Annotated in this window: 36 protein-coding genes and 2 tRNA genes (1 of these 38 running past the window's edge); 14 read left to right on the top strand and 24 right to left on the bottom strand. The window is 56.7% G+C overall.

Annotated features, from left to right (window positions below):
* The 13 genes from M3087_RS12065 to M3087_RS12005 all read right to left on the bottom strand — a co-directional run.
* On the bottom strand, positions 1-167 hold the beginning of the coding sequence (locus M3087_RS12065; protein ID WP_249096105.1) for a family 43 glycosylhydrolase. It extends 2,305 nt beyond the left edge of the window; only the first 167 of its 2,472 coding nucleotides appear in the window; its start codon is at positions 165-167; its stop codon lies beyond the left edge, outside the window.
* A 96-nt stretch (positions 168-263) separates the two neighbouring features.
* Positions 264-2,213, bottom strand: coding sequence for a glycoside hydrolase family 97 protein (locus M3087_RS12060; RefSeq protein ID WP_249096104.1), 1,950 nt, complete (start codon positions 2,211-2,213; stop codon positions 264-266).
* 8 nt (positions 2,214-2,221) lie between these two features.
* The gene (locus M3087_RS12055; protein WP_410797087.1) at positions 2,222-3,565 is read right to left on the bottom strand and encodes a glycoside hydrolase family 43 protein; all 1,344 of its coding nucleotides are present in this window, start codon (positions 3,563-3,565) and stop codon (positions 2,222-2,224) included.
* Positions 3,566-4,574: 1,009 nt separating this feature from the next.
* A complete protein-coding gene (locus M3087_RS12050) occupies positions 4,575-6,977 on the bottom strand; it encodes a glycoside hydrolase family 127 protein (RefSeq protein ID WP_249096101.1) in 2,403 nt (800 codons plus the stop codon).
* 45 nt (positions 6,978-7,022) lie between these two features.
* Positions 7,023-8,891, bottom strand: a complete 1,869-nt coding sequence (locus tag M3087_RS12045; protein WP_249096099.1) for a sialate O-acetylesterase — start codon at positions 8,889-8,891, stop codon at positions 7,023-7,025.
* Entirely contained in the window at positions 8,888-10,531 is a 1,644-nt protein-coding gene (locus M3087_RS12040; protein WP_249096097.1) for a glycoside hydrolase family 30 beta sandwich domain-containing protein, read from the bottom strand. Before M3087_RS12040 ends, M3087_RS12045 begins: the two co-directional genes overlap by 4 nt.
* Positions 10,532-10,634: 103 nt before the next feature.
* On the bottom strand, positions 10,635-12,869 hold the full coding sequence (locus M3087_RS12035; RefSeq protein WP_249096094.1) for an endo-1,4-beta-xylanase: 2,235 nt from the start codon (positions 12,867-12,869) through the stop codon (positions 10,635-10,637).
* A 90-nt stretch (positions 12,870-12,959) separates the two neighbouring features.
* Positions 12,960-14,000, bottom strand: a complete 1,041-nt coding sequence (locus tag M3087_RS12030) for a DUF5627 domain-containing protein (RefSeq protein ID WP_249096082.1) — start codon at positions 13,998-14,000, stop codon at positions 12,960-12,962.
* A 35-nt stretch (positions 14,001-14,035) separates the two neighbouring features.
* Positions 14,036-15,790, bottom strand: coding sequence for a RagB/SusD family nutrient uptake outer membrane protein (locus M3087_RS12025; RefSeq protein ID WP_249096071.1), 1,755 nt, complete (start codon positions 15,788-15,790; stop codon positions 14,036-14,038).
* Between the two features lie 24 nt (positions 15,791-15,814).
* Positions 15,815-18,631 carry a SusC/RagA family TonB-linked outer membrane protein gene (locus tag M3087_RS12020; RefSeq protein WP_249096069.1) on the bottom strand — a complete coding sequence of 939 codons (2,817 nt, stop codon included), beginning with the start codon at positions 18,629-18,631 and terminating at the stop codon, positions 15,815-15,817.
* A gap of 30 nt (positions 18,632-18,661) precedes the next feature.
* Complete coding sequence (locus M3087_RS12015; RefSeq protein ID WP_249096068.1) at positions 18,662-20,530, bottom strand: RagB/SusD family nutrient uptake outer membrane protein; 1,869 nt, start codon at positions 20,528-20,530, stop codon at positions 18,662-18,664.
* A gap of 11 nt (positions 20,531-20,541) precedes the next feature.
* Complete coding sequence (locus tag M3087_RS12010) at positions 20,542-23,694, bottom strand: SusC/RagA family TonB-linked outer membrane protein (protein ID WP_249096067.1); 3,153 nt, start codon at positions 23,692-23,694, stop codon at positions 20,542-20,544.
* A gap of 181 nt (positions 23,695-23,875) precedes the next feature.
* Positions 23,876-25,609 carry a glycoside hydrolase family 43 protein gene (locus M3087_RS12005; protein ID WP_249096058.1) on the bottom strand — a complete coding sequence of 578 codons (1,734 nt, stop codon included), beginning with the start codon at positions 25,607-25,609 and terminating at the stop codon, positions 23,876-23,878.
* Between the two features lie 1,323 nt (positions 25,610-26,932).
* Between M3087_RS12005 and M3087_RS12000 the strand changes: the two genes are divergently transcribed.
* Both M3087_RS12000 and M3087_RS11995 read left to right on the top strand, forming a co-directional pair.
* Positions 26,933-27,817, top strand: coding sequence for an Rpn family recombination-promoting nuclease/putative transposase (locus M3087_RS12000; protein ID WP_249096054.1), 885 nt, complete (start codon positions 26,933-26,935; stop codon positions 27,815-27,817).
* A 27-nt stretch (positions 27,818-27,844) separates the two neighbouring features.
* Entirely contained in the window at positions 27,845-28,165 is a 321-nt protein-coding gene (locus tag M3087_RS11995) for a hypothetical protein (protein ID WP_249096049.1), read from the top strand.
* Positions 28,166-28,173: 8 nt separating this feature from the next.
* On the opposite strand, the gene M3087_RS11990 is transcribed toward M3087_RS11995, so the two are convergent.
* The gene (locus M3087_RS11990) at positions 28,174-29,424 is read right to left on the bottom strand and encodes a transposase (protein ID WP_249096047.1); all 1,251 of its coding nucleotides are present in this window, start codon (positions 29,422-29,424) and stop codon (positions 28,174-28,176) included.
* Between the two features lie 457 nt (positions 29,425-29,881).
* Between M3087_RS11990 and M3087_RS11985 the strand changes: the two genes are divergently transcribed.
* The 12 genes from M3087_RS11985 to M3087_RS11935 all read left to right on the top strand — a co-directional run bounded on the left by M3087_RS11985 (position 29,882) and on the right by M3087_RS11935 (position 45,915).
* Positions 29,882-31,210: a nucleoside hydrolase-like domain-containing protein gene (locus tag M3087_RS11985; protein ID WP_249096036.1), complete on the top strand. Its 1,329-nt coding sequence runs from the start codon at positions 29,882-29,884 to the stop codon at positions 31,208-31,210.
* A gap of 685 nt (positions 31,211-31,895) precedes the next feature.
* Positions 31,896-32,849: a methylenetetrahydrofolate reductase [NAD(P)H] gene (gene metF / locus M3087_RS11980; RefSeq protein WP_249096033.1), complete on the top strand. Its 954-nt coding sequence runs from the start codon at positions 31,896-31,898 to the stop codon at positions 32,847-32,849.
* A 12-nt stretch (positions 32,850-32,861) separates the two neighbouring features.
* Entirely contained in the window at positions 32,862-33,986 is a 1,125-nt protein-coding gene (gene holB, locus M3087_RS11975; RefSeq protein ID WP_022384804.1) for a DNA polymerase III subunit delta', read from the top strand.
* Positions 33,987-34,034: 48 nt separating this feature from the next.
* Complete coding sequence (gene ricT, locus M3087_RS11970; RefSeq protein ID WP_249096029.1) at positions 34,035-35,474, top strand: regulatory iron-sulfur-containing complex subunit RicT; 1,440 nt, start codon at positions 34,035-34,037, stop codon at positions 35,472-35,474.
* The gene (locus M3087_RS11965; RefSeq protein WP_249096028.1) at positions 35,471-35,947 is read left to right on the top strand and encodes a gliding motility lipoprotein GldH; all 477 of its coding nucleotides are present in this window, start codon (positions 35,471-35,473) and stop codon (positions 35,945-35,947) included. Before ricT ends, M3087_RS11965 begins: the two co-directional genes overlap by 4 nt.
* Before the next feature lie 435 nt (positions 35,948-36,382).
* Entirely contained in the window at positions 36,383-37,219 is an 837-nt protein-coding gene (locus M3087_RS11960; RefSeq protein WP_249096026.1) for a TonB-dependent receptor plug domain-containing protein, read from the top strand.
* 63 nt (positions 37,220-37,282) lie between these two features.
* Entirely contained in the window at positions 37,283-38,038 is a 756-nt protein-coding gene (locus tag M3087_RS14340) for a TonB-dependent receptor (RefSeq protein ID WP_262918977.1), read from the top strand.
* Positions 37,999-38,964, top strand: a complete 966-nt coding sequence (locus M3087_RS14335) for a TonB-dependent receptor domain-containing protein (RefSeq protein WP_289551412.1) — start codon at positions 37,999-38,001, stop codon at positions 38,962-38,964. Before M3087_RS14340 ends, M3087_RS14335 begins: the two co-directional genes overlap by 40 nt.
* 15 nt (positions 38,965-38,979) lie before the next feature.
* Positions 38,980-40,416 (top strand): RagB/SusD family nutrient uptake outer membrane protein, encoded by a 1,437-nt coding sequence (locus tag M3087_RS11950; RefSeq protein WP_249096024.1) that lies wholly within the window; start codon positions 38,980-38,982, stop codon positions 40,414-40,416.
* Positions 40,417-40,440: 24 nt separating this feature from the next.
* The gene (locus M3087_RS11945) at positions 40,441-41,172 is read left to right on the top strand and encodes a DUF4843 domain-containing protein (protein ID WP_249096021.1); all 732 of its coding nucleotides are present in this window, start codon (positions 40,441-40,443) and stop codon (positions 41,170-41,172) included.
* Positions 41,173-41,186: 14 nt separating this feature from the next.
* The gene (locus M3087_RS11940) at positions 41,187-42,659 is read left to right on the top strand and encodes a hypothetical protein (RefSeq protein ID WP_249096019.1); all 1,473 of its coding nucleotides are present in this window, start codon (positions 41,187-41,189) and stop codon (positions 42,657-42,659) included.
* Positions 42,660-42,831: 172 nt separating this feature from the next.
* Positions 42,832-45,915: a zinc-dependent metalloprotease gene (locus M3087_RS11935; RefSeq protein WP_249096016.1), complete on the top strand. Its 3,084-nt coding sequence runs from the start codon at positions 42,832-42,834 to the stop codon at positions 45,913-45,915.
* A gap of 1,091 nt (positions 45,916-47,006) precedes the next feature.
* Here M3087_RS11935 and rodA read toward each other — a convergent pair.
* The 10 genes from rodA to M3087_RS11885 all read right to left on the bottom strand — a co-directional run bounded on the left by rodA (position 47,007) and on the right by M3087_RS11885 (position 57,614).
* Entirely contained in the window at positions 47,007-48,467 is a 1,461-nt protein-coding gene (gene rodA / locus M3087_RS11930; RefSeq protein ID WP_249096005.1) for a rod shape-determining protein RodA, read from the bottom strand.
* Positions 48,448-50,298: a peptidoglycan D,D-transpeptidase FtsI family protein gene (locus M3087_RS11925; protein WP_249096003.1), complete on the bottom strand. Its 1,851-nt coding sequence runs from the start codon at positions 50,296-50,298 to the stop codon at positions 48,448-48,450. The genes rodA and M3087_RS11925 overlap by 20 nt, the downstream gene beginning before the upstream one ends.
* Positions 50,299-50,356: 58 nt before the next feature.
* A complete protein-coding gene (gene mreD, locus M3087_RS11920) occupies positions 50,357-50,863 on the bottom strand; it encodes a rod shape-determining protein MreD (protein ID WP_249096001.1) in 507 nt (168 codons plus the stop codon).
* Between the two features lie 18 nt (positions 50,864-50,881).
* Positions 50,882-51,724, bottom strand: a complete 843-nt coding sequence (gene mreC / locus M3087_RS11915; protein WP_249095998.1) for a rod shape-determining protein MreC — start codon at positions 51,722-51,724, stop codon at positions 50,882-50,884.
* A gap of 111 nt (positions 51,725-51,835) precedes the next feature.
* Entirely contained in the window at positions 51,836-52,858 is a 1,023-nt protein-coding gene (locus tag M3087_RS11910; RefSeq protein WP_022384791.1) for a rod shape-determining protein, read from the bottom strand.
* Positions 52,859-52,964: 106 nt separating this feature from the next.
* Positions 52,965-54,488 (bottom strand): bifunctional phosphoribosylaminoimidazolecarboxamide formyltransferase/IMP cyclohydrolase, encoded by a 1,524-nt coding sequence (gene purH, locus M3087_RS11905; RefSeq protein ID WP_106484142.1) that lies wholly within the window; start codon positions 54,486-54,488, stop codon positions 52,965-52,967.
* 74 nt (positions 54,489-54,562) lie between these two features.
* Positions 54,563-56,503: a glycoside hydrolase family 97 protein gene (locus M3087_RS11900; protein ID WP_249095996.1), complete on the bottom strand. Its 1,941-nt coding sequence runs from the start codon at positions 56,501-56,503 to the stop codon at positions 54,563-54,565.
* Positions 56,504-56,588: 85 nt separating this feature from the next.
* Positions 56,589-56,663, bottom strand: a tRNA-Val gene (locus M3087_RS11895).
* Positions 56,664-56,705: 42 nt separating this feature from the next.
* Positions 56,706-56,780: transfer RNA gene (locus M3087_RS11890), tRNA-Val, on the bottom strand.
* A 285-nt stretch (positions 56,781-57,065) separates the two neighbouring features.
* Complete coding sequence (locus M3087_RS11885) at positions 57,066-57,614, bottom strand: hypothetical protein (RefSeq protein WP_249095993.1); 549 nt, start codon at positions 57,612-57,614, stop codon at positions 57,066-57,068.
* Between the last annotated feature and the right edge of the window lie 57 nt (positions 57,615-57,671).

Below are 57,671 nucleotides of genomic sequence, written 5' to 3'. Positions count from 1 at the left end.
AAGAAGTCCGCCTTGTCCTCGTCGTGGCCGGTATAGACGTACAGCCGTCCATCATGCACCATCGGTGCCGGGTCGGTCGTGTAACAAGTCTGGACGATGGGGTTCTGTGCGTGCAGGGCGCCCGCCATCAGCAGGGCCATGCTCCCCATCAGGTAATGTTTGTTCATGTGCGTATGTAAGTTTGTAAGGTTATGAATCCGTGAGTTTGCCGACCTCCCGACGAATGAAGCCGGGAGGTCGCCGGCGGATGCGTCCGTCAGGGCTTATTGCCCCGCGACCACCACACCGCCGTTGCAGGGAATGGTGAGTTTCAGTTCCTGCTTCTTGCCGAGCTTCTTCACCGAGAAGCTGCCTTGCAGCTCCTTGTCGTCGCTGTAGAGCCTGAGCTCCTGTCCCGGCTGCCACATCGGCAGGCTGACGGTGAGCTTCAACGGCTCGGCTTGCGCATTGATGCCGGCAACGTACCACTTCGTGCCGTGACGGCGGGCGAGTACGACGTACTTCCCGGGGTACCCGTCGATGAACTTCACCTCATCCCACAGCGTGGGGACTTCCTTCATGAAGTCCATCGCCCACGACGGAGCGTCGGTGAGGTTGTTGGGCGCCAGGGCGAAGTGTTGCACGGGGCTCTGGAACAGCACCGCCGTGGCAAGAGCGAAGACGTCGGAAGTCTTGCGCTGGCGGCCCCCGGGCTCATTCTTCGCGTTGTAATACCTGTTGAGCGCGCTCCCGCCGAAGTCCATGCTGGCGACGGTGTTGCGGATGAACGGCAGCAGTGTGGCGCTGGTCGCCTCCCGGTCGCACTCCTCCTGCGAGAAGTTGAGGTTCTCGCTCGCTCTCACCGCTTCGGCAGAGGCGAAGTTGGGGTACATCCGCTCCCAGCCGCGGGGCAGCGTGCATCCGTGGAAAATGACGAGGATACCGTAGTCGTTCGCGTCGGCGAGGATGTCCTCGTAGAGCTTCATCATCTCCTGCTTGTCGCCGCCGAAGAAGTCCACCTTGATGCCGCGGATGCCGATGCGCTGCATCCACTTCATCTCCCGGCGGCGGGCGATGGTGTTGTTCATGATGTTGCGCGGACCCTGGGGTGCATCGTTCCAGTAGCCATTGGAGTTATACCAGAGGTAGAGCGCCACGCCCTTCGTGGAGGCATAGCGTGCCAGTTCCTCGATTTTGTCGCGCCCGATCTGGGTGTCCCACAGCGCGTCGACCAGCACCGACTGGTAGCCCATCGCGGCACTGAAGTCCACATACTGCTTCTGGGTGTCGAAGTTCGTGCTGGCGTCGCCGGCGATAATCCAGCTCCAGGAGCCGCTGCCGTAGCGGTAGTCCTGCGAGGGCTCGTAGAGCGGACGGACCACGTCGGTGGCAATGGTCGTCTCCACGATGGGCTGCAGGGTCGTGCCCACGGTGATGGTGCGCCACGGGGTCTCACCCGGAAGGGAGATGCCCGGAGCCACCGTGCCGTTGCCGTTGTTGGAGGCTTCCGTCGGATAGCCGACCGTGTAGAGACCGTCGGCTTGACCCAGCAGACGGCTGCCACAATAGGCACTCGTCACGCCGGTCTCGGAGAGGAGCACCCAGCCCCGGTCGCCGTTGCGGAACAGTCCGGGGAAGGTGTAACCGTTGCCCCAGCCGTTCTTGCCCATGGTGTCGTCGGGGGTATAGTGGGTCTCGTAGCTGGGCGCCGTGCGGGCAAAGCCGGTCATCGGTCCCATCTCCGGACAGAGGAAGGTCGTCGTGCCTGCGGGGAAGGCGAAGCCCGTGGCTTCCCGGTTCACCACGCAGCTGAGGGTCTCGCCGCGACGGAGCACACGGTACTTGAACGCGACGTCGTGGTTGCTCACCTGGAACACCACGTCGCACACCGGTGTGCCTTCCTTCGAGAAGGTGTAGGTCTGCACGTTCGCCACGTAATGGGGACGGCTGTTCTTGATGGTCTTCAGTTCATAGGTTTCGTCGAGGGTCGTCGGCTCGCTCACTCCCGTCAGGGTCAGCCCGCGGGTGAAATCGCCGATGTTCGTGTCCAGCCCCAGCGGGGACTTGTTGAGGAAGGCGACCCCGTCGTAGTCCACCCGATAGGTGGGATTGCCGTCGGTGTCGTCCACCGTGACGCACAACTTGCCGTCGGGGCTGCGCAGTTCAACCTCGCGGGCGGAAGCCTGCATGCCCACGAAGAGGGAGAGGCAGAGGCATAAGATGAGTTTCATCATCCGTATCATCATTTGCGGAGCTCCCAAGAGTCCCAGTTAAACAATTCCATTCCTTCGCCGCCACGGAAGCAGAACACCAGGTCATGGACGCCCGTGGCGCCCTGCAGCGTGCAGGTCTGCTCCTTGTAAGCGTCCAAGCCTCCCGTCGGCTGTATGTCGAGCGTGCCCAAGAGCGGCCCCTCGGCACTGTCGAGGCGGACTTCCAGCCGTGCGTTCCCGTCAGCGGAAGCCACCGAAGCCAGGAACGTCATCGTGCCCGCCTGGCTGCCGAAGTCGACGGCACGGAGGCGGAGCGTCTCCCCGTCGTGGATGTTCGTGACGCAGATGCCGCCGTCCGCCTTGGGGGCTGTTTTCAGACCGTAGCCCCAAGCCATCGTCTCGGCCTGCACACGGCGGTAGGGGTTGAAGGTCCCCACAGGCTCCAGACGGGTGTCCTTCCAGTAAGGCACCTCCTGGATGGTTCCGTCGGCATTGTAGTGCATCTCGGCAGCCGACACCGAGCGGCGTTCGTGGTGGTCGGGCGTCTCGATGCGGAGCAAGTCGTAATTGAGCCCGAAGACGTAGGTCTTCCCCTTGTAGTCGATGATGCCCGGGTGGTTGCCCCGGCTGCGGTCAGTCGGACGCATGATGTAGCCCTTCGTCGTCCAGGGACCAGTGGGGCTGTCGCTCATGGCATACCCGATGCCCTCGGGGCAGCAGGTCGAGGCGAACGCCATGTAGTACTTGCCGTTGCGCTTGTAGCACCAGGGACCCTCCTGGTAGTGCTCGGGCACGGGGTCGACCTTCACGATGTCGCCGCTGTAGGAAATCATGTCCTCATTGAGCTTCACGTAGTAGACGTTCGGGTTGCCCCAGTACATGTACGCCTGTCCGTCATCGTCGATGAACACCGTCGGGTCGATGTCCTCCCAGTGCTCCTTCTGCCACACGAGCGGCTTGCCCAGCGGGTCGGTGAACGGCCCGTAGGGCGAGTCTGCCACCAGCACCCCGATGCCGTTGCCGTGGAGCGGGCAGTACATGTAGAACTTGCCGTTGCGCTCGATGACCTGCTCCGCCCAGGCGCCGTTGTCGCGCACCGCCCACTTGAAGCTTTTCAGCGAGGCCACCGCCCCGTGGTCGGTCCAGTTGACCATGTCGGTCGAGGTGTAGAGCAGCCAGTCGAGCATCTTGAAGCCGTCGGCATCGTCCTCGTCGTGGGTTGTATACAGGAAGATGGTGTCGTTGTGCACCATCGGCGCCGGGTCGGCGGTGTACTTCGTCTGGATGAGCGGGTCTTGCGCATAGCCCGCCAAGGGTTGCAGGACGGTCAGCGCGACGGCTGCCATGCCTGCCAGGGTCTTGATTCTATTCATGGCTGTATGGGATTTAAACGTGTTCATGTAGCATCCGTCCGCCCGTCCGGGCAACGCAGAAAAGGGAGCTGCCAGCGGAGGGCCGTTCGTCCGGAAGGAGGCAGCCCCGCGCTATCGTCCGTCTTGCAAAGAAAGGCATCTTGGGGCAAACTACCCACTAACGATGTTTCAGATTTGTTTGTTCATGTTACATCCCTGCAAAAATCCCTGTATTCAACGTCGTTTCCCGCACTCACCGCCTCCAACGGACGCACCGCCCCGCTCCACCCCTTCCCCGGAGGGAAAGGTCTGCCGACGGACAGACGGACGGGGAGCCTCAACCGCCGGGAATCCTCGCTCCGAAGACAGTCCGGGAGGAGCCGGAAGCCAAAGAATTGACAAAGTGTCAATCTGTCAAACGAATCGCCCGAGAATGCCTTCGTTCGCACCAAAATACGGATTGGTGACCGGGAAGGCCCTTCTCGGGCGATTCACTAAATACACCTTGACGAACTTTCCGTCGGTTTCCTGTCATTCTGCTTCCACCTCTCCCGTTTTCGTCCCCTTCCGTCGGTCTTTTCACACGGACGAACGCAATTTCACACCTGCGGAATCGCACCCCTTCGGGCTCTAAAAAATGAAAACAGATGGCTGTTTTCGTACGGACGAACGACTACGACGGTGCGGACACGTCGGTACGGTGGTGCGGACGCGTCCGTACGAAGCCAGTCACCGGTGCTTTTTACCGTGATAACAGGTCCGGCGAATGGCTTTTTCGCGTTAGAAAGGGTGTAATTATGTAAACGAACGTTTATTTAGGCGCATTCAGAAGGACGTATCTTAAAATATTTAACGCGCATTTCGCTAAATGGGAGATTTTAGCGGAAATGCGCGTTACCTGGAAACGGCAAATCAGGAAATTGTGATGTTAAAACCGGGAAAATGATGTCATTGTGACAAACAGGGGAAAATCAATTGTCAATTGTCCATTGCCCATTGTCAATTGAAACGTTGTCCATTGTCAATTGAATCACTGTTTGTCCGGTTTCACCAGCCGGACGTAGAACACGCCGCCGGCTACCGTACCGGGACGGCTGCGGAAGGTCACCGTCACCGATTGTTTGCCCTTCAGCATCGACGCCGGTATGGGGTATTCCACATTGACCAGCTCGGACTTGTTCCATTTGCCGACGAGGTTCTCCTCCACCAGCCGTTCCCCGTCGATGAGGATGTCGAAGGTGCGGTCGGCGGTCTCGTTGCCCCAATAGCGCACCATGAGGTTGAGCGTCGTCTCGCCCCGGGTCGCCAGGTTGTAGGAGAAGAAGCCTCCGTCGCGGGCGTCACGCCACGGCTCTCCCTGGAAATTGCCGGTGGTGGAGTTCTCGTTCTTCATCTGATGGTCCACCTCGGGCTGCTGCTCGGCAGTCGCCACGGCATCGACCGTCCGGCGGTCCAGACGCAGCTTCTGCTGCTCCGCCTCACGGGCGGCAGCCTGGTAGTCGGCGTACTCCTGCTCCGTCATCGAGAGCCAGTACATCATGTAGCGGCAGTCGTGGATGCGGAAGAACGGCTCCAGCTGCAGGTCCTTGTACTTGCCGGTGAAGAGTCCGGGAACGGTGAAGCACATCGGCTTGCCGGGGACGGGCTGCATCGCCGTCAGCTTGGCAAGGATGTCGGCACGCTCGCCGATGAGGAAGGGGGTGTCGAAGACCGACACGAGGGGCCCGTGGGCAATGTGTCCCCAGCGGCTGTCGTCCGCCACCAGACCGTCCAGATGGTCCGTTCCCATCCGGGCGCCCAGGAGGATGGGACCGCGCATGATGGCGACATAATTGGGCACGTTGGGCAGTTCCTCCAGGGTGACATGCATCGGGAGGGTCAGCTCCACGACGTCGCCGTCGCGCCATTCACGCTCGATGGCAATGTAGCTCGACGGGGTGGAACCGACGGCATAGTCCGTCCCGGCACAGAGCGCCTTCATGGCTCCGGCTTCCACCCACCAGGGATGACGGACGAGCAGCTTCGCCCGGACGGGTTTCCCGGTGTGCACGGTCAGGCGCGAGGTCTCCGTGTCGGGGAAGGAGGTCTCCTGTGTCAGCGTGAGCCCCTTCTCCTTCCAGTTCAGTTCGGAAGCGACGAAGAGGTTGACAAAGAGGCTGTCGCCCGAGTGGGTATAGATGAACTCACCGTACTTGCCGTGGTTCTCCATGCCCGTGCCGACGCAGCACCACATGGCGCTGTTGGGCGCCGAGTAGACGCGGTAGTGGGCGGGACGGGCGGACGTGAAGTAGACGTATCCGCCGTGCCCGGGGTGCTGGGTGGAGAGGATGTGGTTGAACATGGCGCGCTCGTAGAAGTCGGCATAGCGTGCCTCGGGGTGCATGCGGAAGAGTCCTTCGGTGAGCTTGAGCATGTTGTTCGTGTTGCACGACTCCGGTCCTTCGCGGTCCTCGACGTAGCTCTTGCAGTCGGAGGCTGCGGCGAAGTGCTCGCGCCGGCTGTTACCGCCCAGGGCGAGGGAGCGGTTGTAGACGACGGTCTCCCAGAAGAAGCGTGCGGCAGCGTCGTAGGTGCGCTCGTCAGCCGGTTGTCCGGCAGCGGCACTCTCCTCGGCGATGCGCTGGTATCCGACGACCTTGGGCACCTGGGTGTTGGCGTGCTTGTTGTCGAGGTTGTCGACCCGTGCGACCATGCTGTCGAGCAGCCAGTGGTGGGAGAAGCGCTTGGCGGCGTCGAGGTACTTGCGGTCGCCTGTCATCCGGTAGGCATCGGCATAGACCTCGTCCATCCCGCCGAACTCGCTGTCGAGCATCTGCTCCATCTGTTCGTCGCTGAGCGGGGCGATGACCGTCAGTCCCCAGTCGCAGAGGCGCAGGAACATGTCGCGTGCCTGCTGGCTGCCGGCGTACGACCACGCATCACGCAGCCCGGCGTACACTTTGTGCATGTTGTACCAGGGCACCCAGTATTTCCAGACGATGCCCACGTTGCCCTTCTCGATTTCGTCCCACACGCGCATGCCGTCGGGGACTCCGCCCACGTAGCCGTTGCCGTTGGCGTCCTGGCACCGTTTCATCTCGTCCAGCATGTAGTCCATGCGACGCTTGCACTCGGGGTTGCCGGTGGCTGCGTAGTGGATGGCAAGTGCCGAGAGGTAGTGCCCGCCGACGTGTCCGTCAAGTCCGCTCCAGTTGGGGAACACTTCTGCCTTCTTCGGCAGCCCGGCTTCCTTGAGGAAGGGAGCAAGCAGACGGTCGACGTCGTACTGGAGGAGGACGTCGACATTGAGGTCACAGGCGTGCTTGAAGGGCCCGTCGAGCAGTTTCACATCGCCCAACGGGAAGGTGTTGGGATAAAGCTTGTCCTGCGCCGTGGCAGAAGTCAGGGCGAGGCTCAGGCAGCAACAGGCTGCAAAGAGTTTGCGTAGTGTCATTTGAGGATATGAGTTTAAGGGTTTGTAAGTTCGTAGCGTCAGCCTTTACCAGTTGTCCGTACGGAAGGGTGATGCCAGGAGGCCATCCTTGTTGCAGAGGTTCGCGTCGGAGGGGTTGTCGCTCCAGGCGTAGCGGACGGCTACGGGATGCTTCACCTCGGGGCTGCTCACCACGACCTTGTTGCCGCGGATGACGGCTTTCGCCCACACGAACTTGCGGTCTTCGCCGGCGATGGCGAAGTGCTTCAGCTCCTTGCCACGGCATGCCAGTCCGCGTCCCGTCTCGGTGAAGGAGAGGACAATCCGGTCGCCGTCGACCTGCATGTCCTTGTAGAGCGGACCGGAGGCGTTGACCTTCTCGCCGTATACAAGGCGTCGTGCTCCCAGGAAGAGACGGTGCGCCACGGTCTTCTTGTCGAGCGGATGGATGTCGTTCCACTCGCCTGCGTCATAGGTCACAGCCAGCTCGGTGTGCGGCACGGAGAGCGCCGTGCGGAACTGTGCGTCGCGGATGCGTGCCCAGCCGCTGTCGGTCGGACGGTCCTTCTTCTCCATGAAGTTGGGGAGTTGCACGAGCAGGAAGGGCATGTCGGGCCACTGCCACAGCTCGCGCCAGTTGGTGATGAGGGCTTTCAGGTAGTCGGCGTACGGGGCGGGATTGCCCGCGTTGGTCTCTCCCTGATACCATATCGCCCCCTTGACACGGTAGTGCCGGATGGGGTATATCATGCCGTTGTAGAGTCCCGAGCCGGAGCGGTCGAGGTTCGCCAGACGTGCCGAGAGGCGTTGCACCTCGCTCTGGTCGATGCCGGTCTTGTAGCGCCACGTGCCGGTGAGGTCGATTTCCGCCTCGTCGCCCACGATGGCATAGCGTTTGTCCTTCACGAAGCCTCCGTTGCCCCCGTTTGCCGTGAGGCGGACGGCGATGACGTTCTTCCCTTCGCGCAACACGCCGGCAGGGATGTCATACTTTCGCGGAGGGTAGGTGTAGGAAGTGAAGCCGACGAAGGTGCCGTTGACGAACACAGAGTCGCTGTCGACCATCGTGCCCATGTAGAGGCGGGCGTGCCGTCCTGCCATCGAGGCGGGTACGTCGAAGGTCTTGCGGCACCAGACCGTACCGCAGATGTCCGCCCCGTTCTCACGCCAGTAGCCGGGGACGGTCATGGTCGCCCAGTCACTGTCGTCGCACTCCGGCAGCTGCCAGCGACCGGCGCCCCGGTCCTGCCGCGCGAGCTTGAGGCTGTCAAAGGCAGCCTGGTCGACGAGCAGCTGCGGGAACTCCTTCAGGTGTTCCTGGCTTATCCAGCTCTCGATGGCGGAACCGCCCAGGCTGGAGACCAGCATGCCTACCGGCACATGGGTGTGTTCGTAGGCCTCCTGTGCAAAAAAATAGGCCAAAGCCGTCCAGTTCATTACATCGGAGGCAATGGCCGAGTGCCAGCCGGCATTGCCGGCTATCTCTTCCCGCAGTTCACCCTTGACGTCCTGTGTGGGCACCTTGTAGTGGCGGATCATGTGGTTGTTGGACACGTTGATTTCAGGGAACTTGTCCGTGAGGCGCGCGATGGGAGTCTCCTGGTTCGACTGGCCCGAGCAGAGCCACACGTCGCCCACGAGCACGTCGCGTATCACGATTTCATTGACCTCCAGGACAAACGGGCCGCCCGCCTGTTGTGGAGGAAGCAGAACATGCCAGCACCCGTCGGCACCGGTCTCGGTGTCGTAGTGCCGGCCCTGGAAGCGTACCGTCACTTTCTCACCGGGGTCTGCCCAACCCCAGATGTCCAGCTCGGTATCGCGTTGCAAAACCATGCGGTCGCTCACCAGCCGTGGCAACCGCACTTTGGCTGAAAGTTGCGGCACGCAGAGTGCCGCAACGAACAGCCAAGTGAGAACATACTTTACTATCATAATGCTAGTCTGACTGATACAATGCTGTTGGCGTTTGCCATGACATAGATGCCGGTGTCGGTCTTGCCCGTCTCTGCCGGTACCATGTCACGGTCCGCATCGGTCTCCACCGCCTCCTTCACCGTGGCTCCGCTCAGGGGGATTTCCACGCTTTGGGTGTCGGTCGAGAGGTTGAGCAGCACGATGGTGACTTCACTGCCAGCCTCGTTGGTATAGGCGGTTGCCATCACCGACGAGTTGTCCGACGTCGCTCCGATACGGGTCATGCCGGTGGCGTACTGTGCGTAGTGTGCCAGGATGTACCCGTTCTTCGTCACTTCGCCTTCGCCTGCCGGACTGCGCTGGTCGCTGTCCCCCAACATGCCGTAGAAGCGTTTCAGGTACCAGTACACGTAAGCGCTGCAATAGCCTTCCATACACATGTGGATTTCCTTGCCCAGGTGGGTGAGGTTGTAGTCCCACGTACGGAACTGCCACAAGGCGGGGTCAGTCTCCGTCTCCCCGTCATTGAAGAGGTGCTCGGTCATCCACCAGGTCTTGCCGCCGATGCGCGAGTAGAGTCCGCACACATAGTCGTGGCGGTCTTTCTCGTATCCCGCCTGGGCGGTGTTAATGAAGCCCTGATAGAGGTGACCTACGACAATGTCGGTCTGGGCGAATGCCTCGGCATCGTTGATAAAGGGGTCAGTGAAGTCGGGCGAGGTGCCGCATGCCTCGGGAGCCATCAGCTTGACGCCTGTGGCACGGATCTTCGCACCGTACTGCTTGACAAAGGTAAGCAATTCTTCCGGAGTCCACGTCATAAATTCCATGTCAGGCTCATTTTGTACAGAGATTGCGTACAAATTGACCCCGTTTGCCTGCATATAGGTAATGTAGTTCACCAGATGGTCCGCATAGGCGGCATAATTCTCCGCCTTCAGGTGCGGAACGTCATTGTCTCCCACCTTCACCAGTTCTGTTAGCGCATCGGGTGCGACCCAGGGACAGGCGAAGACGATGGCGCCGTTCTCCTGTGCGAGCCTGGCGGCTGCGACGTCGGTGCTCCAATCGGCTTCGTTGGGGTAAATCATCAGACGGAGGACGGAGTAACCCAGTCCGCCGGGACCGTAGAGGGTGTTCATATCTTCGGTGCTCAGCACATTGCTGCCGGTCCATATCCTCGGGTTGTACATGCCTCCGAAGCCGACCACGGGCTGATGACGTACGGACGCATCGATGTCGAGTGCCGTGGTTTCATAGGTGAGTCCCTGACGGATGGTCAGGTCGCTGACTTCGCCGGTGGTCTTGTTCGTCAGGTGGAGGACCTGCGACTTGGCTTCGCGTCCGCCGTTGACGGTATAGTCAATCTTCAGGCGGACGTTCTGGTGCAGGTCGGTAGCGGCACCTCCCGACATGGGAGAGACTGCTGTCACGAGGTCGCCCTCACCCAGGGAGATTTCCCATTCGGCTTCGGACCACTGTACCACCGCCATGGTCGTCCCGGCATGACCGGAGACTTGCAGTTCGTTTTTCAGGAAGAGCGCGTATGAGCCTTCGCGCTCACCGGTGTTCATCACGTTGTCGTCGTCATCGGAACAGCCCCACGCGAGGCACAGTCCCATCAGAAGCCAACACAGTTTAAAGGTATACGATTTCATAGTCTTGCTGTTATTCGACCGCCGCAAGTCCAAGCCGTCAGCTGACGCCGCCCGGTGCTCCGTCACGGGTCAGCTGAGGCCTGTGCCTGCGAGAGTCAAGTTGTTATTTCAGTCCATCAATAATGCCCACGTACATGCCGGTGCGGTTGTAACCGGAACTCCACGGACAGAGGACAGCGTCGTTGCCCTCGGTCAGGCGGGAGAAGGAGATGCCGTACTGTTGGGCGGCGGGGATAATCTCAAAGTACTTCTTGAGGATGAAGGCGGCATAGTCTGCACCGAGCATCTCGTCCTCGAAGGAGCGTTGCGCGGTCGTGATGGCACTGCCCTTCTCGTCCAGCACCTGCACGGTGAAGTCGGAGATGCGTACGAGGCGTCCGCTCTCAGCCAGGCGAGTGAAGAGTGCGACAATGGCTTCCCGGTTTGCCTCCTGGGTGGCTGCATCCTTGGAGTAAGTGGCGTGGAGCAGGATGTTGTAGCCGTCGAGCTTCGTCACGCCGTCCGCCTCCCAGGTCTTCACCAGCGCATCCAGCTCGTCGAACTTCTGCGTGAGGTTCTCGCTTTGGCTGAAGGTGTTGCTGACGAAGAGGTCGAGGTCGGTCTTCGCGGTGTCGCGTGCCATCCGGACGGCAGTCTGCGCGTACTCGGTCTCCCCGAGGTACTCGCCCCAGTGGAAGGTGTTGGCGTCGTTCGTCTTGCTGAGCGGTTCACCGATGACGTTCCATCCCTTGACGGTCTCACCGCCGGCATCGATGAGTGCACCTATCCATGTGCGCAGCTCGCCGGTGAAGATGTCCTTCTTCTCTTCGGGGGTCTTCTCGATGACCTGGTCGTCCGCCTTCCAGCGGAAGTCGATGTTGTCCATGTAGGCGTGCCACTCACCGGAGCCGGACCCTACGGCAATGTCCACTTCCGTCAGGTCCTTCATCGATGCCGGTATGCCGATCTGTCCGTTACCGGACGTGCCGTCCAGGACGAAGGGGATGTAGATGCGTCCCCATGCATTGTCGGGAGCACCGAGGTGAGCCGGTCCCATGCCGCAGTTGAACTCCTGCCCGTTGATGACGATACGCATACCGGAACCATACTTGCCTTTCCCGTCGATGAGGAACATCTCCAGGTAGACGCCCGTGTAATCGCCCAGCGTACGTCCATCCTTCAGCTTCACGTGGAAGGTCGGGTACGTGTAGCTGCACAACGAGGAAGCCGTACCGACGTGGAGCACCTTGCCGTGCGTCCCGGTGGGGTCGTCCTCGACCACTGCCTGGTTGCCGTTAGTCATCGGATACTGTGTACCCGCGGCATCACTCTCGAAGTCAATCATCGTGCTGCCTTCGGCGGGCAACATGTAGTCGAGCGTCACGTTGTCCATGTAGTAGCGGGCATCGCCGGAGGCGGTTCCCACGCCCAGCTCAAAGGTCGTCAGTCCTTCAAGATTCTTGGGTATGATGACAGCCGGCGAGTTGCCGTAAGTCTCGTTGCTGCTCAGGAACTGAATCTTCGCACTGCGGTTCCAGGTATTGGGGTTACAGCCGAAGCCCTGCGCATTCACGCCGCCGTTGCTGTTGCTGACGGCCAGTTCCGTCCCGTTGATGAAGACTCTCATACCGGCACCATAGATACCGAACTGGTCGATGATGCGCATGTCGAGCTTCAGGCTGGAGCAGTCGCCCAACGTAGCTCCACCGGGAAGGGTCACGGTGAACTTCGGGTGAGAGTAGCTCAAACCGGTGGTCTCGTCTCCCAGACGGAGCACCTTGCTACCGTTGCCGTCGGGGTCTTCCACCACGGAGCTGGCGCCTGCCCCCGTCAAGGGGTATGAGGTGCCAAGGGCATCCTTCTCGAAGTCAGCCACCACGATACTCCCCTCTTCAGGCACGAAGGGGATGATGACCGGCTCGATGAGGGAATTGTAGTAGGAAGCGCACTGTCCCTGGTCGGAACAGAGCGTTCCGCCGAAGAGCGACAGTCCGGCTTCCTGTGCCGTCTCTGCCGCCGACTTCATGTCGACCACGCTGTAGCTGCCGTTGTCCTGCAGACAGGAGGCGGTGCTGAACGAGCCGTCGACATCGGCACCGTCGAGGTTGTTCAGGATGGTGCTGAATGCCACTTCACGAGTCCCGAACTCCGAAGCCGACACTTTGGAAGTGAGCTGGAACGGCGATTCCGGAGTGCGTGTAATGTAGGTCTTGAGCAGGTCGAAGCTGGCGAGGTACTCGCTGACTTCGGCGTCGACCGGCTTCTCCAGCTGAAGATTGCAGTCGTACTCATCGGTACATGCCACCACTGCTGCAGACAGCAGGGCGAATCCGATTAGCTTATTGCTGATATGTTTCATGTCTCTTTGTTTTAATGGGTTTGCATGGCGCCCCCGTCCCCTGTCCGCCGGTGTGAGAGGCGGACGGAAGAGGAAGCGGGGTCACTCACTTCACTTGATGTCTATCTCAAACGTCTTTCCACCGACCACGTTGCGGGTGTGGAGCACCAACGTATCGCGGGTAGCGAGGCTCATGTCCTTGTCAGTGAAGTTCACCTTGTAGTCGAGGTAGATGGCGTCGCGGTCCTTGCCGCCGAGGCTGTTCTTCTCGCCGTCCTTGACAAACTTGCCTTGTCCCGTCACTTCGACGTTGTCGGAGGCGGAAGACATCTCACAGCTGCCGTCGTCCTTGAAGTCCAGACGTACATCGTAGTAATAGATGTTGTTGGAGGCATCCCTTGCCGAGAGCGAGAGGATGTTTCCGGTCAGGCTCTTCGTGGTGAGCTGCACGGTCTCGTCGTTCTCCACATATTCTTCATGACGGACGATGGTTGACGATACTCCGTTGATGACCGCCTGGTCGACACCGCGGCGGAGGTACTCACCATGATAGGGGTTGACGTACTTCACGGCATAGAGCACGTAGTTCTTCGGCTGGATGTTCCAGTGTCCGCTGTTGGTCAGCATGGGGTCCTCCACACCGGCTGCTCCCATGAGGATGGAGTCGGCTCCCTCGACATGGGTCATGCGCAGGGGGATGACATAGTAGTCGGTGACCGACTTCTCGTCGGCGAAGAAGGCGTCGGTCAGGTAGACGTCCACACCGCCCTTGATTTCTCCGTGGGGGATGGCTATCTGGCTCGGATTGCCCAGTTCATAGTACGACTCCGGCATGAGGGTCAGAGGGGTGTCGGTTCCCTTGAAGTAGAGTCTGTCGCAGAGCGAAGGGTCTACCACGTAGTCGATGATGACGTTCTGACGGTTGGTGTATCCGCCGCCCCAGGCAGCGTTGATGGAGAAGCGGTGCTCGTTGTCGCCGGTATTGTCGACAAATTCATCTTCACCCAGCTCGATGGTGCGCATGGCAAGCTGGTTGGCGAAATAAACCGTCTGGTAGTCGAAGTCGGGAAACTCGTTGTCCGAGCTTTCACAGGACGCGGTGAACGAGAGGAGCAGGGCTGCCAGTCCGGAGTAAAGTATGTTCTTTTTCATAAGTCTGTTGTTAATGGTGAGTGATGATAGTAGGGTTACTCCCAGCCACGGTTCTGCTTCAGGTTACTGAACTTGAGAATCTCGGAGTTGGGCACAGGGCTGTAGTACATGTAGTCCTCGTAGGAGCGTTCCTCCACCAGGATGCGTTCGTAGCCGTTGCCGTTCCACTGCAAGCCGTAGACCGGTTCGTTGAGGTTCTCCTTCCAGCGGCGCAGGTCCCAGAAGCGGACGCTCTCGAAGCACATCTCCAGACGGCGCTCGTTGTGGATGAGGGCACGCATGCGTTCCTTGCTGGCGGCACACTCCTCCAGATAGGGGTCATCGGTTCCGCCGACACCTGCACGCTGACGGATCTTCTTGATGACGTCATACGCGGAGTAACCGCGACGGGCATCCTTCGGGCCCCATGCCTCGTTGGCAGCTTCGGCAAAGGCGAGATACATCTCCGTGAAGCGGATGCGCGGGTCATAGTGCGGCTGGTTGGAAGTGGCTGCAGGGTTGCAGTTGACGTCCATACGCAGACGTTTGCGCATGTAGTAACCCGTGCGGGTGGAGCGGTTCTCGGTGACGTTGATGCCATCGGTGCTGGAGTTGACGATGTTGATGGTGACGCCCTTCTCGCTGATGGTGCTTCCGTTATAGATAATGTACTTCGCCAGACGCGGGTCCCGATTGGCGTAGGGAGCGACCTCGTTGTAGTTTCCTGCACTGTGGTCGATGGGATAGCCGTTTGCCATGGGGAAGGCATCCACAAGGTTCTGCGAGGGGTTCATGTATCCGGTGCCATAGAGGCTGGGCGGGAAGTTCTGCGACTCCTGTGTGTTGTTGCTCGAACGTCCGCTACGCCACAGGATTTCAGCAGGGTTGTTGCCGTCGTCGGCACTGTTGACGATTGAGGGTGAATAGTATTCCAGCCCGTCGTTTGCCAGGCCTCCCACTCCGCCCTTGTAGTCGATGATGTCGGCTGCTGCGTTCGCAGCGTCTTCCCACGTGGCGTTGTTGGAGGGGTCCTGATAGAGGGGACTGGCGGCAAGGAGTGCCATGCGTGTACGGAAGGCGCGGGCTATCAGTCCGTTGAACAGCTGGCGTGCCTTGGCACCCATGACATTGTTATACTTGCTGGCGTCGGTCGTCAGGTCCTGGAATCCCTCCGGGACGGCAGACACATCGTTGTACTCCCACGGGAGAAGCTGCTCCGCCTGTGAAAGGTCGCTGTACACCTGCTCCAGACATTGCTGATAGGTCGCACGGGGAATGTTGAAGTCCGACGTGGTGGTGAGGTACTCGTTGATGAGGGGCACACCGAGCAGTTCACCTTCGGCAGTGAACCCGGCGTGTGCACGCAACAGATAGTAGTAGTACATGCCGCGGAGCCCGTATGCCTCGCCCTTCAGACGGCGTGCGAAGAGGGCGTTCATCTCGGGGTCGTCCTGTGACCAGCGGACCTCGTCGACGTTCTCCAAGAAGAGGTTGATGTACTGGAGGGCGTTGTAGGCGTTGTTCCATTGGCTCAACGGGTTGTAGGACGTGTTGGTCCATGCACCGGTCGCCATCTGGAGGAAGACGTTCGACGACTGGTTGGTCACGGCGTCATCGGTGGCATACTCGCTGTTGTCGTAGCAACTGGGGAGCATGCTATAGACGTTATGCAGGATTCCCCGGGCGTACTCGGGGTCGTCGTGCATCTGTTGCTCGATATCGGGGTGGTTCTCAATCGCCGGCTCGAAGAGGTCGTCACACCCGGCAGCAAGGAAGGCACCCGCCATTAAAAGTAATATAGTCTTTTTCATATTCTGCTAGTTTGTCGTGAGGAATCAGAAGGCAGCCTTGAAGCCCAGGTAGAAGTTGCGGCAGTTGGGGACTCCCGTGCTCAGTTCCATGTGCTTGCGCTCCTTGGAAATGGTGAGCAGGCTGGAGCCGCCGCAGTAGACGCTCAGGTCGCGTACGAACGTACCCTTGAAGGTGTCTTCGGGGAAGTCGTAGGTGAGCTGCACCTGATTCAGGTTGAAATAGTTCCGCTTGTACATCCAGAACGTGGAGGTCTGGTAGTTGTTGTCTCCGTTGGTGGTGGTCAGACGCGGATAGGTCGCCGTCTCCTTGGTTTCCTCGGTCCAACGTCCCCAGACTACCTCGGAGAACTTGCTCGTGCCGCGGTTCCAGTAGTACGAGCTGCTCTTGAAGTCGACGGAGCCTGTCTGTCCCGTACCCATGGCGAAGAAGGTGAAGTCCTTGTACTTCAGCGTCAGGTTCAGACCGAAGGAGAAGGGAGGTGCTGCCCAGCCGTTCTTGCCGAGTTCCACCTGGTCCTTGCTGTCGATGACGTTATCGCCGTTGATGTCGCGGTACTTCAGGTCACCGGGACGTACCGTACCGAACGTCTGGCGGGCATGGTTGTCAATCTCTTCCTGCGAGTTGAAGAAGCCGTCGCAGATGTAACCGAAGGACACGTCGAGCGGACGTCCGGCACGTTCCTGGTAGGCCTCATCGTACATCTCGTCGCGGACCATCGCCTGCGAGGTGAAGTACATGCCCGAGAATCCCAGCGTGACGTCGACCTCGCCAATCTTCTTGTTGGCGCTCAGCGAGAAGTCAAACCCGCTGCGACGGTCTTCGTTGTAGTTGATCCACGGGAGGAAGGTATTGTTCGTGCTGCCCTGGAAGAACGAGGGGAACATCGTCGACGAACCTTGGGTGAGCAGACCCTTCGTATCCTGATGGAAGTAGTTGGCGTTCAAGCGCAGGAAACGGTCAAAAAGTGTGGCATCGATGCCCACACGGAACTCCTGACGGGTGATGAAGTCGAGGTCGAGGTTCGTACCCTGCTTGGACGTCGGTGTCCAGCCACCTGCCGTTCCGTCGTGCCACTGCGGGTACATACCGTCGGTCTTGGAGAAGTAGCCTTCGTACATGTAATACTTCTCGATGTCGAGGTCCTGATGCAGGTTGGCGTAGGACGCAGTGAGCTTCAGGTCGTCGATCCAGGATACATTGTCGCGGAAGAAGTCCTCCCGGCTGATGCGCCATCCCAGACTCACTGACGGCGAGAAGGCGTTGCGGTTACCCTCGGGCAACTTGGCGGAATGCACGACGGCGCCGCCGAACTCGGCGTAGTACTTATGGTCGTAATTATAGGCAGCACGCAAGCCCAGGTTCACGTTGCTCGTGCGGTGATAGTCACTGCTCTCGTGATTCTCGTCGGCAGAGCTCTGTGTCTGGTAACCCCATCCCAGGAGGGTAGCCGACACGTTGTGGAGGTTGGCGAACGTACGGTTGTAGTCAAACTGCGCACTGAACGTCATCGTCTGGTCGTACATCGACTTGCCGACGTACTCGTTGGGGTTCTTCTGGTCATTGTTGTGCTTGTTGAGGGCGACAATCATGTCCTTCCCGTTCACTTGTGCCCAGGTAGGCTCGTAGACTGCATACGTCTCGTTGAACGCCTCTGAATAATAAGAGGTGTAGTCCACGCTGTATGCCGTGCGGAACGAGAGTCCCTCCAGCACGGAACTGAGGTCGGCTTCGAGTGCCACGTCAAACATGAACATGCGCGACTTCTCCTTTATGTATCCGGCAGCCAGCAGGTCGGCAAACGGGTTGGTGAGGTCTGCCGACGTACCGCCCAGGAGGTACTTGCCGTCGATGAGGTGGTTGCTGTTGGTGATGTATTCCTGGATGGACGACGAGTTGGGGTCCATCATGTCGGTAGGCAACAACGGAGCGAACCAGTTGGGACGGAGTGTCGAAGCGGCTCCCCAGAAGTCCCCGCGGCCATCGTACTGGTTGGTGTAGACCACGGCTGCATTGGTTGTCGCCTTCAGCCACTTGGCGAGCTGCATGTCGACGTTTCCACGCACATTGAAGGTCATGTCTGAGTTGTTCTTCGCTTCGCCCCACTTCAGCAAGTCGTTGTTGTAGTTCATGCCGAAGTTCAGGTAGTAGTGCGTGCGCTCGTTACCTCCCGTCACCTCTCCTGTCACATCGGTGTTGAAATACGCCTTCTTCAGGTAGTCGGAGCTGTAGAAGTCGATGTTCGGATAGCGGTAAGGGTTCGTACCCAGCTTCGTATAATAGATGGTCGAAGCGTCATAACGTTCGGGGAGTCCGTCGTTGCGGCAAGCTTCGTTGTACAGCGTCATGTAGCAGTCGGAATCCAGGTATTTGGGGTATGCCTTCGGCACATTGATACCGGCATTGGCACGCACGTCGATGCGCATCGGCTCGTTCTTGCCGCGCTTGGTCGTGATGAGGACCACTCCCTTCGAGGCACGGCTGCCGTAGAGTACGACGGCGGCTGCATCCTTCATGACGGTGATGCTCTCCACCTCGGAAGCCCGCACGTTGCTTGCGCTACGGGGTACCCCGTCGACGAGCACCAGCGGTTCCTGTCCCCAGATGTTTCCGGTATATCCGCCGATGTAGCTGTCCAGCCCCACCAGACTGTTCGTACTGTTCACCTTCTTGAGCAGCTCCGATGTGTTGACCGTCGAGACGGCTGTCGTCAGGTCTTCGCGCGCAATCTTGCCGAATGCCACGTTCACCAGGCTGTCTTGCTGTTCTTGTGCCCAGACTCCTGTCGCACAGAGCAACATGCCGGACATCGTACAGCCAATATGTAGATACTTTCTTTTCATTGTTTGCGTCATTATTAGTTAATCGGTCAATTACCACCCGGGGTTCTGGCTGAACCCTTCGTAAATGTTCGCATCCTTGCGCGGGATGGGATACCAGTAGTGTCTGTCGGTGTATTGACGCTCAAGCAAAGTCACCTCACGCAGGTTGCGGATGGCATTCTCTTCGGGCGCATCGTAGTTGTAGCTGCCTCCTGCACGGTCAAACTCAATCTTGGTCTTCAGCGTGTAGGGCTGTTGGGTGAGCAGCATCCAGCGGCGCAGGTCCATGAAGCGGAAGCCCTCGAAGGCAAGCTCCACGGCACGTTCGCGACGCACCTCGCTCAGGAAATCGGTGGTGTTGCCCAGGAACTTGTCGAGCACGTGGGCCGTACCTGCACGGTCGCGCACCTTGTTGATGGCATCAACGGCTGTCAGCGAGTAAGTCGTAGCCTTGCCCTGCGGAGAGCCATAGCCCACAGCGGCTGCCTCGGCATACATCAGGTAGACGTCGGCGAGGCGCATCAGGTTGAGCACCATGATGTTGTTCTCCTTATAGCCGTCCGTGGTGTTCATCAGCTGCGGACAGAGCTTGCTGTTCATGTAGCCGGTGAAGCAACCCTTCTTGGAGTCTCTTTCCTCACTCTCGCGTCCGCCGGTATAGAGTTCCACGCAACCGCCCGAACCTCCGGAGTTCTTGAACTTCACGCCGTCGAACATGATGACCTTGTAGAAGCGCGGGTCGCGGTTCTTCCACGGGTGGGTGGGATCATAGCCCGACTCGGCATCTGCCTGTGTGATGTCTTCGGGCAACGGATAGCCGTTTGCCATGCCGAAGTAGTTCACGTAGTTCGCAGTCGGGTAGTTCTTGATACCGGAAGCCTCGATGCTGGTCGGACGGAAGTCGTTGACCATGTTCCAGCGCCAGCGGGAGTTATAGTCGATGAGGTTCTCCTGGAAGATGGCCTCGTTGACGCCGTTGATGCGTCCGTTGGAGTTGTGGAGGAGGAAGATGTCGTTGTACTGGTCCATGGGAGCCAGTTCATAACGTCCGGTCTCCTCGGTGATGCGCAGGGCTTCGCCCAGCAGTTCGGCACCCCGCTTGCACAGCTCGGTGTTGTATTCACGGTTTCCACCTGACGCCCAGTTCATCAGCGGGCTGCCTGCCCACAGGAGGGTCTTGCCGGCGTATGCCAGTGCCATAATCTTGTTGATACGCATGTTGTTCTTGCCCAACGTCACCTTACCGGCAACGGTCTCGTCCCAGTTGACGGGAAGCAGCTCGGCAGCATGCTGGAAGTCTGCCACACAGTGCTCGGCACACTCCTGCCACGTCAGCCGGTCCAGCTGTTCGGTCTCTGTCACGACATGGTCCACGTAAGGCATGCCGCCCCACCACTCCATAATCATGAAGTGGAACCAGGCACGGAAGAAGTAGAGCTGGCCTTCGATGAGCTGACGCTCTTCCTCAGTGGCGCTCACGAGATTCCCCAGGTTCTCGATGCCCTGATTTGCCTTGCGGATGCCGTACCAGCTGTTGGTCCAGAGATCACCCTTGTCGCGGCGGGTCGATGTTCCGGCAGCTCCTCCGCTACGCGGATAGCCATAGTAGGCTGTGGTCCAGCCCCAGAAGTCGCCGTTGTCCACGTTCATGGTCTGCAGACGGGTCTCCTGCGGCTCCCAGTATACGTCCTCTCCGTAGTTGAAGCACGTGTGGTACTCGCTGTTGGAGATGATGGGAATGCAGTTGTAAAGCTCTTCAGTGAAGCCCTGGAAGTTCATGAAGTTCTTATAGGGGTCGTTCTCCTCGTAATCGCTTTCAGGCGACTTGTCGAGGTAGTCGGTACACGAAGTCGTCGTGCCCAGCAGCCCCGCCATGGCCAGTGCGGAGGTCAAAAAGAATCGATTTATATATTTGTTCATAGTCGTTGCGCTTATAATGTTATGTCAATACCGATGTTGAAGCGGCGTACGGTGGGGTAAGCACCGTCGGATGAGCTGTAGCCCGTGTTCGACTCGCGGTCATCGGGCATATTGGTCCACAGGTAGAGGTTGTCGCCGTTCACATACAGTCTCGCCGTGTTCACACCCAGCTTCTTCAGCCAGTCGCCCTGGAAGGTGTAGGAAAGCTCCACATTCTTCAGACGGATGTATGAACCGTCGTACCAGTAGCGTGTACCGGAGGCTGCTCCATCCACCGTGGTGCCCCAGCGCGGGGTCGGCAGGGTCGCTGTACCGCCGGGGGTCCAGTATTCACCTTCGGCGTATGCCACGTGGGCGGTGCTGCGGAAGGTCGGGAAGTTCACCTCACGGGTCACGTTGTTCACCCCGTAGAACTGTGCGTAGACACTGAAGCCCTTCCATTCCCAACCGGCAGACAGGCTGTAGGTGTTCTGCGGGATGGTGGAGTATTGATACGGAGCGCGGTCGTCAGAGTCCACCACACCGTCGCCGTTGAAGTCGACGATGTTGTAGTCGCCCGGCAACTTGTTGTTATTGTTGGTTGTCCAGGCAGAGCTGCCGATGACATCGTCCCATGTGGCGAGGTTGCCGTGGTCGATGTAGGAGTACACCTGGTCGATGGCGTGTCCTGCCGCCTTCTGATAGTCGGGGAGCAACGGAGCGTCGTCCTTGAACTTCACTTCGTTGACCGCATGGGTCATGTTGGCATTCAGCCAGGCGCGCATTTCGTTGGGGAACACATGGTTCAGACGCAACTCCAACTCATAGCCGTGGCTGTTCACCTTACCGAGGTTGGCACGCGGAGGTGTCATACCGAAGTACGAGGGGATGGCACGGTCGCTGCCGGAAACCAGAATGTCGGTACGTGTATCGTTGAAGATGTCGACCGAACCGGCTACCAGGCCGTTGAAGAACGAGTAGTCGATACCGAAGTTACGTTTCTCGACCGTCTCCCAGGAGATGTCGGGGTTGCCCAGCGTCGACATGTTCCAGAAGGTATAAGGAGAAGCATCGGGGCTGACACTACCCATGATGGCATTGCCGCTGTTGTTCCACTGGTCCTTGTAAAGGAAACGTCCCGAGGTAAACCGTTGCCAGGGCTGCACGACGGAGTCATCGCCCACACGTCCCCACGAAGCACGGAGCTTCAGCATGTCGAGGAACTTCAGGCCTTTCATGAACTTCTCATCGCTCAGCATCCATCCCACAGAGAGTGAGGGGAAGAAGTCGAAACGATAGTCGGGACCGAACTTCTCCGAACCGTTGTAAGCGCCGTTGGCCTCGAAGAAGTAGCGCATCATATAATTATAGGTAACACGGAACACCCAGTCTTCGCGATAGATGGGGAACACGCTTCCCTGAGCTTCCTTCAAGCGGCTGAAGAGTCCGAGCGCCGTCAGCTCATGGTCGCCGAAGGTGCGTGCGTAGTCCAGCTGGAAGGAATAGTAGAGTTTGCGGTAGGTGCTGTTGATGTCGGCGCTACCTGCCTGGGTCGACCAGTAGATGGGGTTCTCCACCTTGTCGATACCCGTACCCGAATCAGGGTCAAACTTATAGTCGATCTCACCTGTGCTCGGGTCTATCCACATCTGTTGGGCGTCATTGTACATATCATTGACACCGCGCTTGCTCTCCACGAAGTTGTAGTCCATGGAGAAGTTTGCCTTGAACTTCAACCCTTTGGTCAACATGGCAAGGTCCTGTTCCAGAATAAAGTCGGTCGTCACCTTGGTCGTCGTACGCTTTTCCGAACCGGCTGTTGCCAGAATACGGGCGGAGTTGGGGACATCGGCATCACGCGGGGCATACCATCCCCACATGCCATTGGAGTAGACAGGACGCATGGCGTCAGGTGCCGATTTATAAGCCGAAGCCCAGTAGGACTGGTCGTTGTCCGCCATCTCCCACGGCAGGGAGCGTTGGGCATTCGAACCGAAGAGGTTGGTCGAGAACTTCGTGGTCTTCGTCAGCGTGAAGTCCAGGTTACTGCGGACGTTGATACGGTTGTAGCCGAATCCGGCGTCATAGCCGCGGTTGTTCTCGAAGGTCTTGAACAAGTCACCTTCGCTCACGAAGTCGGCAGCCGCAAAATACTTCACCACCTTCGTACCGCCCGACACGTTGACACTCGTGTTGTACGACATGGCGTGACTCTTGAAGAGGTAGTCCTCCCAGTCGACGTTGGGGTAACGGTCCCACTCTTCGGCATTTGCCGGATAGCGGTACTTGTGGATGATGGCAGCCGGCGTGTAGTTCGCCCAGCCGGCAGGGTTGATGGCAGCCTCACGCTCAATGGAGTTGTTCATCAGGTAGAACGTGTCATAGGCATCATACTTCTCGGGCAGCTTCGACACCACCTTGGCGGTCACGTTCGCCTTGATCTGCACGTTTGCCTTTCCTTCTTTACCACGCTTGGTCGTGATGAGGATGACACCGTTGGCACCCTTCACACCATAGACGGCTGTTGCCGATGCGTCCTTGAGGACGGAGATGCTTTCCACCGACGAGATGTCGACCGAGCTCATCTCACGCTCGATTCCGTCGACGAGCACCAGCGGTTCGCTATTGTTCCAGGAGCTCTTCGTACGGATGATGATTTCCGGGTCCTCATCGCCCGGCATACCTGAGGTAGCCGACGTGATGACACCCGGCAAGTTACCGGTCAGGGCAGCACCCAGACTGGTCACACCACCGGCACGCTCAAGCACCTTTCCGGTGGTCTGCGTGATGGAGCCCACGACCGAAGCCTTCTTCTGCTGGCCGTATCCCACCACCACGACTTCTTCCAATTGCTGGGAATTGTCTTCCAAAGTCACCCGGAGCAGACCGCCGTCTGTCACTTTCACCTCCTGTGGCTTCATTCCCACGAACGAGATCACAAGCACTGCATTGTCAGGCACCTTCAGGGTGAAATTACCGTCAATGTCTGAAATCGTACCTATGGAACTATTACCTTTGACAACCACCGAGGCTCCGATGACCGTTTCGCCGTTGCTGTCCAAGATAACACCCTTTACCGTCTTGCCTCCTGTATTCTGTGCCGTTGCCGTCAGACAACCGAACAGCATGCAGAAACATAGGTAAGGAATCTTTCGGATTTGTTTCTTTATATTTTTCATTACCATTTGTTTAAGTGATCATTACTCTTTGTTTGTTTCTTCATTCCCCATTGAGGCGGCTTCAGCTGTTGTCAAACAGGCAGCCATGTTTTTCTGGTCCCATCATATATTCCGTATTTTAGATTGTGAGGTTCTTTGCAAGGACGCACGGACGGACCGTGCGCCCCTCGTTATAAGGTCATGAAAATCATTTGCAGGTAGCATACGGACCGACAACACTTCCGGTGAAGCCTCCGGCTGTGGCGGTCGACAGGAAGGAGGCATCGATGTCCTTGCACAGTGCCGTCCACTCCTTGTCACCATCAAAGGCATAGTAGAAGTCATAGTGTGTGCCTCTCGACACGACTTTCAGGCGGATGGCAGCCTCATCGCTGCGGATGTCATTGGACGCCAGGGTCTCGGTGCTCTCGCCAATCTTCTCCAGCGTCAGGACTCTCTTCTCTCCCTGTTTGCCCACGGCGAGGAAATACTGGTGTGTCTCGTCCTTGAAGAGCAGCAGTCCTGCCTTCTGTCTTTCATCGGACGGATTGAACAGCATGCGGGTGGTGCACTCAAACTTGTGGTGTTGCATGCGGCGTGCGACAAAAGCCGGCGTGTCCTTGTCCGAAGCGCTGACATCTGCACAACGCAGCGTCAGGTAACCCGGCGTATCGGACAGCGAGTAAAGCTCGGCGGCAGGAGCACGCAGGGTGAGCCACTCCATGCCCAGCTTGTCTCCGTCAAAATTGTCAGTCACAGCGAAATTGCCGAAGGTCACGGTCGAGTCGCGCTGCACACCCTCGCGGCGCTCTATCATGGGCACGACCTCGTTGCCCTGGGTGATATAGGGGAATCCGTCGTCGCTCCAGCGGACGGGCATCAGGAAGGTCTCGCGACCCAGGTTCTCAAACTTGTTGTCGATGGGACGGCAAGCCAGGAACACGGCCCACCAGTCACCCTCTTTCGCCTGAATGAGGTCGGCATGTCCCGCACAAGTGACGGGATTCGGACGGTTGCCGTCCAGATGACGTTGCGTCAGGATGGGATTGTTCTTCCAGGGGGTAAAGGGACCCATGGGCGATTCTCCACGGAAGATGACTTCCGAGTGCCACGTGCTGGTGCCGCCCTCGGCATCCATCAGGAAGTAATGTCCGTTGATTTTATACATGTGCGGTCCCTCGATCCAGATGGGCTTCTCTGCGGGGTTCACACCTTTGTTGACCAGGATTTTGCGCGGACCCACAGTCTTGTCGGTCTTCACATCGAACTCCTGCACACGGATGGTACGGTGACCGTCGTACTCAGGTTTGCCGTCGGGTGCGTCGTCGTTGTTGACGATGTATGCCTTGCCGTCCTCGTCAAAGAAGAACGAAGGGTCGATGCCACCCACCTCGGGCAGCATGATGGGGTCTGACCATTCGCCGAAGGGGTCCTGGGTCTTCACGAAGAAGTTTCCGGCGCCCACGTTGGTCGTCACCATATAATAGGTCTTGTTATGAGGATTGTAGGAGATGGCAGGTGCGAAGATGCCTCCGCTGACGTGTTGCCCTTTCATGTTGACCAGTTGCGACGGACGGGTCAGCACATTGCCTACCTGCTTCCAGTTCACCAGGTCACGGCTGTGGAAGATGGGCACACCGGGAAAATAAGTGAAGGTAGAGGTAACGAGGAAATAGTCGCCTTCCCCGTTGGTACAGATGCTGGGGTCGGAATACCATCCCGGCAGGATGGGGTTGTAGAACGAGGCACCGTCAGGGAGAGGATTTTCCTTGTAGAAGTCGTCGTCACCCTGGTAGACAAAGTCGTCGAACAACGCGGTGGAATCTTTCACTGCCGGCAGGTCGTCAGTCCCTGCCGAGGGATTGCATGCACACATGGAGCCTATCACACCCGCCGAAACCAGGAGGGCCGATAGGACTGCGGAAGAAAATTGCTTATTCATCAACGCAAAATTTAAGGATTAATATTTTTAGCTTTCGCAAGCCCAAGTGGCAGCAGGCAAGAGGGTGCAGGAGCCAACTGACCGGTTGAGCACAGGCGAAACTTTCGTTCGTTGTTCAAGTTCATCAATAAATCCGATTGTCTTCCAAGGAAGGCAGCTGACGAGTTCTCTGAGTAAAAACAAGTGTCGTTCTGTACAAAGGACGGTGCTCTTCATGGTGATGAATAATCCTTTATCCACAGGCGATATTTATTTTTCGCGACAAACTTACGAACAAGTGTTTATATACATAAAAAATAACGTTTCATCTTTATTTGAAATCTTTACTCAGTCTGCAAATTTTGTTACATTTTCATTTGATTTCGTTTCACGCAAGAGTATAACAATTTATAAAACAATTGATTAAAGAAAGAAACATCTATTTCTCCTTGCTCCACCACTGACGATAGGGGTATGAGCCCCTTCAAGCCCCCTTTTAACATACCATGAAGACTTCATGGAATTTTTTGCGGTGTAAATTCCATTGCCGGTATCAGATTTTCCCGCTTCCTCCCATCCCTTCCCATACTTCCGGACCTCCCTTTGTCAAAATGTCAATCTGTCAAACGAAGGGCTTCAAAAATCCCTTCCTCGCATCCAAAGACGAGTCGGAGCCGAAAAACTGCATTCTCAGGCGATTCGCAAAACACACATTGTCGCATTTCTCCGGGAAACAAGATCTGGTGAAAAGCATTTATCACATTTCCCCTCCAAAAAGAAACGAGATATGGAACAGACCGAGCATTATCACACTTTCCAATCAGAGGGAACGACGAACAAACCAGAGGTGAATAAACATAAAATAAAGTTCAATTTCCCTAAAACAAGACTTTCACTCTCCGAACATTTGACATCGGGAGCTCAAACAATATTGTTTCACTCGTCAAACAATATTGTTTCACGCATCAAACACTTGTGTTTGGCAACTCAAACAATATTGTTTCGCGGTATAAACATGCATTTTTCGCCCTGATTTGGAATATTCATGCACGCCGACCTGCATGGATATTCCTAAAAAAGCCTACTTTGAGCGATTTTTCAAAAGCACGCGTTAGCTGAAAATGCCATTTCATCCATTTCCGTCAACCAAATATCCGGTTCCGGCATCAATCTGTCAAAGCACAATTCCTCCATACAAGGCTGTACACTCCAGTTCGAAAAGCACGCCGGAAGTGTGAAAAAGCAAAGCACTTCCTCAAATAGTCCGCTGAAAAAGAGGCATAATCCAACAAAACACTTACATTTGCATGGTAAACAGTACAAACCCCTAAACCTTAACAAGCCATGGGAAGATTCATCAACCCCTTTACAGATGTCGGATTCAAACGCATCTTCGGTCAGGAAATCAACAAAGACCTCCTCATCGATTTTCTGAACTCACTGCTGGTCGGCGAACGTCACATCGAGGACATCACCTTCCTTGACAAGGAGGTATTGCCGGAAATGCTGGAACGACGCGGCGTCATCTACGACATCTATTGTACCGATACGAACGGGGAACAGTTCATTGTGGAAATGCAGAACCGCGAACAGACCTACTTCCGTGAACGCGCCCTGTATTATGTGTCACGAACCATCTCCCGACAGGGAGAACGCGGGATGCACTGGCAGTTTGACCTCAAGGCCGTCTATGGAGTCTTTTTCATGAACTTCGTTTTGAAAGGCTCCGCCCACAAACTACGGACCGACGTCATCCTCGCTGACCGCGACACCCATGAGCAATTCAGCGACAGGATGCGCATGATTTTCCTGGAGCTGCCGTCCTTCACCAAGGAGGAGGATGAATGTGAGACCGATTTCGAACGTTGGATATATGTATTAAAGAATATGGAGACCTTACAAAGATTACCGTTTAAAGCCCGCCAAGCCGTCTTCGACAAACTGGAACAGATTGTCGACATCGCCTCATTGTCCAAAGAGGACCGCATGAAGTACGACGAGAGCATCAAGATTTACCGGGACAATCTTGCCGTCATGAGCTTTGCGGAAGCAAACGGAAGGGAGAAAGGTAGAGCCGAAGGGCGTGAAGAAGGACTCGAAGAAGGCAGAAAAGAAGGACGAGCTGAACAAAATATTGAAAACGCCCGTAAAATGAAAGCTAAAGGATTTCCAACAGAATTAATTGCTGAAATCACCCAACTTAGCAAAGAAGACATCGAACAACTCTAACTTCGAACTTGTAAACCAAGACACACTATGGAAGAATCACCACTCATCAAAATGATCAATGAGAAGTTCAAATGCATCTCACACATTACCGACATATCTGCACTGTCCAAAGAGGACCGCATGAAGTACGACGAGACCATAAAAATTTACCGGGACTATCTTGCTGTAATAAGTTTCGCAGAAGCTACTGGACGGGAACAAGGCTTCAAAGAAGGACTGGAAGAAGCACGTAAAGAAAGACTGGAAAAAGAGGAAAAGGAAGGACGGGTAGAAGAAAATATTTCCATAGCCCGCCAAATGAAAGCCGATGGATTACCTACTGAAATTATTATGAACTCAAGTTTCTGATTTAGCTTTTAGGCAGTTTGTGCATATGCCTGTAGTGCTTCCAGCCTCTTGTTGTTTTCGATAAGCTGACGCATCAGCGTGTCCTCATCTGCTCCAGTGAGTTCTGCAACTATGCCCACCACTTCAACAATTATTAGCCATATTTTCTCTACAACCGTCAGTTCGTAGGCTCCTGTATACACATCCTTGAAAAGTCCTCCTATGGTTTCGTAATCCAGACTTCTTTTCAGTAAGGCCAATAAGTTATACCGTATCATGACCAGCGAAACATGTGCCAGTTGGGCAGTGAAGTCCCGTGCGGAGCAATCGGCCAGTCCAAGCAGTCGTTTGCTATCGGCAAAGAAGACTTCAATGGCCCAACGCATGGCGTAGATTTCGTATGCGCGCATGAAATCAACCGATGTATCGGTAGTGAGCAGCATTCTCCATCCCTCAGCTTTGCCGCGCCGGCAGAAGAACAGACGGACCTGCCGTGTGCCCAGTTTCACATCGGTCATGGCATAGTGAATATGGTAACGTCTGCTGTACCTTATCTGTCTTGAGGATGAAAGCCTGCCGAGAATGGCTCTGGCTGAAAGGTCTCCCCATGAGGTGGAATACTTTGTATTACCCATTTTCGCCATGCCAAGCAGATGAAACTTCTTATGGCAGCTGCATACAAAATCCACAAGCCCGGTATTTGTAAACCAGCTGTCAACCAGCAGATAATCAAAAGGAATCCTGTAGCGGATAGCGGCCTTGACCATCTCTATCAGCTTCTCGCCCTTACCCATGAAGTATTCTTCCTTACGTCCGGCTGCGTGGGAGCCTGCATCGCGTTTACGCTCATAGCGCCTTTTGCGTTGTTCGGCCGTCATCCCCTGTTCCTTGCCTTCCACCTTACCCTTCTCGCCATGAAGGGAAACGTCGAGCATGAACTGGGTGCGACCATCGCTCCAGCACAGCATGAGGGCCTTATACCCGAGAATACACTTCTGATGTATATGAGAGAAAATCTTGCCTATTGCCTCCATCCGGAATCCTGTCTTGGGCAGATCGGAATCATCAGCTATAAGAACAGCCGGAAGATGACTCTTCTTGAAATCCTTACGGCAGGTTATGGAAGAGACAAGCGTAACGGACATACGGTAAATCAGCCTGCGCCAATTGATATGGTCCTGTGCCATGAATGAATAGAACACATCCTTTCTGCCGCCAAACATACGATTGAGTATGGAGTTTTTATAATGTGAGAAACCTTTTATGGCAAAGAATGGCATCAGTACGATAAGTTGGAATACCTATAGATTGGTCAGTTGGCAGTTGCTCCTTTTATTACCGCCCAGACTGCGGTTGTCAAAACGGAGGGAGACAAGAAGGGTGGAAAACATATCCATGATGGAACTTTTTCGTTTTTCACTGAAAAAATTCTTGAGTTCTGACGGAATATTAGTATATTTTGCTCATGGCTTTGAGATGTGAAATTAGTCGTTTGAACACTACTAATTTACTCAATTTCTGTTATATACAGAAATTCTCAAAGCCTTTTTTATTTACTTCTCAGCGAAATATTCTAAATCCGAAACTTGAGTAAATAAGTATTTTCAAGTTATTCTTGTTCATAAGTTTGGGATTCTTTAATTAAAGTAGGTTTATTATTAAATACCGGTTCTAGGTGAACAAGCATTTCATCGGACTGGTATTTTTATTATATTTACTGCATGAAATAATATGGATATGAAAAAGCTGTTATTTTTATTTATTACTTTAGTTTGTACTTTTGTAGTTTCTGCCCAAAGTACATCATGTAAACAAAGATTGATTGTGGCTACCGATTTGGGTGGTGCAGATCCTGATGACACACAATCATTGATACATCTTTTGGTTTGTTCGGATGTTGTAGATATTGAGGGAATAATAAGTTCCTCCTCATGGATAGATTGTCCGGACTGGACTGCTGAAATTATAAAAGTGGTAGACGGTTATTCAATGGTTTTGCCCATGTTGAGGAAACATTCCGATGGCTTTACTGATGCTGATTATCTGAAATCTGTTGTGAAACGTGGGCAAGCTGTTTCGAACATGGCAGGTGTAGGCGAAGGAAAGGATTCTCCTGGTTCTGAACTCATTATTTCTGCTGTCGATAAGCAGAGTGATTCCCGACCAGTGTGGCTTTTAGCATGGAGTGGTATGAATACCATAGCTCAGGCAATATGGAAAGTTCATGAAAGTAGAACTTCTGAGGAGTTTAAGAGGTTTGTTGCTAAGATACGTATATACGATGTGTTGGGACAAGACGATGCCGGGGCATGGATTGCAAAGCATTTTCCTGAAATACAGTATATACGCAATACTCAGGTTTACGGATGTGGTCCGTCTGATGAGTGGATAGCAGAGAATGTGCAGTCAAAAGAACCGTTCGGAGCAACATATCCCGACAGAAAATGGGCAGCTGAGGGAGATACACCTTCTTTCCTTTATGTATTGGCTAACGGATTAAATGTGCCCGACAGTGTCTCATACGGTGGATGGGGAGGAAGGTTTTCAAAAGAACCTGTTGCAGGTGTAAGAGGTATGGATTTTATAGAAAAATCTGGTAAGAGTGAAGCACAGTATGATACATACTATATGTATGCTAGTGCACCAGAAGGTGTTAATGCTATAAATAAATGGAAGGAACATATTCTGAACGATTTTGCTGCAAGGATGATATGGACAACTACTTCTGAATATTCAGAAGCCAATCATCACCCAATAGTTGTTATAAACAATGATTCTACTTACAATCATATCAATATTGAGGTATCAGCAGGAGAAACATTATTGTTGGATGCATCTTCTTCGTTCGATCCTGATAATGATGATTTGCATTATGAGTGGATGGTGTATAATGAACCAGGAAGCTATAAAAGAACTGTTAGCCTGAATTATGATAATATGGGGAAATGCAAGGTCATTATACCAGATGATGCAAGAGGGAAGAATTTCCATGTTATATTAGTTTTAACTGATGATGGTGTTCCATCTCTTACTGCTTATAGAAGATTTGTCATAGACGTTAAATAAAAGATTTATTAATCCTGCCAGTTGATTGATATTATTGCGATAAGACAATAATGTCATAATTCTAAGTATATTCATACCACATTTCACTTTCACATCCTTCACATATCACTTCAATAACGCATAATAATTATTCTCGTTCTTGCGGTACTCCTTTTCCATTTCGGAATAGTCAGTTAACTGTCCATCACAAAACTTATAACTTGGGAACATTATGGTTTTCATTTAATTTGTAAATATCTTATAGAATCTCTAAAAGTACGTTGCAAACGGATATAACTCTTTGTCGTTTGACACGTGTCGGATGAGTTTCTGACAGCTGTCAAACGAATTTCCGACACGTGTCAGACAATTGTCCGACAGCTGTCAGACGATAAAGGGTTCCTGGAATTTTAGAACTTGACACAAACAGTCTTTGAATAATTGATAAAATTGGATATGTCTTCCGTGAAAATCCTGGCATGAGTTTCTGGGTGGAGATAAATTTAAAATCCGAAACTTGAGTTATGAAATATACCCAACTTACTAAAGAAGACATCGAACAACTCTAATCCTGGAGAAAGCGATGGGAAAGAGCCAAAGATGAAGACAGTCTCCTCACAAAAATAAAGCAGCAAACGTTTTGTCACACCCCATGCGTTTCATTATCTTTGCCCGTTAAAGACAAACAAACGACAAACACCGACGCATGAAAGTTATCGATTTGATCAAGGAACACCAGAAGACAGCTTTCTCTTTCGAGATTCTTCCACCCCTCAAGGGGACGGGCATTGAACGACTCTACCAGACCATCGACACGCTCCGCGAGTTCGAGCCCAAATACATCAACATCACCACCCACCGCAGCGAATACGTCTACAAAGACCTAGGCGGGGGACTTTTCCAACGCAGCCGCCTGCGTCGCCGTCCCGGAACGGTTGCTGTGGCTGCCGCCATACAGAACAAATACAACATCACCGTGGTGCCCCACATCCTGTGCAGCGGCTTCACCCGGGAAGAAACGGAATATGTATTGCTCGACCTGCAGTTCCTCGGCATCACCGACCTCCTGGTGCTGCGCGGTGACAAGGCACGACATGAGAGCATGTTCACTCCCGAAGTGGACGGATATGCACATGCCATCGAACTGCAACAACAAATCAACGACTTCAACCGCGGCGTGTTTGTCGACGGGTCGCCCATCAAAGTCACCGGGACACCCTTCCACTATGGAGTGGCATGCTACCCCGAAAAACACGAAGAGGCACCCAACATGGAGTCGGACATCTACTGGCTGAAGAAGAAGGTGGAGGCAGGAGCGGAATATGCCGTGACGCAACTCTTCTATGACAACCGGAAATACTTCGACTTCGTGGAACGGGTACGCCGCGAGGGCATCGACATCCCCATCATCCCGGGCATCAAGCCCTTTGCCAAGCTCTCGCAACTCAACATGATTCCGAAGACGTTCAAGGTCGACCTCCCCGAACCACTTGCCTCGGAGGCCGTCCGCTGCAAGACTGATGAGGAAGCTGCCGCACTGGGAGTGGAATGGTGTGTGGCACAATGCCGCGAACTGATTGCCGCCGGCGTTCCAAGTATCCACTTCTACACGGTGTCGGCTGTCAACAGCATCCGCGAAGTGGCAAAACAAATCTTTTAAACCGAAGACTTTATGTATTTCAAGGACATCATCGGACAAGAGACAGTCAAGCAACGGCTGCGACTGGAGGTACGCGAGGGACGCGTCCCCCATGCACAGCTCTTCGCCGGTCCGGAAGGGACGGGAGCACTGCCGCTTGCCATAGCCTATGCCCGCTTCCTGCTCTGCACACGGCGGGGGGAAGAGGACGCCTGCGGGACCTGCCCCTCGTGTGTGAAGCTCAACAAGCTGGCACATCCCGACCTCCATTTCGTGTTCCCCGTGGTCAAACGGAAGGGAGGGGGCGACACGGTGTCCGACGACTATATACGCGAATGGCGCGAACTGGCCATCAGCACGCCCTACTTCGGCATGAACCACTGGCTCGACGCCATGGGAGCCGAGAACCAGCAGGCACAGATTTTCGTGAAAGAGAGCGACGAGCTGGTGCGCAAACTCAGCCTGAAGTCCAGCGAAGGAGGCTACAAGGTGGTCATCATCTGGCTACCCGAGAAGATGAAGGTGGAGTGTGCCAACAAGTTGCTCAAGCTACTGGAGGAACCGCCGGCACAGACCGTGTTCCTGCTGGTGAGCGAAGAGCCTGACCGTATCCTGCCCACCATCCTCAGCCGCACACAGCGCATCAATGTTCCCCGGCTGGAGGATGCCGAGATTGCTGAGGCACTGAAGGCCCGCTTCGGACTTCAGGACACCGATGCAGCCGAGACGGCACGGTTGGCGGAGGGAAGTTACCTGCAGGCACTCGAAATCATCCACCTGAGCGAAGACACCCAACTCTTCTTCGGACTCTTCGTGAGCCTGATGCGCCTGGCATACCAGCGCAAGGTGAAGGAGATGCGCGAATGGAGCGACACCGTGGCAGCCATGGGACGTGAACGGCAGAAGGACTTCCTGACCTACTGCCAGCGCATGGTGCGGGAGAGCTTCGTGTCGAATTTCCACCGGAAGGAGATGAACTACATGAACCGCGAGGAGGAGAACTTCACCATCCGGTTTGCCCCGTTCATCAACGAGCGCAACGTGATGGGCATCACCGACGAGCTGGCGGAGGCACAGACACACATCGAACAGAACGTCAACCCGCGCATGGTGTTCTTCGACTTTGCCTTGAAAATGATTGTACTATTAATACAGTGACGTCCGTCCCACGGGAAGGGCTTCACGCCACCTAAAAACAACAAGTTTATGGATTTCAAACTGAGAAACGGCTGCGGCAGGCTATGTGCCAAGGGATGCGGCCGACAAGATAACAAGCTGAACACCTACGACTGGCTCGCCGACATCCCCGGAGGAGACGAGGTCTGCGACATGGTCGAGGTGCAATTCAAGAATACCCGGAAGGGATACTACAAGAACAGCAACAAGCTGAAACTGGAAAAAGGCGACATCGTCGCCGTCGAGGCAAGTCCGGGACATGACATCGGTACCGTGACCCTCACGGGACGGCTCGTACCGCTCCAGATGCGGAAGGCAAACCTGAAGCCGGATGCCGAGATACGCCGCATCTACCGCAAGGCAAAGCCGGTGGACATGGAGAAGTATGCCGAGGCAAAGGCGAAGGAGCACGACACGATGATCCGCTCACGCCAGATAGCCGCAAGCCTCAACCTCGACATGAAAATCGGCGACGTGGAATACCAGGGCGACGGCAACAAGGCCATCTTCTACTACATCGCCGACGAACGTGTGGACTTCCGCCAGCTCATCAAGGTGCTCGCCGAGGTGTTCCGCGTACGCATCGAGATGAAGCAGATCGGCGCCCGTCAGGAGGCAGGACGCATCGGCGGTATCGGTCCCTGCGGACGGGAGTTGTGCTGCGCCACCTGGATGACCAACTTCGTCTCGGTATCTACCAACGCCGCACGCATCCAAGACATCTCGCTCAACCCGCAGAAGCTCGCCGGACAGTGTGCCAAGCTGAAGTGCTGCATGAACTACGAGGTGGATGCCTACGTCGAGAGTGCCAAACGTATGCCTTCCCGTGAGATTACACTGGAGACAAAGGACGGCACCTATTACTACTTCAAGTCGGACATCCTCAAGGGACTGGTCTCCTACTCCACCGACAAGAACTTCGCCGCCAACCTGGTGACCATCACCGGCAGACGCGCCTTCGAAGTCATCAACATGAACCGCAACGGAGCCAAACCGGACAGCCTGCTTGAAGAGACTCCCGTCGCCGAGAGCAAACGGTCCATCGACCTCCTGGAGCAGGAGAGCCTGACCCGCTTCGACAAGAGCAAGAAGAACAAGAAAAAGAAGAAGAACGGTGCCCAGGCTGCCGGCAACCAACCGTCCGCCAATGCCGAAGGGAGAAAGCAAAACGCCTCTTCCGCTGAAAACAAGAAGGGAGGAGAACCCAAGAAACCCCAGGGCGAGGCACGAAACAAGCCGCAGGGTGAACCCAGGAACAGACAGCCCCAAGGTGAAGCCCGGAACAAGCCCCAGGGCAAAGACAGGCAACCTGCCGCCGCTGCCAGCGGAGAACGCAAGCCGGGTAACAACCCCAAGCGACGCAACAACAACGGCAACCGTCCGCCGAAAGAGGGCAACAAGGGACCGCAGGGACAAGCGCCCCAGGCACCCCAGGATGCCCGTCCCAACCCAGACAACAATCCCCAATGAGACGCTCCTGCAAACAGTTCATACAATTATTCTTCCTGCTGCCGGCGGCACTGCTGTCGGCAGCAGGTTGTCATGCACCCCGGGGGTACCATGCTTTCCAGAGTCTGCCGACTAACGGATGGAAACGCGGCGACACCCTGCTCTTCACGCTCCCCCGGCAAACGGAGCCTCAGCACTATCATGCCCGCATCGAAGTACGCCACACGGGCGACTTCCCCTACCGCTCCCTATGGCTGGTCGTCAGCCGGAACACCGTCGACTCGCTCACCTTCCGGACCGACACCATCGAGTGTGTCCTGACCGACCCGAACGGACACTTCGACGGAGATGGCATCAACAACCTCTATCAGAAGAGCTTTCCCCTCCCCGACCTTACCCTCCCTGCCGGCTTCACTCCCACCGTCAAGATTGCCCATCACCTGCAGGACCGTTACCTGACAGGCATCACCGACGTCGGTATCCGCCTTTACTGATTCCCCTTTTTCCCTACCGTGTTTTGTTCAGCGGAAGCCACTTTACACCTTCCCCACTTTCCGCTCCCTCTCCCATCAGTCCGGCACCTGCCGCTACCTATTCCAGAAACACCTGTCGCCTATGCCGCAAAGAGCGACAGGAAAACTCCTGACCGGGACAAATGTCCACCCCAAACGACCAACCGACGAACAACGATTCCACGTTAAAAATTCAGCATCCCCACAGACAACCTGCAGTTCCCTGAAGTCCTGCAATTCTTCTACGTTGGCTACAAGTCACGCGAAGTGCGGGTCACCAAGCCGGGAACGCTGGACATCACCCTGGCGGAAGACGTGAGCGAGCTGAACGAAGTTGTAGTCACCGGCTTCATTGCCAAGCAGAAGAACAGCTACACCGGTTCATAGGCCACCGTCAAGAGAGAGCAACTGCTCTCCGTGGGTACGAAGAACGTGTTCGAGAGCATCGCCGCCTTCGTGCCGGGCATGGAGATTGTGCAGAACAACAACATGGGTTCCGACCCCAACACCCGCCCCGACATCAACATCCGCGGACGCGCCAGCTTTGAAGGCTCTGCCAACATGCCGGTGTTCGTGGTCGACGGAGGCATCGTGGATGTGGACTATGTCTATGACATGGACATGAACGACATCGAGACAGTGACCGTCCTGAAGGATGCTGCCGCCTCGGCACTCTACGGTGCGAAGGCTTCTGCCGGCGTCATTGTCATCACAACCCGCAGCCTGCAAGGCGGAAAGCTGCGCTTCAACTACAGCGGGACCGTCCGCCTCTCTACCCCTGACCTGAGCGACTATGACCTGCTCGACGCCCGCCAGAAGCTGGAATACGAACGGCTGGCAGGACTCTACACGAGCACGTCCAATGGCCTGCTCGACCAGCTCTATGCCGAACGGCAGGCACTCGTCGCCGGCGGACTGGACACCGACTGGATGTCAAAGCCGCTGCGCAACGGTGTCTCCCAGAACCACAACCTCAGCATGGAAGGCGGCGACGAGTATGCCCGCTACTCCGTGGGCATGCGCTACGGCAACGAGGAAGGTGTGGTGAAAGACTCCGGACGCGAACGGTTGACGCTCAACTTCAAGCTGTCGTACAACCTCGACCAGAGGTTCTACATCTCCAACTCCACAACCATCAACAACGTCAAGAACGAGGAGTCGCCCTTCGGCTCGTTCAGCCAATATGTCAACCTCAACCCCTACGACGACCCCTACAATGCGGACGGCACGCTGAAGCCCGAGCTTTCCTACTAGCAGATAAACCCGCTCTATGAAGGTTCCATCGGCAGCTTCCGCAAGAGGGAACAGTTCTATGTGATGAACAACTCCGACCTGCGCGTATGGATAAAACCCGAGCTGCGCCTGGACGCCATGTTCTCGTTCACCAAGCACAAGGATGACGGACGCTCGTTCACCTCCCCGCTCTCGAAAGACGAACTGAAGAAGGCGGCCGCCCTGCGCGGAAAGATGGACGAAGACAACAGCAAGTCGATGGACTACTCCGGCAAGCTGATGCTGTCCTATAATAAATATGTATACGAGAAGCTTTACCTGAGTGCGATGGGTGGAGCCAACGTGGATGCCTCAGACTCTGACGACGCCACCTATAGCACCACCGGCTACTTCTCCGACAAGCTGGCTCACCCCGCCTTTGCCTCCCGCTACGTGGACGGAGCACCGACCGGCAGCGACGGTATCGAGCGCAGCGTCGGCTTCTTCGTCAACGTCAACACCATGTGGGACGAGAAGTACTTCCTCGACGTCATCTACCGCTACGAAGGCTCGTCGAAGTTCGGAAAGAACAAACGCTTCGCACCGTTCTGGAGTGTCGGCGGCGGATGGAACATCCACAAGGAGAGCTTCATGAAGGGTGTCCCCGTGGAGTTGCTCAAGCTGCGTGCCAGCGTGGGCTACACCGGCAACGTGAGCTTCTCGCCTTACCAGGCCATGACCACCTACCAGTACAAGGGAGAGTATGACTACTACAAGGGCATCGGCTCCGTGCCCATCACCATCGGCAACCCCAACCTGACGTGGCAGCGCACCCTCACGCCAACGTCGGTGTGGACCTGACCATGTTCAAGGGACGGTGGGACCTCTCGCTCGACTATTACATCAAGAACACCGACCAGCTGCTGCTCGACGTGACCAAGGCGCCGTCCATCGGTGTGGCCACCGCCCGTGAGAACGTCGGTTCGCTGGAGAACAAGGGGCTGGAGTTCCAGACGCGCGTCATCCCCATCCGCACCAAGGACTGGTACTGGGGCTTGTCGCTCAACTTCTCGCACAATACGAACAAAATCAAGAAAATCAGTAACGCCCTGCAGGCTCTCAACGAGAAGAATGCCACCGCGACCAAAGACGAGGACGGAAATCCCATCCTCGCTCCGCTGCCCCTCTACGAGGAAGGACAGTCGCTCACGGTGCTGAAGGTGGTTCCGTCGGCAGGCATCGACCCGGCAACGGGCAAGGAGGTCTTCATCAAGCGCGACGGCAGCTACACGTTCGACTATGACTCACGCGACAAGGTCGTCTTCGGCGACACCACTCCGTGGGCATACGGCAGCATGGGGTCCTACCTGACCTGGAAGCAGCTGTCGTTCAACCTCCAGTTCGGCTATTCGTTCGGTGCAGTCACTTACAACCAGACCCTCGTGTCGCGTGTGGAGAGTGCCAATCCGGAACACAACGCCAACGTACGTGTCCTGGAGTCGCGCTGGAAACATCCCGGCGACGAAGCACGCTTCAAGAACATCGCCGACCGCAGCCCGCACGACCAGACCAGCCGTTTCGTGGAGAGCGAGAACTATGTCGAGCTGAAGTCCGCTTCCCTCGCCTATGAGTTCACACCGAAGCAGCTCTCGGGATGCTTCATCAACCGCCTGCGCCTGGAGCTGATGACCAACGACCTGTTCTACATCTCGTCCGTGAAGCGGGAGCGCGGTCTGACCTATCCCTACGCCCGCACCGTTGAGTTCTCAGCCAGAGTTTCATTCTAAAAAACGCGTCCTACAATGAAAAGACTATTTATTCCATTATACCTGTTGCTCTCCCTCCTCACCGCGTCCTGCGAAAGCTTCCTGGATGTCAACCCGAAAGGGACAGTCGAGGAGGACAAGCAGTTTGCCAATGTACAGGGATTCAGAGAAACGATGTATGGAGCCTATGCGACCATGGCATCCAAACCACTCTACGGACAACAACTCTCGTGGGGCTTCACCGACCAGATCGGACAGATGTTCGTCTATGCCTCACCGGGGCAACTCAGCTACAAGGCGGGACAGTACAATTACCAGGTCGCCGAGGTACGCGAGGTCATCGACAACATCTGGAGCGCACTCTACCAGGAGATCTCCTATGTGAACAACATCATCGAGCACGCCGAGTCGACCGCGCTGACCGACCCCGACATCACGCTCATCAAGGGCGAGGCCTACGCCCTGCGTGCCTACATGCACTTCGACGTCCTGCGCCTCTTTGCCGACGACTACATCCGCTCGACCAAGCGCGACGGCATCCCCTACTCGCTCCATTACGACCTGAAGCTGGGGGAACTGCTGTCGCTCGACAAGGCATACGAACAGGTGCTGGCGGACCTCACCACCGCCGAGGAAGCCCTGAAGGACGACGACCATGTGACGACAGACCGCACGGACCTGAACTCCGTCTATGCCAAGCTGCGCTACATGCACATGAACAAGTACGCCGTCTATGCCCTCAAGGCACGTGTCTACCACGCCATGGGCAAGAACGAGGAGGCCGCACGCTACGCCCGTCTGGTGATCGGCAGCACCGACAACTTCCAGCTGGCCAACGGCACAACGGAAGGCGTGAACGCCGTGAAGCGCTTCCCTGCCGACAACGAGAAGAACAAGGAACTTATCTTCGGTCTCTACACCGCTGCCCTCAGCAAGGACGTGGCAGACGTATTCGTGCCCGACTCCTACAATGAAGGCACGTTCATGCAGGGCCGACGGGACCTGAACGAGCTCTATGAGCTCAGTGAGGCCAACCTCAGCCCGGACATCCGCTACGCCCGCTACTACTTCGCCTCGGGCAAGGTGTTCCAGTTCACCCGCCTCGTGGCTTCGGAGGACGACAAGATGAACGGTCTGTGCATGCTCCGCCTGCCGGAGATGTACTACATCCTCTGCGAATCCATCTACGACACCGACAAGGCCGGAGCCATTGCCGCACTGAATGCCGTACGTGCCAGCCGCGGACTTGCCGACGTGCTGGAGAGCAAGGTCGACACCAAGGCACACCTCATGCAGGAACTGCTCCGCGAACGGATGCGCGAGATGCCCGGCGAGGGACAGGCCTTCTTCGCCCTCAAGCCCTACAACCTGCCTTTCACCTCTGTCCTGGGGACGGCAGTGAAACCGTCCGACGAAATCTTCAACCTCCCGTGGCCGCAGAAGGAAGAGGAATTTGGCAACACGAACAAATAGGAAACACTCAAACGAATCATAATGATGAAACAGACGATATACTACACACTGCTACTCCCGGTACTGGCCGTCCTGCTGGCTGCCTGCGACGGCATCACCTACGACGGTACCTTCAGCGAGGAAGGCTATTACACCGGGATGCGACGCGCCTACTTCGACAAGAAGGACACCGTGCGCTCCTGCTCCTTTGCACTGTCGGGCATCGACGAACAGACCCGGGTCCTGCTGATCCCCGTCCGCATGATGGGACCGAAAGCCGCCACCCCCATCCGGCTGAAGCTGGAGGTAGACCCCGCCTCAACCGCACAGAAAGGCACCCAATATGAGCTGCCCGACGAGATTGCGTTCAACACCGACTCGGTCAATGCCTACATCCCGCTGACCGTCCTGCGTGCCGGGTTGCCCAAGGACTCGCTGGGCAACGTCTTCCTGACGCTGAACCTGCAACCCACCGACGAGTATACCACCGAAAAGGCATTCAACAACTCCATCACCATCAAGATGAACGACTTCCTTGCCAAACCGGCATGGTGGGACTTCGAAATACCCGGCTTCAGCTATCGGGACTACTATTGGGGCCCATACACCAGCATCAAGTACCTCAAGTGGCTGGAGTTCTATGACATGGACCAGGAGAAAATGGCTTATGTGATGAGCTACACCTACGACTGGACAGTGACGCTCCCCAAAGTAGTCGAGTATTTCAGGGAACACCCGGAGTATGAACAGACCTTCGGCACCGCCTATCAGAACTAAAAACACCGTGCACTATGAAGAAAAGAATCCTATCAACCCTCCTCGCCGGTCTGCTGCTCGCACCGGCATTCGTGTCGTGCATCAACGACGACTCCAAGGAGTTCGGGTCTGTCCCCATGGCGCAGACTCAGCTGCAATCGGAACTGCAGGAGCAATATGACAAGGAGAAGATGGAGACACTCTCGCTCACCGCTCCCGACATCACCCAGGCTCCCCTCCAGAAGGACGTGAGCTACACGTGGGAAATCGGCGGCAAAGTGGTGTCGACCGACAAGAAACTCGACTACGTGTGCGAGGACTACGGCACCTTCCCCGGACGCCTGACCATCAAGAACGCCGACAACACCGTCTACCGCCAGTTCACCGTCAAGGTGCACTTCCCCTACGAAGAGGGCGTCTATGCCCTGGCAACCCGGGACGGGAAGAGCGTGGTCACCTACGTCAGCGAACGCTTCAAGGGCGAGAAGGTGGTCTATGACGCCTTCGGCGCGGAGAACCTCGAAGTCTCCTTCCCGCTCGGCAAGGAGCCCACGGCCCTCTACTACCTGAACACCCGTCGCTTCACCGAGGGGAAAGTCAGCAAGGAGGCAAGCCTCTTCTACATCGCCACCAAGAACCCCAACAAGTTCTACCGCGTACAGGCGGACTCCATGATTGTGAAGAAGAGCTTCAACGAAGTGTCCTACGGCTCGCCCGTGACGGCTGTCATCGACGACTGGAAGGCGGACACCGAGTTCCAGCACGGCTCGGGCTACGTCCTCATCAAGCAGGGCAACCGCATCTGGGCTGCCAACTACGAAAGCCAAGGCATCGGGAACTTCGGTGTGGGACAAGAGCATCTCGCCGGGACGGAGATTGACGACAAGCTCCTGGTCACGGCGACACAGACGCTGTACAATCGCGACGGCGTGGTCGTCTTCGACAAGAAGAAAGGCGCCCTCTTCGGCTTCAACGACCTCCGCAAGTTCAGCTACTACAACGAGCTGGGCGACTACGACTACCTCGGTTCCTTCGCATCGGGACCCGGACGCTGGAAGGTCGTCAGCGTGTTTCAGAAGAAAGACCTCAGCGAGTGCAAGTATTACTACTTCGACCCGGGAGCCAACAACAAGGTCGACTTTACACCGGCACTGGAGAACGTCGCCATCCCCGGACTGAAGGAGCGGCCCGTCCTCGCCGTGGCACGGAACACGGAGTTCCTGTTCTATGCCGTAGGCAAGCAAATCTTTGCGCACTACGTCCCCGTAGCCAAGTTCCCCGAACAGAATACGCCCCTCCTCACGCTCGACAAGGAAGGCTCCATCGTCTCCCTGACCCTCTCGCCCGACGGCTACAAACTCATCGTCGGCATGGACACTCCGGGAGCGGAGAAGCCGGGCAGCATCTTCGTCTACGACATCTCGCGCATCGAGCGTCCCGCACTGCTCTACAAGGCAGAGAACTGCACGGGCAGCATCAAGCAGGTAGCCTACCGTCCGCTTGACTGACCCGCCCCGTCCGGAGAACAGCCGGAACGGAAACAACCACGGCGCACGGGCTTCCGCCTGTCTGCCTGAGACACTTGGATGTAGAGAGACCGACCGCAGGCAAGCGGCCTTCCTCTACATCCGGATGTCTTTCTATTTGCAAGAACATCAATCCATTTAAACAACAACAGACATGAACCTGAACTTGCACCCCCACGTGTGGGTACTGGCACTGGCGATGCTCTTCGCAGGCACTTCCGCCTTCGCGAACCGCACCCGGACAGCCGCAAAAGACTCGCTGGTGACGGCAGCCAAAGACAGCACCGAAGCCAAGAAGAAGGAACAGAAGAAACTCACCCCCTACGAACGGCTCTTCAACGGGAAGACCGTCGTCTCCGCCAAGGGGAAATTCGCCAACCTCTACCTCATCGACAAGAAAGTCTACCTGGAGTATCCGGTGGCTGAACTGGGCAAGGAACTGATGCTGAGCACCACCATCGCCGCCACCTCCGAACCCACCATCCTCACCGTCGGCAAGACCAACACCGAGCCGCTCCACTTCCGCTTTGCCATGGAAGACAGCGCCATCGTCATGAAGTCCGTCAACGCCGTGCTGGTGAACCCCTACAACCAGGCTTACGAACAGTCCGTCTCCGCCCTGCACTACGCCGGGGCGTCCATGGCGAAGTTCAACATCGAGGCGTTCAACAAGGACAGCTCTGCCGTGGTCATCAACCTCAGCCCCTTCGTGACCGCCTCCAACAGCATGATTCCCATCGTACCGAATATTGTAGACCCCTACGTCGTCACCCCGCAGCCGAAGAACGAGCTGAACTACGTCAAGCAGCTCAAGGCGTTCGACACCAACTGCACGGTGCGCACCGAGATGAACTACCTCCTCAACGCCACCCTGGCAGGCGTCGTCACCGTGGCGTCCAACCTCCCGGTGTCAGCCGAGGTCAACTTCACGCTCAGCCGACTGCCCGAGAGCCGGATGCTGCCGCGCATCGCCGACAGCCGCCTGGGCATCGCCTACAACCGCAAGCTGAAGCTGCCCGACTACGCCGAGGGCATCCAGGCACAGTACTGGACCCAATGCTGGAACCTGGTCCCCGCCGACAAGGCTGCCTACCTCGCCGGGAAGAAGTCGCGCCCCGTGCGCCCCATCACCCTCTACTTCGACCGCGACTTCCCCGCCGACTGGAAACAGGCGGTGCGTGAAGGCATCCTGGAGTGGAACAAGGCATTCGAGGCGGCAGGCTTCCTCGGCGCCATCGAGGTGAAGGACTACCCGACGACGCGGAAAGACTTCGACATCGACAACTACACCGTGTCGAGCATCCGCTACTCCCCCTCCATCGGGCAGACCGTGCAGGGCAGCTTCGGCGCCAACCCCTCCACCGGCGAAATCACCCACGCCACCCTCATCGTCAGCAATAACATCGGGCAGCTCATCGCCCAGCAGAAGTTCGTGCTGACGGCTGCCGCCGACGAGAGCGCCCGGCGCGCCGAACCCACCCCGGAGAACATCCATGCCGCCCTGCGCTACCTCGTCATGCGTGAGACGGGACGCATCCTGGGCTTCCTCGACAACTACGCCGCCTCGTCCGCCTACGACGTGGAGTCGCTGCGCTCGGCGAAGTTCACCCGCGAACACGGGCTCGCCCCCTCAGTGATGGACGAGACGGAGTTCAACTACGTGGCACAGCCCGGCGACAAGGGCGTGCTCTTCACCCCGGCAACACTCGGAGAGTATGACTACTTCCTCGTGAAGTGGAACTACACCTACTTCGGCGACGACCGCGCCGCCGCCGAGAACGCCATGGGCCCCTCGTGGGTAGACTACCGGACGGGCGAAATCATCAACGCCTCCGTCATGGTCTATGCCAACGTGGCCTCGCTCATCACCAGCTGGCGCTTCGTGCAGACGGCACAGGTGGATGAACGCGTACGCAGCGGCAAGCTTCCCCAGGACATGTTCAACCACATCCTGGAGTACGTCATCGGGCACGAGGTGGGACACACGCTGGGCTTCATGCACAACATGGCAGCCTCGTCCTCCTTTGCCGTCGACTCGCTGCGCGACGCCGCGTTCACCCGGCAGTACGGCACCACCCCCTCCATCATGGACTACGCCCGCTTCAACTACATCGCCCAGCCCGGCGATGAAGGCGTCGCCCTCGAACCGCCCGTCACCGGCGCCTACGACGACTACATGCTGGAGTGGACCTACCGCTACTGGCCCGGCAACGACTACCGCAAGGATGCCGAGCGGCTTAACCAGCTCGTCGAGAGCCATGCCGACGACCCGCACTACCGCTACGTCATGCAGCAGATGGGCGACAAGCGCATCGACCCGTCCGCCCTGGAGGAGGACCTGGGCGACGACCCCGTGAAGGCGGCGACCTACGGCATGCGGAACCTCGCCTACATCGCTTCCCACCTCGACGAGTGGGTCAGCGGCGAGGACAACAGCAAGCGCAAGGCGAAGCTCTATGAGGAGATTGCCTACCAGGGGTTCAACTACATCAGCCACGTGATGATGAACGTCGGCGGCATGTACCTCTACGCCACCTCCGAGTCGTCCGGCAAACCGCGCTTCCGCGTGGTGCCCAAGGAGAAACAGCGCGAGTCCGTGCAGTGGCTGCTGCACCAGGCACGCACATTCTCCGACCTGGAGCAGCCGGAGCTGGAGCAGAAGCTCTACCTCACCGGACGCATCTACCGCCTCGTGCAGCAGCAGGTTGCCCACCAGACGATGCGGCGCATCAACCAGGTCGCACTGACCTACTACGCCGACTCCACGTCCTACCACCCGGCAGAGTATCTCGAAGACCTCTATCAGGACGTCTTCGGACCGACGCTGCGCGGCGACACGCTGAGCGAGACGGACAAGGACCTGCAGCTGCTCTTCGCCGACATGCTGCTCTCCACGGTCCGCTCCATCCGTACGAGCCCGGGGGCACTCAGCCTGCACGACGACGAACCGGCGTTCGAGGCCTTCCTGCAACGTCACTCCGACCACCTGTGCAGCCTGACCCCGGAGCGTGAGTCGGCACACCTGTCGCTGATACACCGCAACTTCGGCAACGGCTACGGCGAGCTGCGCGACATCTGGCCGCAGTCCATCGACCTCTCCAGCCGCTACCGCTTCCAGTACACCCAGAAGGTCCGCACCCTGGTGGACAACGCACTGAAGCAAGGCCCTGCTCAGGACCGCGCCTACTACACCTACCTGTCGCGCCTCATCGAACGGGCGATGGAAGGGAAGAAATAACCTCCGGCGTCCGTCAAGCGGACGTTCCGGACACAGAGACACAAAGTCGGGAGCAGGCACATCCCTCCCCGCCTTTGTGTCTCTGTTTTTTTGGCGGACGGAAGCATGGTACCTCTCCCACTGCCAATCTCCCGTTAGAACGGATTGACTGCCTTGTCCGGGCACGCTTATTTGTTGGAGTAAACACATTGGTTGGATAGATTGGGCGTGGTTGTTTGCCTGTCCGGGCGTGGTCGTTCATCGGACGGGACGCACCAGTTTATTGGACTGGGCGAGCAGACCGCTCGCCCCTACATTTTCTCCAGGATTGGTCTGTCACAATGATACCGTTTTGCCGGTTTTAACATCATAATTTCCTGATTTGGCGTTTTCAGATAACGCGTATTTTCGCAAAATCGTCCCAATTAGAAAATAGCGCGTTAAATATTTTAAGAAATGTCCGTCCAAACGTGCTGAAATAAACCTATGTTCACATAATTATACCGTTTCTAACACAAAAAAGGCATCCGCCGCCCTCCTTTCCACGGTCGAAAGCACCGGTGACTAGCTTCGTACGGACGTGTCCGTACCACCGTACCGACGTGTCCGCACCGTCGTAGTCGTTCGTCCGTACGAAAACAGCCATCCGTTTTCATTTTTTAGCGTCCCAAGGAGCACGATTCCGGATGTGTGAAATTGCGTCCGTCCGTGTGAAAAGACCGACGGAAAGGAACAAACAGGAAGGAAAAGAAGACAGAAAGACAGGGAACGAACGGAATAGCCGTCAAGGTGTATTTAGCGAATCGCCCGAGAATGCCTTCTTTGCTCACGAACTCGTAGTTGGATGCAAGGAAGGTCCTTCTCAGGCGATTCATTTGACGTTTTGACAAAATGATAAAAACGTTCCTCCCCGTCCGCAAAACATTCCCTCCCCGATGCATCGTTCCTTGCGACGCTGCCAAACGGTTCCCACGCCGCACTATAATTGTCAATTGTCCATTGTCAATTGATGTTTGTTGGACCGGGCGACCAGACCGGTCGCCCCTACATTCGCCGCCTTGTGGAATCGTTCCCACGACGCACGATAATTGTCAATTGTCCATTGTCAATTGTCAATTGAATCGTTTCCTCGCGGAGTCGATACGGATGAAGATGAACAGCAGGATGGTGAAGCCCCATAGCGAGGAGCCGCCGTAGCTGAAGAACGGGAGGGGGATACCGATGACCGGCGTCAGACCGAGTACCATGCCGATGTTGATGAACAGGTGGAACAGGAAGATACCTACCAGCGAATAGCCGTAGACACGCCCGAAGCGGTCGGTCTGCCGTTCGGCCAGCACGAGCAGGCGCAGGATGAAGGCAAGAAAAAGGAGCAGCACGGCGGAGGCTCCGAGAAAGCCCTGCTCCTCGCCCACGGTGCAGAAGATGAAGTCGGTGTCCTGCTCGGGGACGTACTTAAGCTTGGTCTGCGTCCCGTTGAGGAAGCCTTTGCCGGTGAGCCCGCCGGAGCCGATGGCAATCTTCGACTGGTTGACGTTGTAGCCGGCGCCGGAGAGGTCGTCCTTCATGCCCAGCACGACCTCGATGCGCACCTTCTGGTGGGGCTGGAGGACGTGGGCGAAGACGAAGTCGCTGGAGTAGAAGAACACCAGCGAGCCCAAGGTGAAGAAGGTGATGTAGAGGAAGTTCCGCAGATGCTCACGCAGCCAGAAGTAGACGAGCACCAGCGTCAGCAGGACACAGATGCCCAGCTGCACCCACGTCAGGTCGAAGGGGATGACGTAGGCGGAAAAGAGCAGCGTCAGCAGGGTGAGCAGCACGGAACCGCCTGCCATCCATGCCGCCACGTCGCGCCGGTGGGTGTAGACGGCGGTCATGCCCGCGGTGAAGAGCTGGATGAGCAGAAGCACGACGAACTTGCCGACGGGGGCGGGCATGTTGCCCAGCATGACGTCGGAGAAACGCAGCCCGACGATGAAGTAGACCACGGCGCAGACGCCCGAGAAGAGGAACGCGCCGGTCATGCCTTCGCGGTAGAGCATAAGGAAGAAGGAGAAGAACACGAGGGCGGACCCGGTCTCTTCCTGCAGGATGATGATTGCCATGGGCAGGAAGATAAGCCCCATGACGCAGAGGAAGTCGCGCCGGCGGCGGAGGGAGAAGCCGTAGGTGTTCATGAACTTGGCGAGGGCGAGGGCGGTGGCTGCCTTGGCGAACTCGGCAGGCTGGATGTTGATGCCGCCGCCGAGGCGTATCCAGGAGTGGGAGCCCTTGATGTCGCTGCCGACAAAGAGGGTGGCGATGAGCAGGAGGATGACCGCGCCGTAGATGATGTAGGCGAGCAGGTCGTAGAGCTTCTCTTCGAGCATGAGGAGCACAAAGCCGATGCCGAGGGCACAGCCGATCCACAGGAGCTGCTTTCCTGCCCGCGTGTCCATGCCGAGGAAGTCGGGCTCTCCGTAGGTGTAGCTGGCTCCGCAGACACTGAACCATCCGCAGACGAGCAGGGCGAGATAGAGGGCGATGATGACCCAGTCGACCGATTTGTGAAGACTAGCGTTGCTGGTTATCATAGAAGATGCGTCGTTGTTGGATTTCGGAAGCCTGCGCCTCGCTTTCGGGCGAGAGCTTCCCCTTAAGGTACTGTTCAATCATGAGTTTGCCGATGGGCACGCCGTAGACGGCTCCGAAGCCTCCGTTCTCGACGTAGACGGCGATGGCTATCTTCGGGTTGTCCATGGGGGCGAAGCCCATGAAGGCGGAGTGGTCGTGGCCGCGGTTCTCAGCAGTTCCCGTCTTGCCGCAGACCTCGATGTCGGGCAGGTTCGCACCGCGACAGGTTCCGCCGAGGACCGCCTGGCGCATGCCCTTGACGACCTCCTCGTAGTAGCGCGGCTCGACCTTGGTGTAGCGCCGCTTCTGGTAGAGAGTGTCGAGCTGTCCGCCCTCGATGGAGTGGACGACGTGAGGGGTGATGAAGTAGCCGCGGTTGGCGATGGTCGCCCCGAGGTTGGCTATCTGGAGCGGGGTGAGGGTGACTTCACCCTGCCCGATGGCGATACTGATGACGGTCAGCCCGTTCCACGAGCCGCGGTAGGCACGGTCGTAGAAGGTGGCGTTGGGAATCATGCCGCGGCGTTCGCCGGGGATGTCGACTCCGAGCTGGTAGCCGAAACCCATCGAGACCATGTAGTCTTTCCACGTGGTCATCGCCTGCTGGACGTTCTTGTACTTCGTGCGGTTGCCGAACATGTAGTAGAGTCCCCAGCAGAAGTAACCGTTGCAGGAGGTCGCCAGGGCAGGGATGAGCGAGAGCGGCGAGGGGTGCGAGTGGCAGCCCACTCTCAGTCCGCGATAGACAAAGCCGTGGTAGCAGGGGTAGAGCGTCTGTGTGGGCGATATGATGCCCTCCTGCATGAAGGTGAGCGCCTGCGAGGTCTTGAAGGTGGAGCCGGGAGGATAGGTCCCCGAGACCGCCCGGTTGAGGAGGGGCTTCCAGTTGTCGCGCGACAGCTCCAGGTGGTGCTTGCCGCGGTCGCGCCCGACCATGAGGTGGGGGTCGTAGGAGGGTGCGGACACCATGCAGAGGATGTCCCCCGTGGCGGGTTCGATGGCGACGATGCTGCCAATCTTGCCTTCGAGGAGGCGTTCGCCGAGTGCCTGGAGGTCGACGTCGATGCCGAGGGTGAGGTTCTTGCCGGGGACGGGCCGCTTGTCGAAGGCGCCGTCCTTGTAGCGTCCCTGGATGCGTCCGTGGGCATCGCGCAGGAGGATTTCGACGCCCTTCTCGCCGCGGAGTTCCTTCTCATAGGAACGCTCGACGCCCTGGATGCCGATGAAGTCGCCGCTGCGGTAGTAGTCGTCGTTCTCGATGTCGCGCCGGGAGACCTCCGCCACGTCGCCCAGCACGTGCGCCGCCACGTTGTAGGTGTACTGCCGGGTGGTGCGCCGCTGGATGTAGAATCCGGGGAAGCGGAAGAGCTTCTCCTGGAAGACGGCGAACTCCTCGGCAGGCAGCTGGCTGAGGAAGACCTGTTCGGTGTAGGGGGAATAGCCGGGATTGACGGAGCGGTTCTTGATGTCCTCCATCCGCTTGCGGAAGAACTCGGGGGTGATGTCGAGCGTACGGCAGAAGTCGAGCGTGTCGAGGTTCTCGACCTCGCGCATGATGACGGTCACGTCGTAGGCAGGCTGGTTGTAGACCATGAGACGCCCCTTGCGGTCGTAGATGGCTCCCCGTGCGGGGTACTGCACCTTGTTGAGGAAGGCGTTGCTATCGGCGTTCTTCTTGTAGTCGTCGCTCATGATCTGAAGCGTAAAGAGCCTCAGGATGTAGCCGAAGACGATAGCCACGGCCACACCCGCAATGACGAACTTACGTTTCTCCAGATTATAGTTGCGCATGGTGTTCTGCTATTTGGGTCGCCGGATGCCCGTAGGGGGTTGCCGGCGGGAAACAATGTCAGGCTTTGCCCTTCCGCGTGCTGTCGAGCACCGCCACGCAGAAGGTGGTGAGCGCGGTGCTTGTCAGGACCTTCAACACCAGCGTCTTCCAGTCGAAGAAGGAGAAGGTGTCGAGCAGCAGGAGGACCGTGTGGTGGACGAACACCGCCGTGAGGACGTATCCGAGGAAGGGACCGAAGCCCATCGAGCGGACACCGGGGCGACGGTCGTCGGTATTGTCGCGCGGGACGAAGAGCGAGAGCAGCCACGGACGCAGAAAGGCGAGCAGGGTGGTTGCGGCAGCGTTCATGCCCGGTGTGTTGGCGAACATGTCGATGACCAGCCCGAGGAGGAAGCCGGCGAGCAACAGCGTGTTCCGCTTGGTGTCCAGGTTGAGCATCAACAGGAAATAGATGTAGATGAACGGGGTGGCATAGCCTGCCACGTGGATGTGGTTGAACACGAGGACCTGCACGAGGACCAGGGCGAGGAACCAGAGGGTTTGCTTGATGGATGACTCATTCATGACTGCCTCCTTTCTCGTTTAGGGGTTCGTGGTTACTGCCAGCGAGTCGATGTCCGCCTGCACGGGACTGACGATGACGCGGACGTCGCGCAGCCGCCCGAAGTCGGTGGCAAGACGTACCTTGAGCAGGTAGGACAGTCCGTCGTTGGAGTCGGCAATGTCCTCGACGACCCCGACGAAGAGTCCTTCCGGGAAAATCGAGGAGTATCCGCTGGTGACGATGGTATCTCCCTTGTGGCACTCGGCGTGTCGCGGCATGTCGCGCAGGTAGGTGTAGCGGACATCGTGTCCGTCCCAGCGCAGGTAGCCGAAGTAGCCGCTGTTCTTGATTTTGCAGCTGATGTTCGACTGGCTGTTGAGCAGCGAGATGACCAGCGAGTGTCGGGACGCCGTCTTTCCCACGATGCCCACGATTCCCTTGCCACTGACGACTCCCATCTCGGGACGTATGCCGTCGGCACTTCCGCGGTCGATGGTGATGAAGTTGTCGGCGCGGTCGAGGGTGTTGTTGACGACGTGTGCCTTGATGCGCCGGTAGTCTGCAAGTGCGGCGCGGCTCATGCTGTCGGTCATGGTGGAGTCGGCGGTCAGCTCGGCGAGGGTCGCGCGCAGTGTGGCGACCTCATGCTCCAGGTCGAGGTTGCGGTCGGTGAGGGTGTCGTTGACCGCCTTCAGGTGGAAGTAGCCGGTGATGTCGCCCGAGATGTCGTAGAGCGTGCCGCAGACGCGGTTCGCCGATGAGAAGTAGACGCTGCCCTGGTAGTTGTTGAAGCGGAAGAGCAGCACGCAGCACACCACCTCCAGCAGGACAAAGAGGAAGCAGTGGCTGTATCTCATCAGGAATTCGAGCAGGTTTCGCACGGGCAAACGGGTTAAAGGGGAGACGCTGAAATAAGAAAGAATGAAGAGGGTATGTCATGCTGCGGTATCGGGACACACTCTCTCCATTCCTTCACACACGTTGGGTTCCTGTCATCGCATCAGGAAGGGGAACTTCTCGATGTTCTTCAGGGCGATGCCTGTCCCCTTTGCCACGCTGTGCAGGGGGTCTTCGGCGATGTGGAACGGTATGTTGATCTTGTCGGTCAGACGCTTGTCGAGTCCGCGCAGCAGGGCGCCGCCACCGGCGAGGTAGATTCCGTTATGTACGATGTCGGCATAGAGCTCGGGCGGTGTGTTCTCGAGCGCGTTGAGCACGGCAGTCTCGATTTTGGCAATGGACTTCTCCAGGCAGTGTGCAATCTCCTGGTAGCCGACGGGGACTTCCATGGGGAGTGCGGTGATGCGGTTCGGTCCGTAGACGGTGTAGTCCTCGGGGGCATCGTTGCCCAGGTCGGTCAGCGCGGCTCCCACGGCAATCTTGATGCGTTCGGCCATGCGCTCGCTCACCTTCACGTTGTGCTGACGGCTCATGTACTCCTGGATGTCCGCCGTAAAGTCGTCACCGGCAATGCGGATGGAACTGTTCGTCACGATGCCTCCCAGCGAGATGACGGCAATCTCGGTCGAGCCGCCGCCTATGTCGACGATCATGTTTCCTTCAGGTGCCTGCACGTCCAGTCCGACACCGATAGCGGCCGCCATCGGCTCGAAGATGAGGTATACATCCCGTCCGCCGGCATGTTCAGCCGAGTCACGCACGGCACGCAGTTCCACTTCCGTACTGCCCGAGGGCACTCCGATGACCATCCGCAGTGAAGGCGAGAAGAGGCGGTGTCCGGTGTTCACCTTCTTGATGAGTCCCCGCATCATCTGCTCGCAGGCGTTGAAGTCGGCAATCACTCCGTCGCGCAGGGGGCGCACGGTGCGGATGTGCGGGTTTTCCTTCTCGTACATCATCTTTGCCTTCTCTCCCACTGCGATCATCTTGTCCGTACGGCGGTCAAGCGCCACTACCGACGGTTCGTCGACCACAATCTTGTCATTGCTGATGATGATTGTGTTCGCCGTTCCCAGGTCCATGGCTATCTCTTGAGTAAATGAAAATAATCCCATAATTTCAATGCAGCGTTAATGTTGTGAATGAAGAATGAAAAATGAAGAATGAAGCATCAGGCACCGTCTCCGGCTCCTCATTCTTCACCCTTCATCCTTCATCGGTTTAGTGTTTGAAGTGACGGATACCGGTCATCACCATGGCCATACCGTGCGCGTTGCAATAGTCCACCGACTCGGCGTCGCGGATGGAACCGCCCGGCTGGATGACTGCTGTCACACCTTCCTTCCCGGCAATCTCCACGCAGTCGCCGAAGGGGAAGAAGGCGTCGCTCGCCATGACGGCCCCTTCGAGGTCGAAGCCGAAGTTGTGTGCCTTCTCAATGGCCTGCTTGAGCGCGTCGACGCGCGAGGTCTGTCCCACGCCGCTGGCGATGAGCTGCTTGCCTTTAGCCAGCACGATGGCGTTGCTCTTGCTGTTCTTCACAATCTTGTTGGCGAAGAGCATGTCTTCTATTTCAGCGTCGGTGGCAGCCTTGTCGGTCACCTGCTTCAGGTTGTCGCGGGTCTCGATGTCCAGGTCGCGGTCTTGCACGAGGACTCCGTTGAGCAATGAGCGGAACTGCTTCTTGGGCAGCTCTACGTCCTTGCGCACGAGGATGATGCGGTTCTTCTTCTGTTCGAGAATCTGCAGGGCATCCATGTCGTAGTCGGGGGCAATGATGACCTCAAAGAAGATTTTATTGATTTCTTCTGCCGTAGCCTTGTCAACGGACTCGTTGGTGATGAGTACGCCTCCGAAGGCAGATACGGGGTCGCCTGCCAGTGCGTCTTTCCAGGCTTGGAGCAGGGTCGGACGCGAAGCCAGTCCACAGGCGTTGTTATGTTTCAGGATGGCGAAAGTGATCTCGTCGAACTCGTCGATCAGGTCGACGGCAGCATTGATGTCAAGCAGGTTGTTGTACGAGATTTCCTTGCCGTGTATCTGGTCGAACATGGCATCAAGGTTGCCATAGAAGTATCCTTTCTGGTGGGGGTTCTCTCCGTAGCGCAACTGTTTCTGGTCCTCCACGGCGCAACGGAATGCAGAGCACTCGTCGCCATCGAAGTAGTTGAATATGGCGGAGTCATAGTGTGACGACACGGCGAATGCCTCTTTGGCGAACCAGCGGCGCTCTTCGAGTGTCGTGTTGGCACCGCGCTCCATCAGGATGTCGCGCAGGGGTTTATATTGTGCCTGGCTGGCAACGATGACCACATCACGGAAGTTCTTTGCTCCGGCACGGATCAGCGAGATGCCGCCGATGTCAATCTTCTCGATGATGGCTTGCTCTTCAGCGCCGGAAGCCACCGTGTCTTCGAACGGATAGAGGTCGACAATCACCAGGTCGATTTCAGGAATTGCATATTCAGCCATCTGCGCACGGTCGCCTTCCTCGGCGCGGCGTGCCAGGATTCCTCCGAACACTTTCGGGTGAAGGGTCTTCACGCGGCCTCCCAGGATGGAGGGGTAGCTGGTCAGCTCTTCCACCGCCTTACAGGGGAAGCCCAATGATTCGATGAACTGGCGAGTGCCTCCTGTGGAAAGAAACTCTACACCTTCTTCGTGGAGTTTGGTCAAAATCTCATCCAAACCTTCTTTGTGGTAGACCGACACCAGAGCGGTCTTTATCTTCTTCGTTGCAGACATTTAATAATAGATTTAGCGATTTTCGTGCAAAGGTAGGAATTTTGCTATATACTAGTTCGTAATGTTCCCAATTTCTAATAAAAAATAACACCGTCGCTCACACCGACTTCCACAGTCAGGAGGCGGGAGGTGTCCACCGGACGGCAGTCCACTCCGTTCTTTCCCCGTGAAGAGATTTGACGGAAGTGTGTTTGTCCGGCAAACGACAGGTCGAGCGTCAGCCGCAGAGGCTGTTTCCGTCCGTTGATTGCCGCCACGAACCAGCGGCTTCCCGAGCGTCGCGCCAGCACGGCATATTCTCCGGGACGTCCGTCAATCAGACGTGTTTCGTCCCAGGACGCGGGAACGTCCGTCAGGTAGTCGAAGACAAAGGAAGGGAATGCCTCCAGGTCAGCTGGGACCAACCCATAGTGCTGTACACCAGAGTGAAGCACCACCGGCAGTGCCAGTTCGAAGGCAGCGGTCGTGGAGCGCATCACCGGACGTCCGCCGTCCATGCCCAGCTGCTCGCCAAGCACAACCGGTGTGAAGTCGACAGGAGCCACGACATTGCGCGTGAAGACCAGCATGGCGATGTGGCGGGCACGTTCGTCCTCCACCTGGCGGTCGACCATGGCACGCTCCATCCCCATCACAGCCTCGGCGGTAAGCACATTGGGGTACATACGCTCCCAGCCCCGCGGCAAGGCGGCTCCGTGCAGGTTGACAGCCAGCCCGAAGCTGTTGGCATCCTCCACCAGATCCTCATAGAACCGGAGAGCCTCCTGTTGGTCGTGCCCGAAGAAATTGACCTTGATGCCTGCTACGCCGATGCTCTTCAGCCAGCCCATCTCCTTCAGACGGTCTTCGTGCGTCCGCAGACATCCCTTGGGAGTCTTCGCCTGCCCCCTCTTGTCAACGCTGCAGTTGTACCACAGCCACAGCCCCACGCCCCGTTCACGGGCGTATGCCGCCAAGTCTGCCATCCGTTCGCGTCCGATACGGACATCCCAACAGGCATCCACCAGGCAATATTCGAAGCCCAAGGTGTCTGCCAGGTCAATGAAATGCTTCTGTTCCTCATACGTCGTAGCCTCGTCGCCGTAGCGCAACCAGCTCCAGGCAGCACGGCCGGGACGGTAGGCTCTCGTCGGTTTGAACTCCTCCGTCGCCAGGTCGGTCGCCCACGTATTCTCCACCACATCGCTCAGGCGAGGCGACACGACCAGCACGCGCCAGGGAGTTGCATTGTTGAACACGGGGTAGTCCACCGTCTTCCTGCCGTTCTTCACGGACTCGGGATAGGCGATGCGCAGGTTGCCTATGCTGTCGCCTTCTGCCAGGTGGGTGCCGCAGTAGTTGCCACGCACCGCCGTCTCCGTCAGCAGGGTCCAGTAGGTCTGTTTGCCTGCGGACGACTGCACCAGTGCGGGATAGCACCAGCCTGCATGACCGGCGGAAGTATGTGTGATGGGCACGCCGATTTCATAGGCAGCCTCGTAACGGGGGACGATGCTCCCGTCGGCACGGCGATGTTCCGAGATGGGCAGGAAATAGCCTTTGGCCTCCTTGGGGAACGTGAAAGCCGTGTAGTCATCGAGCACGCGGATGTTCCGCTTGCCGGGCATGCGGTAGCGGAAGGCTACCCCCGTCTCGCTGATGCCTACTTCCACCTGGAGGCGGTAGCCGTCGGCATTGACCAACGAAAACACGGCATTGTTCCGTGCGGCATCGACTTCCGAGCGTTTACCCGCCGACAGATGGTACACGGAACGCACCGCCTCCACCTGGGGCTGCGCCTCGATCTTGATGCGTTTCTCAAAGGAGCCTTCCGATGTGTTCATCCCCAGACGGACGGACACCACCCGTTGCCTGTCGGCACCGTAAATATCCAGGAAGGGGATGCCCCGGCTCACACGCACCTCGGCTTCCAGCCTTTCTTCCGGACTGCCGACGACCTTGCGCGCCGTGCATCCGGTAAAACATATTAATAAGGGAAAGAAGAGACCGGCTAAAAAGAAATGTTTTGCATTCATGGACGGAAATTTTAGAGGACACCCCTCCGCCAGGAAAGAAGGGAGGGGCAGAAAACAAAAAAAGTCGAGCTATACTCGACTTTCGTGGGCGTTGAGGGATTCGAACCCCCGACCCTCTGCTTGTAAGGCAGATGCTCTGAACCAGCTGAGCTAAACGCCCGATTGCTTTATTATCGGAACAAAAGACTGAATTTCGGAGATGTGGGCGTTGAGGGATTCGAACCCCCGACCCTCTGCTTGTAAGGCAGATGCTCTGAACCAGCTGAGCTAAACGCCCGAAGTCTTTTGTTTCAAAAGCGATGCAAAGGTAGGGCTTTATTTGACATTTGCAAAACATTCGCCCGCTTTTTTTCAAGAAATATGTAAAAAACGTCCGCCTCACCTGCCCCACCCCAAAAAACGTCCGGCTGAAGGCTTCCGAAGGAACATGACACTACCGCCGATATTCGAGCATCAACGGACCAATCCTTCGGCAATGCAGTATGCCACGTAGCACTCCAAGACTCTCACTTTGGCAATTTCCTTATCGCCCGTCAACAAGCTTATTCATCATGCCCATGTGTTATTGCTTTCTTACAGTAAACTCCACTTTCTGGAGACCTTTCTTGTGGATATTTGCTAGAATGAGTACGTAGCGTACTTCTTCACCGGACTGCATGGATTGGACAATATGGGTTAACTCATCTTCGGGTATAACCTCCTTGAACATCGGACCGGATGAGCCATTGCGTACCAGACGAATGTCATCGGTAAACGGAGACAGGACAAACGAATAAATTGCCATGTAGGGCACGGACTCAAACTTTATCCAATTCGGGTCTCCTTTATCAAGGACGTCCTCCAACCATATACGTGCGGCATCATAGGATGGCAGCAATGAACCATCATCATAGCATATATTACCCTTCTCATCGACAACATACCCCTTGCTGATGGCATATTTCTCAAAAGGACACAAATCATAGTATTCAATATCTTCTTCGGATATGATTTCCTCATCAACCGGAGCTTCCGGCTCCACAACAACTCTATCATCCTGGCGCTCATCCTCACTACAAGCTGATACTCCCAAAATAGTGATGAGCAGAAAGAAAGTGATCCATTTATTCATAACTCCAATGACGTGATTTAAAACTTATTTCATTCTTGCCTCATTGAGACCGTAAAC

Source organism: Mediterranea sp. ET5 (assembly GCF_023337025.1).
Taxonomy (GTDB): domain Bacteria; phylum Bacteroidota; class Bacteroidia; order Bacteroidales; family Bacteroidaceae; genus Phocaeicola_A.
Note: the sequence above shows the minus strand (reverse complement) of the source record. Positions and strands in the feature narration are given on the sequence as shown.

Excerpts from the sequence above, each read along its gene's own strand:
- M3087_RS12050 (WP_249096101.1), bottom strand. The coding sequence starts at position 6,977 with ATGACACTACGCAAACTCTTTGCAGCCTGTTGCTGCCTGAGCCTCGCC.
- M3087_RS11950 (WP_249096024.1), top strand. The coding sequence starts at position 38,980 with ATGAAAAGACTATTTATTCCATTATACCTGTTGCTCTCCCTCCTCACC.
- M3087_RS12025 (WP_249096071.1), bottom strand. The coding sequence starts at position 15,790 with ATGAAAAAGACTATATTACTTTTAATGGCGGGTGCCTTCCTTGCTGCC.
- M3087_RS11925 (WP_249096003.1), bottom strand. The coding sequence starts at position 50,298 with ATGCGCAACTATAATCTGGAGAAACGTAAGTTCGTCATTGCGGGTGTG.
- metF (WP_249096033.1), top strand. The coding sequence starts at position 31,896 with ATGAAAGTTATCGATTTGATCAAGGAACACCAGAAGACAGCTTTCTCT.
- purH (WP_106484142.1), bottom strand. The coding sequence starts at position 54,488 with ATGTCTGCAACGAAGAAGATAAAGACCGCTCTGGTGTCGGTCTACCAC.
- M3087_RS12055 (WP_410797087.1), bottom strand. The coding sequence starts at position 3,565 with ATGAATAGAATCAAGACCCTGGCAGGCATGGCAGCCGTCGCGCTGACC.
- M3087_RS12020 (WP_249096069.1), bottom strand. The coding sequence starts at position 18,631 with ATGAAAAGAAAGTATCTACATATTGGCTGTACGATGTCCGGCATGTTG.
- ricT (WP_249096029.1), top strand. The coding sequence starts at position 34,035 with ATGGATTTCAAACTGAGAAACGGCTGCGGCAGGCTATGTGCCAAGGGA.
- M3087_RS11990 (WP_249096047.1), bottom strand. The coding sequence starts at position 29,424 with ATGCCATTCTTTGCCATAAAAGGTTTCTCACATTATAAAAACTCCATA.
- M3087_RS11940 (WP_249096019.1), top strand. The coding sequence starts at position 41,187 with ATGAAGAAAAGAATCCTATCAACCCTCCTCGCCGGTCTGCTGCTCGCA.
- M3087_RS12000 (WP_249096054.1), top strand. The coding sequence starts at position 26,933 with ATGGGAAGATTCATCAACCCCTTTACAGATGTCGGATTCAAACGCATC.
- rodA (WP_249096005.1), bottom strand. The coding sequence starts at position 48,467 with ATGATAACCAGCAACGCTAGTCTTCACAAATCGGTCGACTGGGTCATC.
- M3087_RS11945 (WP_249096021.1), top strand. The coding sequence starts at position 40,441 with ATGAAACAGACGATATACTACACACTGCTACTCCCGGTACTGGCCGTC.
- M3087_RS12040 (WP_249096097.1), bottom strand. The coding sequence starts at position 10,531 with ATGAAATCGTATACCTTTAAACTGTGTTGGCTTCTGATGGGACTGTGC.
- M3087_RS11985 (WP_249096036.1), top strand. The coding sequence starts at position 29,882 with ATGAAAAAGCTGTTATTTTTATTTATTACTTTAGTTTGTACTTTTGTA.
- M3087_RS11995 (WP_249096049.1), top strand. The coding sequence starts at position 27,845 with ATGGAAGAATCACCACTCATCAAAATGATCAATGAGAAGTTCAAATGC.
- M3087_RS11935 (WP_249096016.1), top strand. The coding sequence starts at position 42,832 with ATGAACCTGAACTTGCACCCCCACGTGTGGGTACTGGCACTGGCGATG.
- M3087_RS12005 (WP_249096058.1), bottom strand. The coding sequence starts at position 25,609 with ATGAATAAGCAATTTTCTTCCGCAGTCCTATCGGCCCTCCTGGTTTCG.
- M3087_RS12045 (WP_249096099.1), bottom strand. The coding sequence starts at position 8,891 with ATGATAGTAAAGTATGTTCTCACTTGGCTGTTCGTTGCGGCACTCTGC.
- M3087_RS11900 (WP_249095996.1), bottom strand. The coding sequence starts at position 56,503 with ATGAATGCAAAACATTTCTTTTTAGCCGGTCTCTTCTTTCCCTTATTA.
- M3087_RS12010 (WP_249096067.1), bottom strand. The coding sequence starts at position 23,694 with ATGGTAATGAAAAATATAAAGAAACAAATCCGAAAGATTCCTTACCTA.
- holB (WP_022384804.1), top strand. The coding sequence starts at position 32,862 with ATGTATTTCAAGGACATCATCGGACAAGAGACAGTCAAGCAACGGCTG.
- M3087_RS11910 (WP_022384791.1), bottom strand. The coding sequence starts at position 52,858 with ATGGGATTATTTTCATTTACTCAAGAGATAGCCATGGACCTGGGAACG.
- M3087_RS11965 (WP_249096028.1), top strand. The coding sequence starts at position 35,471 with ATGAGACGCTCCTGCAAACAGTTCATACAATTATTCTTCCTGCTGCCG.
- M3087_RS14340 (WP_262918977.1), top strand. The coding sequence starts at position 37,283 with ATGAACAACTCCGACCTGCGCGTATGGATAAAACCCGAGCTGCGCCTG.
- M3087_RS12035 (WP_249096094.1), bottom strand. The coding sequence starts at position 12,869 with ATGAAACATATCAGCAATAAGCTAATCGGATTCGCCCTGCTGTCTGCA.
- M3087_RS12015 (WP_249096068.1), bottom strand. The coding sequence starts at position 20,530 with ATGAACAAATATATAAATCGATTCTTTTTGACCTCCGCACTGGCCATG.
- mreD (WP_249096001.1), bottom strand. The coding sequence starts at position 50,863 with ATGAATGAGTCATCCATCAAGCAAACCCTCTGGTTCCTCGCCCTGGTC.
- M3087_RS11885 (WP_249095993.1), bottom strand. The coding sequence starts at position 57,614 with ATGAATAAATGGATCACTTTCTTTCTGCTCATCACTATTTTGGGAGTA.
- M3087_RS12030 (WP_249096082.1), bottom strand. The coding sequence starts at position 14,000 with ATGAAAAAGAACATACTTTACTCCGGACTGGCAGCCCTGCTCCTCTCG.
- M3087_RS12060 (WP_249096104.1), bottom strand. The coding sequence starts at position 2,213 with ATGATGAAACTCATCTTATGCCTCTGCCTCTCCCTCTTCGTGGGCATG.